Source organism: Legionella worsleiensis, assembly GCF_001467535.1.
GTDB lineage: Bacteria > Pseudomonadota > Gammaproteobacteria > Legionellales > Legionellaceae > Legionella > Legionella worsleiensis.
The window spans coordinates 57,672-114,414 of record NZ_LNZC01000005.1 but is presented as its reverse complement, the minus strand read 5'-3'; the positions used below and the strand labels follow the sequence as shown (position 1 = coordinate 114,414).

Genomic DNA, 56,743 nt, shown 5'->3' with positions numbered 1-56,743 from the left:
TTTGGTATGTCTGGAGATGCTTATCACATCACCGCTCCTGACGAAGATGCTGACGGTGCTGCTCGAGCTATGGAAGCAGCAATACATGATGCAGGTATAAATCCTCAACAAGTGGATTATATCAACGCCCACGGCACCTCAACTTATCTTAACGATATGAACGAGACCAAAGCCATTAAACGAATTTTTCAGCAACATGCTTATGATCTTGCTGTTAGCTCAACCAAATCAATGACCGGACATTTGTTAGGGGCTGCGGGATCAGTCGAAGCAATTATCAGTATTTTAGCAATAAAAGATCAAATTGCTCCTCCAACTATAAATCTGGATAATCCTGATGAGGGTTGTGATTTGAATTATGTTCCGCACACGCCACAAAAAAGAACCATAAATTATGCTTTGAGTAACTCCCTTGGTTTCGGTGGCACAAATGGCAGTTTGCTGTTTAAGCGAATCTAAATGAACTCCGCAAGGCATAAAAAACTGGCACTTTATATTTTTGCTCTGTTTTTTATGTCTTTTTTATATTTCGTCTGGTATGTCTATCAATTAGCGTTTACTCCCCTTGCAGTTGAAAGTACTTCAAACCAAATAATCACTATTGAACGATCAGCATCTGCGTACCAGGTAGTGAATCTGTTAAAAGAAAAAAAACTTATCCATTCGACTCGATTTTTGTTATTGATCATTCGTTACAAAGGTCTTTCACATCAGATTAAAGCAGGAGTTTATCTCCTCAAACCAGGTGAGACCGTTATTGAGTTACTCCAGAGAATAGTAGCTGGGGATGTAATCAAACAAAAGTTTACAATTATTGAGGGAACGACTCAAAACAAAGTAGCTCAAGATTTAATGAAAGCACCGTATTTGCATTATCATCCTGAAGATTGGCTTGGCATTCAGGGAAATTATCCTAATTCTGAGGGATTGTTGCTTGCTGACACCTATCAATATCAGGGAGGAAGCAGCAGTAAAGAACTTTTGGAACACGCACACGGTAATTTGCTTTCATACCTGAATGATGCCTGGTCGCATAGGGCTTCTGATTTGCCGTATCGTAATGCTTATGAGTTATTGATTGCGGCATCGATAATTGAAAAAGAATCGGCTCTGCCGCAGGAACGAAAATTAATTTCAGGCGTCATTGTAAATCGATTAAAAAAATCTATGCCTTTACAAATGGATCCCACAGTTGTTTATGCTCTTGGAGCAGATTATAAGGGTAAATTATCGCATAACGATCTGTACGTTAAATCACCCTATAATTCATACATTAATAAAGGGTTACCTCCCACGCCTATTGCAATGGTTGGTAAAGAATCTATTGATGCAGCAGCGCATCCTCAGCCTTCTCAATATCTTTATTTCGTTGCGCGAGGAGATGGTTCTCATCAGTTTTCAGAAACCTATGAACAACAACGAAAAGCGATTAATCAATATCAACGTAAGGACAATTAATGACATTGTTCCATGGAAAATTAATAGTAATAGAAGGGCTTGAGGGAGCAGGTAAATCTACTGCTGTGGGCACTGTCATTAATGAATTAACGCAGCGAGGCATCTCTACTGTAACGACTCGTGAACCGGGAGGAACGGATATTGGCGAGATTTTAAGATCAGTAATCAAAAATCCTCAATACAGTGATGTCCTCGATGACAAATCGGAATTGCTTTTGCTTTATGCGGCACGAATCCAATTAATCGAGCAAGTGATCAAACCTGCTTTAAAAAAAGGGATATGGGTTATAGCAGACAGATTTGAATTATCTACACTGGCTTATCAGGGTGGGGGTAGGGGATTGGATTTAGAAATGATAAAAAGATTATCCGCTTTCTGTCTTGATGGTTTTAAACCTGATCTTACTTTATATTTAGATATTGCTCCTGAAACAGGGATGCAAAGAGTAAGACAACGTGGGGCATATGACAGAATTGAACAGCAATCCCTGGATTTTTTTCATCGTGTCCATCAAACCTATATCAATCATATTCAGCAAAATCCAGATATTGTAACTGTTGATGCAAGCCAGCCTTTGCATACAGTACAATGTGCAATTAAAGATTCAATTATTCAATTTATAGAGCGTTAAGATGAATCATTGTGAACAATGGCAAAAAATTCAAGCTGCTTTCGCTCAGCAGCGTATGCCTCAGTCTTTGCTTTTGGTAGGTCCTCTACATTGTGGTCTTGAATCATTTGTTAAACAAATAATGAGTTTAGTGCTTTGCCAGTCAGAGCATAATAAGCCGTGTTTGAGTTGCAGTAACTGCCAGATGGTAGCTCGAATGGAACATCCTGATGTTGAATGGATAAAGCCTGAAAAAAATGGTGGGGCAATAAAAATTGATCAAATCAGAGAGTTACATCGTTCGGCTTATTTAACTCCCCAACGTGCCGATTATCGATTAATTGTCATTGAGTCAGCAGACAGAATGAATACCGCTTCGGCAAATGCTTTGTTGAAAATTCTGGAAGAACCAGCGCAACACGTTGTATTTATCCTTATGGCAGAACAATTAAGTACAATCTTGCCAACCGTATTAAGCCGTTGTCAGATTCTTACTTTTTCAGGAATAGATGATTCTGACTCAACTAATTTATTATCTCTTGGAACATATTATGCGCCGGATTCAGACCGAGCTGTTGTTTTTAGGGATGCCGATGTTATTTTAGATGGACTTATTGCCCTGCTTGAACGAAAGCAGCATCCTTGTTCTCTTGCATCTGCGTGGACTCATTATGAATTAGGTAGTTTTTTATGGTTTTTGTATTTGGTTTATTCTCAAATACAAATAATGCACATAAAAAAACACAGCATTTCTGAACCTGCATCGCAGCAACTTAATCGATTAGTACCATTAGTTTCTCCTTTGTTATTATTCAGACAAATTGACAAAATTAATACGCTCTTGAAAAAAATAAGCCATAATATGAATGTGAATCAAACATTAGCTTTAGAAGATTTGTTGTTTTCACTTGGTGCTGACGATTTAACATCTTAAGTATTCAATAGGAAAAAATTATGGCAGACAAAATTCAATTGATAAACTGTTCCTTTTCCAGCGAAGCCTCTTTGTATTTGGCTTATATGCCTTTTGTGAAAGGAGGGGGCCTTTTCATCAGAACAAATCATATCTATCCTCTTGGTGAGTTGGTGCAATTGTCAGTAAAGCTGATTAATGAGCCAGATGCCTATTTGGTTAATGCTAAAGTGGTATGGATTACTCCCAAGGGCGCTCAGGGAAATAAGCCCTCTGGAATAGGAGTGCAATTTCAAGGTGAAAACAGTAGGTATTTATGTAACAAAATAGAAACCTATTTAGCCGGTATGTTAAAATCAACCCAGATGACTGATACCATCTGATTCGTTTAATTGTAAGGATTTATATGCTCGTTGATTCACATTGTCATTTGAATTTTATTGATTTAACCGATTTTAACCATGATTTGTCTCAAGTGATTCAGTGTGCCCAGGAACAAGGTGTGAATCATTTTTTAACTGTATGCGTTGAATTAAGTGACTATCCCCAATTAGAAGCTATTGCATCAGCATATCCTAATATTAATATTTCTGTGGGTGTTCATCCAAACAGCGAAATGACAACACCAGTGACTGCTTCCTTACTTTGCGATATGGCGGCTAACCCTGCGTGTATTGCGATTGGCGAGACGGGTCTTGATTATTATCGAACGCTTACCGATGAAGCACGAGAAATGCAAAGACAGCGTTTTCGAGAACACATAAAAGCGGCATTAATTACGGCAAAACCCTTAATTATTCATACTCGCCAAGCAGCAGAAGATACTCTTGCTTTAATGGAAGAAGAAAAGGCTAATGAAATAGGTGGGGTGATGCATTGTTTTGCAGAGGATATTGATATTGCCAAAAGAGCTATAGATCTTAATTTTTATATTTCTTTTTCCGGTATCGTCACGTTTAAAAATGCGACAGCACTTCAAGAAGTCGCAAAACAAATTCCTCTGGATAGAATTTTAATTGAAACGGATTCACCTTATTTGGCTCCAGTTCCTTTCAGAGGAAAACAAAATCATCCTGCACTGGTAAAATATGTAGCAGAGACTTTAGCAAATCTGAGAGGAACTGACTTTGAAACCATAGCCAGAAGTACCTCGGAAAATTTTTACAGATGTTTTAAAATCCCTGGCATTTGAGTTTCAGGCATTTTTGAATACAAATCAAACAGGTTGAGTGTGTAAAATTTTTCTCTTTACTACTCAGTTTCTTTAGTTTTGTCATTGCTGCGTCAGGTGGGGATCTATGTTTAATTTGACTTTTTCCATCGTCACTATAGTTTCTCGCCTTTGCGGGAATGACAAAATTAATGAAACCGAACAATACAGAGAATTTTTTAAAAAGCTGCCTTTTCACTGGTTTGCAACATGCTCAAAAAGAAACAAATAATTCCCATAGTCATCATACTCATAGGCAAAATGTAGTAATTGGTCGTTAACAAGCTGCCTATAATTCCTGCAATTAAAGCAGAGAGGCTCATACGTACAGCATTGATCACTGCCGTTGCCGATGCTGCATTTTCATAAAAATCTCCAAGAGCAAGAGATAGAGCTGGTGGGTTAACAATGGTTACCCCCATTGTGCTTAACAATAAGGGAATAAGGCAAGTTAGGCTAAGTCCAAAGTACAAGTAGAGAATAAGGGACGTGCATGTTCCCATGACAATCAAAATACTCCCAAAACACATATTCCATCTTAATGAAAAAACATCTCGCAATCGAATGCCTATGAAATTACCCAAGATCATTGAAAATCCATTAAACGCAAAAATACATGCAAAGGTAATTGGTGAGTAATGCAGTTGGTCAATAATCAGATAGGTTATGTTGATTATTATGATCATAATATTAGTAAATGAAGCTGTAAAAATAGTCATTCCCAACCACATTGATCTATTTTTTAGAATCAGGACATACTGTTGCAGTGATTTAATGAAAGAAAATGAGGTTTTATCCTTCTTCCATGCGGGTGACTCTTTTAAAAAAGGTTTGGCGAGAACAAGAAGAACAAATCCAACCAGTGTCATACATACAAAGCTTGATTTCCATCCTGAATTCATGAATACCAACGAGCCTATTAATGGCGCAATAATCGGTGAGATGGAAACAATCATTGCAATGTGAGAAATAACATTAGCTCGTTCTACGGTATTTTCGTAATCCCTGGTTGAGGATATAGCTATCACTCCAGAACAACAAATAAAAAAACTTTGTAACGCTCTTCCTATGATAAGCATGTAGATAGAGGTTGATTGAATGCAAATAATAGTTGCCAGTAAAAAAAATAACATACTTAGAACTATGGATTTCAGTCTGCCAAAATGATCGATTATAGGCCCCCAGAAAAGCTGAGCAATCCCGTTAACAAAAAGATAAACACTAAGTGTTAATTGCCCCAATTCGTGAGTGGTTCGAAAATAGTGAATAATAGTCGGTAAAGCAGGTTGATATAAATCAAAGGTAATCAAAGAAAAACCTGATAAACAGGCGGTGTAAATAAAAGGTGTTCTGGAGAGGGGCATTTCGTTCCTTAATATAAAGTAGTCATTTTTTACCTCTGCTGCCGACTAACCAATTTATTTTATGATAACTTTGTCAGACATCTGCGTATTTAGTACTATATACCAACTGGCTTAATATTTTGAGTGTTTCATGAGTTTATATATAGGATTAATGTCAGGTACCAGTATGGATGGTATAGATGCTGCTTTGGTAGACTTGCCTTCTAATAGGCTGGAATTTGGCATCACCCAACAATACAGTGACGAATTGAAGAGACAATTGGATGATGTGGTGAGTGGCAATTTATTAAGTCTTGCTGCACTATGTCAACTGAACACGTTAATAGGTAGAGAATTTGCTTTTGCCGTAAATAAACTCCTTCATGAAACGAAGATCTCGCCCAAGGTAATCAAGGCTATAGGAAGTCATGGGCAAACGGTGTGTCACGACAGTACCAGCGCTATTCCTTATACCTTGCAGTTGGGTTGTGGACATACCATTTCGTCACTCACAGGAATCACCGTAGTTGCTGATTTTCGTACTCGAGACATGGTGAATGGCGGCCAGGGCGCTCCTTTTGCTCCACTGTATCATCACGAATTATTTGCCAGTGTTGATTCCCAAACGAGCCTTGTTAATATTGGCGGTATTTCCAATGTGACGTTCATTCATCCGAACCAACCTACTCGTGGTTGGGATATCGGTCCAGGAAATTGTCTGATGGATGCATGGATCATGCGTCATCTTCATAAACCTTATGATGCGGAGGGCTCATGGTCTCAGAAAGGCAAGGTAATTGAGCCTTTATTATCACAATTACTCAATGATTCTTTTTTTTCTTTACCCTCACCTAAAAGTATTGGTAAGGAATATTTTTCTTTATCGTGGTTAGACAAATACCTTGATGACGATTATAAGCCTGTTGATATTCAGGCTACTTTATTGGCTTTAACAGCGAGAGCAATTGCCAATACTATCCGTTGTCATGAAGAAACAAAACAGGTTTATCTTTGTGGCGGAGGTGCTCACAATACGCATTTGCTGCAAACCTTAGCGGATTTATTACCTCATGTCAGGGTATCCAGTATTGCAGATGCGGGTTATAGTCCTGATTATCTGGAGGCTATGATGTTTGCCTGGCTCGCTGCTAAAACCCTGGATAAAATTCCCGTAAATTTAACTTCAATAACTGGTGCAAAAAAACTTGCACTATTAGGCGCAATATATCCTATACTAAATTCATATTGACAAACCAAATCGCCTTGCGTTTAAATGGGCAATTCCAATCAGAGTGAATTTAAATTGAACGCACATTGCACTGTAAGAACTAAAAATGAAGTAGGTGAAAGTCTGGCTACAGCGTATTGTATTTTTTTTCTCGCAGCCTCTTTTTATTTATATGAATTTATTCTTCAGGTTGCACCCAGTGTCATGGCCGAATCCATGATGAAAACCTTCGGTGTTTCAGGACAGGGGTTTGGCGTCATTTCTGCATTTTACTTTTATGCTTACGCACCATCTCAATTACCTGCTGGAGTATTATACGACCGATATGGCCCCAGAAAACTGATGACTTTTGCCATAATTTTATGTGCTGTCGGTTCTGCTTTTTTTGCATCAACGGATAGTGTATTTACTGCATGCATAGGTCGATTTTTAATTGGTGTTGGTTCTGCATTTTCCTTCATAGGCGTATTGGTGCTTATTTCACGTTGGTTTCCTCCTTACTATTTCGCCATACTTGCTGGGATTGCTCAATTGATGAGTTCAGTAGGTGCGATATTTGGAGAAATGCCGCTTGCTTCCTTAATTGCCGTTGTGGGATGGCGTAACGCAAGTTTTATATTATCGATCGTTGGTTTTGTGTTGGCTGGTTTTTTTTGGGCGTTTATTCGTGATTATCCTCATCAGCAAAATCAACCCATACCTCAACACTATCTCAAGGATGAGTGGAAACGGCTAGTTGCTGTCTGTAGACATGCACATACCTGGATTACTGGCGGATATGCCTTTGCTATCTGGACCCCGATCGCTGTTTTTGCAGCGCTTTGGGGTGTGCCCTATTTACAAGAAAAATATCAGGTTTCTGTTGTGGCCGCATCGGGTTTATGCAGTATGATCTGGATTGGTATAGGAGTAGGGAGTCCCTTGCTTGGCTGGTTTAGCGATAGAATTGAAAGCAGGCGTATTGCTTTGATTATAAGTGCAATTTTAGGTCTGATTGCTACTTTATTACTGCTGTATTATCCCCAATTGCCTTACAGTTGGTCTTATGCCGTTTTATTTGTTTTGGGATTGGGCGCAGGTGGGCAAACGGTAAGCTTTGCCGTAGTTAAAGAGAATAATCCACCAGAATTAGTTGGGACTGCCTCAGGATTTAATAATTTGTCTGTTTTGATTGGTGGCGCTATATTTCAACCATTGGTTGGTTATATTCTCCAACAAACAGATTCATGGAGATTAGTAAATGGTGTGCATGTTTATGAGATCGCAAGCTATCAAACTGCCTTGTTAGTCATGCCTCTGTGCTTTATGGCTAGTCTACTCATCGCTTTATTTTTAATAAAAGAAACGCATCCTGCTCACAAAGTAATTAAGAGACAATGATTTAATCTTCTTATTTCACAAGTCGCTTGAGGTTGGGAGTAGTCTGATAAATTATTACTCCCTAAATTAGCATCAGCCATTAAACTATCTGTAAACCAGAATAGTCTCCGAGATTGAGCTCCATACTAGCTTCCGAACTGTTATTTTTGCTGATATCAGTTTGTTCTATGATGAGTTGATTGGCGTCTTTTTTCGTACCGAAGAGGGTATGAATATTGCCCAGAAATGACTGCTCCAATCCTGTATTATTTTTTACTGACGAAGTGGATTCAACACTGGAAAGGTTATCCCAAATTTTGGACAGCGATAGACTTAGCGAAACAACTCCAGAAACCATTAGGATTAGAGCGGAGGTAAGACTAAAGGTCATGAGCGGAAAGACAAAAGCAAGTAATGACACACCAGCAACTACTGGTATTAAGAATGCAACAGCATAACAGACTTTAAGTATGTTCTTTTTGATAATGTCTAAACTCCAATGTTCCGATTTGGTGTTAATTTTTTGGAGCGCTTGATCCAAAGACAGGGTATTTGTGCTCAATTGCAAGAGTAGTGTATGCAGCTCACTGTACTGCTTTATTACTTCCTCTTGTGTAATAATGCCTTTATTGTAAAAGCGATCGTGATAGAACTCTCTGATTATTTGCAGTTCATTCAGAACGTTTTTGAAAATCTGTTGCTGCTCCTGTGATAAGGAACAATTCAATTTTAATTCAGATGGTGTATTACATGATAATAGATGTTGAAAATCTGCAAATTGTTTGTCAACGGCTTTAAACTTATTAGCTAATGTCATCATACATCCTTTTAGATAATTCAATAAAGGTATTTTATCTTACATGAATTTTGAGTTCTGTACATGAAAGAAAAGGTCATTATATACATCTTCTCTTAACCAGGCGGTTTGCTAAGACTTGGTTATTCTTTGTATTTAAGAATCCATAGGCTTGTTTGACATTTCATTTTTTTTCATAAATGTTAATGCAATAAGCAGTAAAAATAACAAGCCAATCCCATTACAGTAAAGACCAAAGTGCAGATTATTGTGGGTGCGATAAAACGCACTACCTAACTCAATACCAAGTGCCGCAATCACCATGACGTTTATGCTGATTATGGCCGAAGCGGTTCCCTTGCTAACCGAGGTAGTAAACAGACAAAACCGGTTTAAAGGCGCATTGATGACGCTAAGGGAAAAGAAATAAATCAGAATACCAGGAATTAAGTAGATGTAATGATTACCATAAAAATAGGGTAATAATGTTATTAACATCATACCTGCACTCATGATAATACAGCCTAGATAGATGATGGTCTTTATGTTCAATCTGTAAGTTAAGCGATGGAGAAACCAGTTTCCTAAAATGGTTGCTCCAAATATTGGTAATTGCCATAAACCGTATTGGATGACCGATAGTTGTGCTTCCTTGATCATAATAATAGGCGCAAGGGCAATCCAGGTAACAAAAGGTATACCAATGACTGCAGTTGCCAAAGCGCTGGTACAAAATTGCAAATTTGTTAAGAGATCTTTGTAGTTATTAAATACAGCACGTGCTGTTAATGTTGCTCTGGGGAGATGAGAGCCATCTTTACGAGTCTGGCCTATCGGCTCAGGCATATATCGCCATAATCCCCAAAGTACCAGAATAGCGCACAATGCTATCATCACGAATATAACACGCCAGGAGGTGTAGTGAATTACTATAGCGCCTAATATTGGTCCACATAAAGGTGCTAAAACTGTGGCATTTGCCATGATTGCAATAATGCGCACGGCGTCCATTTCTTCAAACATTTCCTGAATGGTCGCATAGCCTATAACGCCTATAAAACACAATCCCATACCTTGAAAAAATCGAGCTATAAGGAACTGATTCATAGAAGAGGAGCAGGCAATCCACAGGGTGAAAATAAAGAATAAACTCGCTCCCAGTAACATCATGGGTCTTCTTCCATACGCATCAGAGATGGGGCCAAGTACTAGCTGCAAGCTTGCTCCACCAAGAACATAGACTGTTAACGAAGTGGCAACCATGGACTCAGGTGCATTAAACAGTCTGACCACAAGAATCATGCCTGGCATTATCATGTCGTTAGCCAGATAAGTTAAAAACTCATATGAGACTAAAAAAAAGGCAAATATTAAAGCGTGTCTGCGTGTGATATTGATAAGTGGTTCAGACATTAGGGTTGCCTTAATTTTAAAAGTAATAAATAGTATATCTGCTCTGTGAAGCAGAAAAAGAAGCCATCTTTTTTAAAAATTATGTCATCTGCTGTAGAAATTCGTTTAAATGTGGTTTATCAGATTCTGTACGCAAATAAGTTTTTAAGTGCTCTATAGACTGACTGTATTCATCGACGGTGATGTTGCCACGAATAAGCTCAAAACGTAGATACACACAATAAGTATTGAGTACATCGGTCTCACAATAATCTCTTATTTCTTTAATTTGACCAGCAGCAAACTGTTCCCAGACTTTAGAGCCACTCATTCCCATTTTACCAGGAAAGCCAAGCAGGGTAGAAATATCATCCAGTGGGGCAAATGCTTTATTCTGATAACCTGCGATAACATCCATCAAATCGATATGACGATAATGAAATCTGCTCAGGTAGTTGTTCCATTTAAATGACTGTTGATGTTCGCCAGTTTCCCAGTAGGTGGGTGCGCTTATACCATGTAAAAGAGCGCGATAGTGGAGAACAGGTAAGTCAAATCCGCTACCATTCCAACTGACCAGGGTTGGGATGTGTTTGTCGATACCAGCAAAAAAACGGGTAATTAACTCTTTTTCATCCGAGTAAATATCCCCAAGAGACCACACTTTAAGTTGTGAACCATGACTTAAAACCAGAGATATAGCACATATTTTCTGTAGATAGTGCGGTAGAAAATCAGTTCCAGTTTTTGCTCTGCGCAAAGCATACATGGCTTGTGAAATTTCAAGATCATTTAGACCTTCCAGATCATAGAGCTTGCGTCCTGCGTCTATATCGGGGATGGTTTCAATGTCAAATACGAGTACGCTCATGGTTTTGTTATGCAGATTCTTTTATTTATCAATTGTAGCATGATGTTTTGCGTGTTGTCATACCAGATGTCAGTCAATAATATGATTTTGGAGGCTACAAAGTCTTAAATTCTCAATCACATGGATTGTGGTAATTAAATTTGCTACTATAAATTTTATTTCTATGGGTTAAAAATACCTGGTTTTTTAACGGATTAATGTTATGAATTTAAAATCAGTTAGTCTTTTAGCAACGGTATTGCTCCTGGTCTCTTGTGTTAGTCATCCACCGCCCAGAGATGTCAATAATATATGTACCGTTTTTAAACAGTATCCAAAATGGTATTCTGATGCAAAAGACGTAGAAAAACGCTGGAAAGTTCCTGTTCCTGTTCAAATGGCAATTATTCATCAGGAGTCCAAATTTGATGCAAGTGCCAGGCCGCCAAGGACCAAGTTATTTTCAATAATTCCTTGGAAAAGGCCATCCAGCGCTTATGGTTATGCTCAAGCCTTGAAATCGACCTGGAAAGAATACAAACAAAGTAATGGCTGGTTTTGGTCATCTCGTGATGATTTTGCCGATGGCGTGGATTTTATTGGCTGGTATGCGAATCAAGCTGCAAAGCGGGCGGGAATACCCCGTTCAGATGCTTACTCTCTGTATTTGGCTTATCATGAAGGAGTGGGCGGCTATCAAAGAAAATCGTACTTGCAAAAACCATGGCTTATTTCAGTGGCGCACAAGGTTAAAGCAAAATCACAAACTTATGCAGCACAACTTAAATCATGCCCTGATATCAGCTCCTCTCATTCTTGGCTTTGATGGAGTAGTCTTTAAAAAAATATACTAAAAATTTTTTAAAGTTTTGTTGGATTGGTATTATACTACTGTTTTGATTTTTTAATTTAGATCACTTATTAAGGAGTTTTTGATGCGATTAATGCTTTTAGGTGGCCCGGGGGCTGGAAAAGGAACCCAGGCATCGCGTTTAATTGAACGCTATAAAATTCCACAGATATCAACAGGCGATATGTTACGTGCGGCTATCGCCCAGCGTACTCCATTGGGGTTAAGTGCACAAAAAATTATGGAAGCGGGTGGATTGGTTTCTGATGATATTATAATTGGTCTTGTTGAGGAACGTTTAAAAAATCCTGATTGCGCTAATGGTTTTTTGTTTGACGGTTTTCCAAGAACCTTGGTACAGGCAGACGCTTTAAAAAAAGCCGGAATTTTTTTGGATCATGTGATTGAAATTGCTGTGGATGACGAAGAGATCATCAAGCGGATTAGCGGACGTCGTATTCACCAACAATCTGGCCGCGTCTATCACATTATTAATCACCCCCCTAAAAAATCAGGAATTGATGATCTGACTGGCGAGCCACTGATACAACGTGATGACGATAAGGAAGATACAGTTCGTAAACGTTTGGAAGTTTATCATTCGCAAACAGCCCCATTGATTAGTTATTACAAAAACTGGGCCAATGAAGGTACTAATAAAGCCCCCCGGTTTCATACGGTAGAAGGAATTGGAACTGTTGATCAAATATTTGATCAAATTGTTACCTTGCTTGAAGTTAAGGACTAGACATGCCAACCATTAATTTAACCAGTGGTGAGTTTGAATCGTTAATCAATGATAACGAGGTAGTTTTTATTGATTTTTGGGCAGGCTGGTGTGCTCCTTGTAAGCAATTTTCAATGGTTTATGAAAAAGTAGCAGATCAATTTCCCGGGATTGTGTTTGCCAAGGTTAATATCGAGGAACAACAGGATTTGGCTGACTTTTTTGAAATACGTTCCATTCCTTATCTTATGGTATTTAAGCAAAGTATTGTTATTTTTTCGGATGCGGGCAGTATGCCTGAATCAACATTGAAGGAATTGGCTCAGCAAGCTTTGGATGCTGATGTTACTGAAATAAGGTCTCAACTTGATGAAGAGTAGCCCTAAGATTCGTGATGTATTTTTTTAATTCCTCTTTACTTGCGGCGTCCATAGACAAATCAAGTTTGGTTCGCCGCATTAAAATGTCATCAACGCTTTTAGCCCATTCTTCCTGCAACAGATAGTTCACTTCAACTTGGTAAAGACTGCTCCCAAATCTTTTACCCATGGATTCAATATCAGTACATTGGGCAAGGAATAGCTCCGTCTGCGTTCCATAGGTATAGAGATAACGATTTAATAATTCAGAATTTAACCAATGATATTTCTTTTGAGCATAAATAACGTAGTGCTCAAAATTCATAGTTCCCAATGTTGCTCCAGGAAGAGGAGTTGTTTGGGTATGTGATTGGGGCAAATTGGGGAAAATGGAGGATAACTGATTAACCACATCCTCTGCCAATTGTCTGTAAGTTGTAATTTTTCCCCCAAGAATAGTTATAATGGGCGCAGGATCCGTACTTAATTCATAACTGTAATCACGGCTTAATGCTTTAACCTCTTTACCTTCATTTGCAATAAGTGGTCTGATTCCACTCCAGGTATAAAGAATATCTTCTTTTTGAATTTTAATTTTAAAATAAGAGTTTACCAGTGTAGTTAAGTAGGTGATTTCTTCATCACTGATTGTTACCTCGTCAAGAGAACCGGTGAATTCAACATCAGTTGTACCTATCATAGAAAATCCATGAAACGGTATTACAAACACGATGCGATTATCTTCATGTTGTAATAAATAAGCATGCTTGCCCTCATAAATTTGAGGTAAGACAATATGACTTCCTTTAACAAGAGTTATATTATATTTCTCTGGGGTCTGCATTAGTTTGGCTACGGATTGCACCCAGGGGCCAGCTGCATTGATAATAGTCCTCGCACGGATTTTATACATTTCACCAATCTCTGGTTTTACAGTAAGGTGCCAGAGCTTGTTGATTACTTCAGCATGAATTACTTTGGAGCGTGGACGAATACTTGCCCCATTAGTTTTTGCCTGAAGTGCATTAACAATAGTTAATCGAGCGTCATCTGTAGACGCATCATAAAATAAAAAACCTTGATTTATCGTTTCCTTTAATGGGTTAAAGTAATTGTTATCATTTGTTCTGTGCAGTGTTTTGCTTTTAGGTAATTTGTTTTTTCGGCTTAGATGATCGTAAAAAAAGAGTCCTAGTTTCAGTAACCAGACAGGACGCATATGTTTTTGGTAGGGCAAAATAAAAGACTGCGAATGCACAATATGAGGCGCCATATTCAATAAAGTCTGACGCTCATTCAATGCTTTTTTTACCATTCCAAATTCGTAATATTCCAAATAACGCAAACCTCCATGGATTAATTTGGTGCTGCTTGACGAGGTTTTAGAGGCCAAGTCATCTTGTTCGAAGAGCACTACGGAAAGACCTCTAAGCGCTGCATCTGCAGCACAGCCACAACCGTTGATACCTCCTCCAATAATTGCAACATCAAAAACCTGTTCCATGTTTTTGTCTCCGCATGAAGAATACATTCACTATTAATAATAATGCATCTCCTTCAGAAAAGATATTTTAAAGTCAGCAACTTTTCTTGGTTCAAATGCAAAAAAATCCAACTCTTGACTTGTTTTAACCGAAGTTAAAGATAAGATTCATGAACAAATAATTTCCGTTATAAGCCGACCTTTTGGGTCTTTTTATGTACTGATTTAAACATCCAAGCTCAAGAGTGGTTTTATCACTAGTTTGATAGCCTATCCCTATAAAGGCTCGATTCTGATCAAAACCTATATTATTTTGTAAGTTATACCGATTGAGATGAAAAAAAAATTCATTTGAGCCAATCAGAGTTAATTGTTCATGTTCGGGTAAGGCGTAGGATATTCTAAATAATTGCCTGTAACGCCAGGCTGTATGCAGAGTTTCCTGGATGAAGCGCTCTTCCAGTCGTGAACGAAGTGTTGTTGTAAACGCATTAAATTTTTTGTTCCATAAAATCTGTTGCCAAATTCTATTTTCGTCTATGGGTTTGATAGTAAATGGTTGAGAGGTTCTAATCCATGCATAACCCAACCATAAACTGGTTGATGGAATTATTTGATATCCTATTCCTGGTCTTAATATGAGTTGTGACAATCTTGATGCGTAATCGCCAAATCGCCCCTGATATTCAAAAGAGTATTTTAGCTTTGGATTAACCTGGGTGATGGAACCCAGGGCTGTACTGTTAGTCCAAATCTGGAAGTCATTATTTTTTGCAACGCAAAACGAAGAAATAAACGCCAGTAGGACGCTTGTGATGAATGGGACAATGCGATTCGTTCTACTGTCATCAAAATCAAATATCATCTGCTTTATAATTCCTTTAATCGGGTGAGTTTTATCCTAATAAAGTGGATTAATTGGAATGTCCGAGTGCATGGACTGTTCTGTTTCATCATCATTATCCTCGTATATAGCAGAGCTTGAGGCTGCAGCTGATACGCCAGGTTGTTGGTAGAATAACGTATTTCTCTCTAATATGCGCTCTTTAAGTTCATCTGTTTTTTGTTTTTGGGGTATCACATGCAGGGCAATATTGTCCAATGATATGGACAGTTTATGGCGTGCATCAACTATACCAGCATGCGCTTGGTTCATTGCTTCGAGTTGATCTCTCAAAAGAATCAGTTCCTGATTCAGTTCGTCAATAGTTGCTTGTAATTGATGGAGTTGTTCTTCTAGTGCTTTACGCTCACTGCGACAGTGTGGTTCATCATGAATTTTGGTGGTTAATTGATTTTTTTGTTGCTCCATATGAGTGACTTGTATTATCAGTTCTCTCAACGGTTCAACCGTTTGTTTTTTACTTGCGGTTTTCAGATCTATTAATCTGTTCATGATAACATGCCGTGTTTCAATTATATGTGTGAGCTTATCTGCGTGGCGAATTGAAAAATGGTGTGCCGTCAGACTACTGCTGAGGTAATATTCCAATATTGGTACTAATTTACCCATAGTAAACTCAGTTAACTTCATCAGATCATCCGTAATGAATAATTCTAATTCTGTAGTAAAATGTGGAGCTAAAATGATGGCCAGGTTTCTTGCGGTCATTAAGTTGGATTCTTTATAAAGAGCCGCAATGTGCATTAAATAGCAGTAATGATAAAGAATCTCTCCAATACGTTGATATTCCAGTGATTTGGATAACAAGAGGGAGCTGATAAAGTTATCTAACAGGCTGGCTCCGGTTGTGATCTCATCTAAAGACAGATCTTCTGTTTGCAACAAGGAGTTGAGTCCTATTTTTAAAGGTCGCAACACATCATCAGATGATAAGAGAAAAATAGCGTCTTTGAGCACCAGATTTAGTGAACTTAACACATTGTGTAGCTGATAATGGTTTATTTGTTCGTCAGAGTAAACATAGTGTTTTAGAATGAGCCAATTAAAATTGCTGTTTATCAAATTTTTTAGTACTTCCTCGGCAGCGGGTCTTGAGCCGGCAATTCGAAAAACTCCTTTATGATCTAATAATTCTGGGGATTGTTGGATGAGCATAGAGACGCAACGAAATGTGTTGACGATTTCATGGGTCGTGTATTTTGATTTTCCAGCCATGGACAATTCTCCCTGTTAAAATTATAAAATACATGGAATAGACGTAAATTAGTAGCAAAGGCGCAGTTAAGCGGGGCTACCCAGCACCAGTGTTCAATTCGCAGACTTCATGCCTTGAGGCATAGTGGTTAATTAATAGCTTCATGATTTTTTCGGGATAATCGTCTAATCACTAAACCTGAGGTATAAAGAACAATTCCAGTCAATATCAAGCTGAGTGTTCGGTAGATATTTGGTGTTGAAGCAGCGTCGTAAAGAAGTGCTTTACCGGCTGCAAAGGAAAGGATAATTAAAGCGGATTTAGCCATAATGAGGTCTTTTTTTATGGAGGAATATGAAAGAACTATCAGTGCGTAAATAAGCCAACAGCTTGAAATTGCAAGAGTGCCATAGGGATAAGTTATTTGATACAGACCCATGATGCACAGCAAATGTGCTGCTGCCAATATAGAGTAAATGTAATTTTTATTTTTATTGAGTGTTTTATTATGTTTGATGATGACAAACCAAAGGCTTAAAAAAGACGCCCATGCAACCGCTGCCCAGGATAAACTAAACTGCATGGCCAAATGGCTAAGCATATTCAGGTACTCAATGCCTAAAATTGATGAAAATGCAATTATAGGTATAATTTTAATGGTGTTCATAGCGTTTAAAAATAGTGTGTTATGAAGAAGTGAGCAGCTCATAAGGATAATAACAAACAGCCAGGGTTTAAGGTCAGCGGGTAAAAGTTCAAGATAAATGGAGTGAAAGAAAACCAGTGTTGCAAAAGTGAGAACAAGGCCGCTACTGGATATCACTTTATCTGGAGAGCCTTTTCTTGCCGAAAGATTCAAGCCGACTAGAAAAGCTGCGGCTGCAATTGAAACCAAGGAGGCAATAGCCGGATTAATTCTACTGAGGTAGTAGTATTCCATTGCATAAAATATTAACAGAACCGGAAACAAACTCCAGGACTCTTTTACTGTCAGTGCATTATGGTTGAGCCGGGTATAAAAATAGGTGGCTATAGAAAAAATAAGAAAGTTAAGTGCGAGAGCTCCCGCAATGATGGCGTTCAGATGCAGATTCAACCCTATGAATGCAGTGATGGACATGGCCAAATAGGATGAGATTACAGTAAGCGTTCGTGATTGCACCCATATAGACAAGGTAGCAAAAGTCAAAGAGCAAATCATGAAGTAATATAATGAAAAAAATGTGTTTGCATCAATGTGGGTCACAAATGGGGCGCTGTAGGCTCCAATAGCTGCGATAACTGCATAAATATCATGCTTGAACTGAATATAAAACCATAGAGAAATAGCGGTAATGATACAGGTTAAAGCAATAACTGTTTGAAAGGATATCAGAAAATAAAATTCAAATGCAGCGAAGCAGGTTAAGTACAAAATGGTAGAGCCAGCAGCCGGCAAAAAGCTGGCATACAAACGGTCAGTGTTAGAAATTAAAATTCCGGCAGCAAAAAGAGCCAAACCGAGTAAGGATGCAAGCCCTAATTGTTTTTCGTGAGTAAGCCAACCGGAATCTATAGATAATTTAAAAATGAATCCAGCCGCAAGAATAAAACAAACAGATGAGACTACTCCAAGCAAGTTACCTGACATTGGATTTTCTGTCTCTTCAGTTTTTTGCTTTCTGGTCTTTTCGCCAGATGCGTGCGTAATTTTTAATTTGCTTTCAAGTAGTGCTATCCTCGATTGCAGTTCGGCGAATTTTGTTTCCAGTGACGTTGATTGCATGAATTTGTTCTATTGTTCTGTTTTAATAATTAATGTTAGAACATTATTTAGTTTTATTGAACTGTATTATGCAATTGTTTGTCACTTCTCAAGTTTTCAGCACGTGGGCGATTCAAGGGTAAGTTCTTCATTGCACCCTTCGAATCGAACTGTTGCAAAGGGTTCTTTGAGCAAACTTACAGCAATCAGATAACGATTATTGCCTAAATCGGAGTAATCAATTAATTCACCAATTTCCGCCTCTTCATGAGAACGAAACAGTTTTTGACCCGAATAGGGAGTCTTGGACGTATGAACAATGAACAGTTTTAATTCATGTTTTATGGTTGCTCTGTACTGAGTTCTTGCGATGATTTCCTGTCCTTTATAACATCCTTTGGTAAAGCTTATGCAGGATGTTTCATGCAAACCCAGTCTATGCGGTAAGAACAAACCTCTGGATTCAGGGTAAATATTAATCTGTTTTTGCAGGAGTCTTAAGGTATGCCAGGACAAGGAGCCTGCATATTGATTTCGTTCCTGGAATAATTCAATTAATTTACTTGCCTCGTCCTTGTTGATGATGAAAATATAAAAACCATGCCCCAAGTGATAATAGCAACAGTTACGATCTACTGATAAAGCATGTATAGCGGAAGGAAAAAACGTGCTTTGGGGTAGAATATCTTCGGCATTTTGTAAGTAAAATCCCAAAATCGTGAAATCAGAGCACTCTTTCAATGTCACTTTAGACAATTGCGCTGTTTTATTGAGCGAATTAATCGTCGCTTCAATCATATCCTGAGGTAGAATCAGTTTGATTCCCTGCCAATTGATTACATCCAGTAAAGACAGAATACGACCTTTTAAATTGCATTGCGCTCCCTGTATCATCTGTATGTCTGATATCGCAGACAGATCACAGGTTAGTTGACCTTGAAGAAAATCAACGCTCTTGTCGCCTTCGACCTTGATTACGCCGAGATAGGATAAATCAAAAATATAATTTTTGTGTGGTGCAATAGATAACTCAATATCAGGAGCTTTTGTTGTCAATGCTCTGCTGTTAATGGAATGGTTCTGGAATATACTCATAGTCATTTCTGGGTTTCCGTTTATTATTTGGGTAGTGTATCATCAGCACAAGTGATTTTTGAGTTCTTTTGAACATTAAATGTGGTCTTATTGATGATTCAAAAATGTATAACCAATTAACCCAATACTAATTTTGAGATGATTTATGCTTGATGCACGTGAAAAAGCAAGACTTACCTGGCACTGCCGAAGAGGAATGCTCGAGTTGGATCTTATTTTACAGCGATTTTTAGACAGTGGTCTGGATCAATTGAACGAAAGTGAACTAAAGTCCTTTGATCTGTTGTTGAGCTGCACTGATCCTGAATTGTTTTCGTGGTTAATGGGGCATTCAAAACCACAAAGTACCGAGCTGAATGAAATTGTTACTATTATCAGAAATAACACTTAACCCTAGAAAATCCAGGGTTTATTTTCGGGTGATAGTTGTTGTGTATTTGTTTACCGTGGCTCTGATTGCCTGTTCTTCTGTGTTCAATGCGGTTAAGATGGTTTTGATTGCCCTAGTTACGGTATTTACTTGGCCTGAATTGATAAATCAAAATCCCTGCTACTTTATTAGTGAAATGGCATACCGTAATAAAAAATGGCAATTAACGTGTAACAATGGAACAGTGCAGGAATGGGAGCAGTTGACCATCCTCTTTAGCAATCCTGTTTTTCAGTTGATTCGTATGACCATTAACAACCAGACAAAATTAATTACTCTGTTCAACGATCAGATAACAGAAGATCAATTGCGTCAACTTCATCTCCTGTCCGCATAACCCGCTGTGCAAGGCCTAACCCAGGCTTTAACTATTTTGTAATGACAAATCGCTACATATCCGAAATATTTGGTTTATAATTGTACATAAAGGTCTTTTTTTGTTCTTATATGGGTGGTTTCTGGGGACCTGATGTAACCAGTAATGGATTAACGAGGTTGTTATGAATAGCGAGCAAACAGACAGTGATGAGTATTGGGTTGAACTGGCTAAAAAAGGCAGTGATGATGCGTTTAATAAACTCATAGGGAGATATGATCAAAAAATTCAGCAAATAATTAATTTTTATATTAACGATCATGCATTTGCTAAAGATCTGGCTCAGGAAGTATTTATCAAAGTGCACCGTAATTTACATTTATTCAAAGCGAAAAGTAAGTTTTCAACCTGGCTTTATAAAGTGACGCAGAATACAATTAAAAATTATTATCGTTCAAATACCTTACGTTTGGATTCAGAAGCTCATTATCTGGATGAGCAAGAAACTTCGTCTAATGATTCGCCCGAACATCAACTCATTGATTTAGAACTAACAACTCAGATTGAGTCTGCTATTTCACTCTTGTCCAAAGAATTACGTCAATGTTATGGCATGCACGTCTTTGAAGGCTGTACCTATGAACACATTGCTGAACAACTGAGCTGTCCTATTGGAACGGTTCGATCACGAATTCATAGAGCGAGAAAATTAGTGACTGATTTTGTCGATAAGCGAAATCAGGGCGTTTAGGATTAGTGCACATGGTCATGAATGAACAGGGCCAAACAGCTGGAAAACTGCTCCTTAATTGCCCTTTGGTACAGGTGAATATTCTATTTTGATCTGGCGATCACTTTATGCATTCTCATCCAGGTCATTGTGTTTGTGCTATGAGCTAGCTCGTGCAATTTATGGGATAGTTCGCTAATCTCTTGTCTCGATGCGATACCCAAGGATAGAAGTTGAGGTGTTAAGTCATCCAAGCCCATAGCATAAATCATTTTTTCCTCGGTGCTGCGCAGTATTGGTTGAAACAATGAATGCTCAGTAACGGCGAGACCGCAGGAGCTGAATTCCTGTTCCAGTCGGTAAGCAATTTCAAGATCACGTTTGTTGGTTAAAAAACAACCCCTTACCCATTGAGTATACTGGTTGTAGGCGCTGGAAGCCGGATAGCAAAAAGTTGAGTCAAAAAGAGAGGGCTCTTCACAAATGATCATACCGCCAGGTTTCAGACAACGGCTCATCTGCACTATAACCGAATGTGCATCGGCGACATGATGAAGCACCATCCTGCAGTAGATAAAATCATACTGTTCACCAAGGTCTGAAAGATGATTTACATCCCATAATTTGAATCGTATTCTGTTGTCTTGATTGGTAATACTCTGAACATGGTCAAGTTGTTCTTGACTTAAATCGATGGCAAGGAGGAACCCGTTAAGGCCAATACGTCTGGCCAGTTCAAGGGTCATTACCCCGGAACCGCACCCGATTTCAAGTCCACTCATCCCGGGTTTAATCCCTGCTTCTTCAATAAGGGTTTTACTGCTTTGAGCATAAAGACCATGCTGAAGAGAGAGACGATCCCTTGCTTTGTCGTTAGTATTGAGTATGTAAGGTGTTGTCATTATAGTCCTTTATTAGTCCATAGTTTATTTAGTCTAAGCAGAGCTTGTTATCTGATCGGAGGCAAGAAAAACAGTATTTTTGAAACGATTTAACTGGTCTGCTTGTATTTGAAACATGTTGTCTAAGTTCTCGTATGTGGAACTTCCCATATGTGGTGATAAGACCACGTTGGATAATCCCCTTAGTTTTAACGGCACCTCGGGTTCATTAGTAAACACATCAAGACCAGCCCCAGCTATTGTTTGATGATCCAATGCTTCTATAAGTGCTTTTTCATCGACAATGCTTCCTCTGGCCACGTTAATCAGGTATCCCTTGGAACCTAAACACTCAAGTACTGCTTTATTGACCAGATGATGTGATTGTTCATTAGCCGAGCAGCAGATGATAAGAAAGTCACTCTTGCTTGCTAAAGTTCGTATGTCTGATTCAAATTGATAGGAACATTCTTTTTTACTGCGCGCAGTATAAGAAATAGTCATGTTAAGCGCTTCAGCAAATCGGGCAATAGTTAATCCAATTTGTCCCAATCCAACAAGCCCTAATTGTTTCCCGGACAAATGGTTGCCAATATATTTTGGTTTATTATTTATCCAATCGTTGTTTCGGGTGTATTGATCGTTTGTCAAAATTTTTCGTGAAAGAGTTAGCATTAGAGCCAGTGCCAGTTCTGCAGTATCATGAACTCCAGAGTGAGGTTGTGATAAAAGAGTAATTTGGTGTTTTTTTAAATAGTTTTTGTCAATATTATCAGTACCAATACCCAAATGACTGATGAATTTTAAATTAGGAAATTGCAACAAAAAAACGTCATCAATAACATCCCATACCGTTGTTGCCAACGCTGAAACTTTTGTTAGGTCACGAGAGCAATTTTTTTCCCATGCACACAATACGTGCCATTCAGGATCTAACAGGCTTATAATCGGTTTGATAAACTGGTTGGTTAAAAAAACAGTAGAGCGCATCACATATCCTGTTACTATGAATTGAATTACTTGAATTAATATGAACTAAAAAAACAGAACAGGCAATTTAAAATAGAGGTTTATTGTCTATAAAACCCATCACTCAAAAACATGAAAATCGCTACAGCGTGTCGTGATGATCATGATTTTTCAGAATCTGTGTTAACTAATTCCCTAATACATCACAGATTTTTTCCGTACATAGAGAAATAATTCATAAAGTAAGCTGATATTAAAAAAACATATGTTAAAATGTTTTTCAATTCAGGTGAATCTTAATAGGCGCTTATGCTGGAAAGTGATCGCTTAATCAGTACCCAAAGTATTGCTTCTGAAGAGGCAATAGACAGGGCAATTCGTCCGCTGAGTCTCAAAGAGTATATTGGGCAGGAAGCGGTTAGCTCTCAAATGCAGATATTCATAGACGCAGCAAGAAAAAGAAAAGATGCGCTGGATCATGTGCTTATTTTTGGCCCTCCTGGTTTGGGTAAAACGACCTTGGCCAATATTATTGCCCATGAAATGGGTGTGAATATCCGTCAGACGTCTGGGCCAGTTATTGAGCGTGCGGGAGATATAGCCGCTATTCTCACTAATCTTCAACAGAATGATGTTCTTTTTATAGATGAAATTCATAGATTGAGTCCTGTGATTGAAGAAATTCTTTACCCGGCTATGGAAGATTATAAGTTGGACATTATGATAGGGGAGGGACCTGCGGCTCGTTCCATCAAACTGGAGTTGCCGCCTTTTACGTTAATTGGTGCAACAACCAGAGCAGGTTTACTCACTTCGCCATTAAGGGATAGATTTGGTATTGTTCAACGACTGGAGTATTATTCCATAGATTCGCTGACCCAGATTGTTACCCGCTCCGCTCAATTACTTAATGTAGCGACTGAGCCAGAAGGCGCCAGAGAAATTGCCATGCGTTCCAGAGGTACTCCACGAATAGCCAACAGATTACTCAGGCGGGTTCGTGATTATGCCGAAGTTAAAGGACGTGGCATAATCAGTATTGATATTGCGCAAAAAGCATTGGCGATGTTGGAAGTTGATCAACACGGCTTTGACTTAATGGATAGAAAACTGTTACTTGCTGTTATTGAGCGATTTAATGGCGGGCCAGTCGGCGTTGATAGTATTGCTGCTGCAATAGGAGAAGAAAAAGGAACAATAGAAGACGTTTTAGAGCCTTTTTTAATCCAACAAGGATTCCTTATGCGTACTCCACGAGGTAGAATGGCAACACCCAGAGCGTATCAGCATTTTGGTTTGGAAGTGATGAATCAGGGGTTATGAATGAGCAGTATATCAGATCATCAATCCAGCTTTAGAGTCTATGCTGAAGACGTTGATTATATGGGCATCGTTTATCACGCAAATTATCTGTGTTATTTTGAACGAGCCAGAACAGAAATGTTGCGTTACAACGGGTTGCTTTTAAGTGAGCTGATGAATGAGAAGATCCTTTTCGCCATTAGCGAGTTGACTGTAAACTATCGTTTTCCGGCAAGGCTTGATAATTTATTAACTGTTACAACACGAATAAGTGAACGTAATAAGTGCAGTTTTATGTTTATGCAAACGATGCTTAATGAAGAGAACACGTTAATTTGCGAAGCAAATATAAAAGTCGTCTGTGTTGATGATTTATTAAAACCAAGGCGACTCCCAAAAAGTATTTACGACACCAGATAAACAACAAAAAACCTCGATACTGGAGATATAAAAGTGGGTAATCAGGCAAATGTATTGATGTATTTTATGCAAGCGGGTTTAGTTGTTAAATCAGTTATGCTCATCTTGCTAACCGGATCAATAGTTTCATGGACTTTAATTTTTCAAAGAGCGTGGTTTTTTAAGCGCAAAAAACAATTGACTGATTCATTCAGCAGAAGATTTTGGGACAGTAGTGATTTGAGCAAACTGTACGCCGATGTAGACAGCCGTGCTGAGGAAAATCAGGGTATGGCAGCTATATTTCATGCAGGATTCAAAGAGTTTGTCCGAGCCAGAAAGCAAGGAACTGTTTGTATTGAACCCATACAAAGGGTAATGCAAATCAGTCATGCCAAGGAAGCAGCCAAACTGGAGCAGCATTTACCTTTTTTTGCCTCTGTTGGATCCATATCTCCTTATATAGGACTGTTTGGAACCGTATGGGGAATAATGACATCGTTTCAGGCTTTGGGGCACGCACAGCAGGCAACAATTGCCATGGTAGCGCCCGGTATTTCTGAAGCACTGGTTGCAACTGCACTTGGATTGTTTACCGCTATTCCTGCAGTAATTGCTTACAACCGCTATACGACTCATGCCAATACGCTGCTCAATAGATTTGATTTATTTCAGGAAGAGTTGATTTCTCTAATTGAGCAACAAACATCGGGTACCTCAAGAGGATAATACTCAAATGATTAAAGCAAAAACCAAACGTGACCGTCCCATTTCAGAAATCAATGTTGTGCCTTACATTGACGTTATGTTGGTTTTACTCGTTATTTTTATGATCACCGCACCCATGTTAACTCAAGGGGTGACTGTTGATTTACCCAAGGCAGCCAGTCAAAATCTGCAACCAACGGATAGAGAGCCCATTATTGTATCGGTAAATCAACAAGGTACCTATTTTCTCAACATCAGCAGTACACCTGCCGATCCCATTGAAGCTCAAGCTTTAGTGGTTCGAGTTGCCGCAGAATTAGAGCTTGCAAAACAGTCAGGGCAAAAACTTAACGTATTGGTAAAGGGAGATCAAGGCGTTGTTTACGGTAAAGTGGTTCAGGCCATGGCATTGTTAAAGCAAGCGGGTGCGGAACAAGTAGGTTTGTTGACTGATTCTTCAGATGAATCTTCAGAGGGTCACGCATGATCAATACCGATACTTATCGCAAAGCCTTTACTTGGGCTATTGCATTGCATCTTTGTCTGGTTATTTTGTTGTTAACCGATACATCATCCGATAGGCCAGTAATCACCGCAGAAAAGAAAACAACTCCCGGCATGCAGTTGCCTGTTGCTAATGTTGCCCAACAGGAGCCGGTTAAGGCGGTTAGTGTAGACAATAAGGAAATAATGGAAGCGGTTAATCGTTTAAAACAGGAACGTGAACAAAAGCAAAGAGCCGAAATACAACATCAAAACGAACTTAGGCGTCAGGCTGAAGCTGCAAAACAGCAACGCATCAAAGAACAACAACAGCTTGCCAAGCTTAGAGAAGAGGCTAACAAGATTGCCATAGAACGTAAAAAGCAAGCAGAAGAAGAGAAAAAACGACTCAAAGAACTTGCCGAGCAAAAAGCACTTGAAGCCAAGCGCATAGAGGAGCTAAAAAAACAAAAAGAAGCCCTAGTGAAACAACAGGCTTTAGAAGCTAAAAAACTCGCTGAATTAAATAAGAAAAAATTAGAAGAAAAAACCAAAGCAGAGCAGTTAAAATCAGAACAGGCTAAAGCTGAGAAACTTCGTGCGGATCAGGTGCGTGCGGCTCAGGCAAAAGCAGATCTGGAACGAAAAAAACAAGCTGAGGCAGCTGCTGCGCAGCAAGCTGCACAAAATGCGGAAAATCAAGCGAGAATTGCTGGTGAGGTTGATAAATATAAGGCGCTTATTGTGAATGCCATAGGACGAAACTGGATTTTACCTGAGCATGCAGACAGTCGCCTCTCAAGTCAATTTAAAATTCGTCTTGCACCTGATGGTACCGTATTAGATGTTACTTTAACACGTGGTAGTGGGGATCCGCTGCTTGACAGGTCAGCACAAACAGCGATCCGTAAAGCATCGCCACTACCTGTACCAACAGATCCTGAAACATTTAGTATGTTTCGTGAAATCAGTTTAACCGTTCGACCTGAACAAGTTAGGGGGTAATGCTCGTGATTAATCGTTTGATTACACTTTTTTTGATGTTATGTACCAGTCAGATTTTTGCACTGGATTTAGAACTTACCCAAGGCATTAATTCCGCCTTGCCCATTGCAATTAATTCTTTTGGATCAGATGAGGCAGCTGCAGAAATTTCCCATGTGATTGAAAACGATTTGAATCTTTCAGGACAATTTAAAATTGTTTCAGGACCTCAGGGCGCCAATTCGCAATCTTCTGTTGGGGTATTGCGTCAGTTGGGTGCTGACAGTGTTGTAACTGGCCGGGTCAGTAAAGTAGGGAATCGTTATGAAGTGAGCTTTACTCTTGCTGATGCTGTAGCTAATGGGGCGGTCTTACTTACCAAATCCTATAAAATAGGTGCGAACGAAATAAGACCCTTGGCGCATCATATCAGCGACGAAGTGTATCAGAAACTCACTGGTGAAAGAGGAATCTTTTCTACTCGCATTGCTTATATTTCTGTTCAAAGAGGCGGACAAAGAAACCGTTATTCACTTGAAGTTGCTGATGCAGATGGACATAATCCACAAAGTCTTCTGGTCTCGTCAGAGCCTATCATGTCGCCCTCGTGGTCTCCTGATGGCCGATCCATTTCTTATGTTTCATTTGAAAAGAAACGTGCGCAAATTTACACGGTTTCTGTTGAATCCGGCCAGCGTCGCCTGATTACCAGTTTTCCCGGAATTAATGGGGCACCTGCCTGGTCTCCGGATGGGCGTCAGCTCGCTGTTGTATTGTCAAAATCTGGAACACCTAAAATTTATAATATCGATTTAAGTTCTGGAACCATGAAGCAACTGACCTTTGGTGATTCCATTGATACGGAACCCCGATTTTCTCCAGATGGACGCAGTTTGTTGTTTACTTCTGGCAGGGGCGGCTCTCCGCAGGTTTATCGTTTGTCTTTAGCTGATGGACAAGTGGGGCGGGTAACCTTTGAAGGAAACTATAATGCACGAGCGTCCTATACACCTGATATGAAAAATATAGTGATGTTACATCGTGAAGATCGTAACTTTAATATTGGTTTGCAGAGCGCCTCTGGCGGTCCTATTGCCAGCTTGACCTTTTCTGGTCTGGATGAGTCTCCCTCAGTGTCTCCAAACAGTCGCCTGGTTCTGTATGCTACTCGAATTCAGGATAAAGGTGTTTTGGGTATTGTTTCTATAGACGGTAGAATCCGGATGAAACTTCCTGCTCGTGAAGGGGATGTGCAAGAACCGGCATGGTCTCCATATTTAAGTTAATGATGAAACGATTTGTTACTGCATTTCTTTTTACCTTTTGTTGTGTTCCAGGTTTTTCGTGGAACGCAACAGGGCATCAGTTAGTCGCACAAGTTGCTTATGATCATTTAACTCCCGAAGCAAAAAAAATGTGTGCTTTGTATAATAAAGCGTACAATCAGATTTCATCAACCGCTAATTTTATCCAGGCGGCATCCTGGTTAGATACGATTAGAACAAAAGACATACATTGGTTTGATTCCCTGCATTACAAGGATATTCCTTTTTCTCCGGATGGGACTATGCTCCCACCTAAACAAGAAATTAATGCTTTATGGGGAATCAAACAAGCCATCACCGTCTTGTCTTCAGAAAAGTCGAGTTTGGTTGATAAAGGTTTGAGCTTACGTATTCTTACTCATTTGGTTGGTGATGTGCATCAGCCTTTGCATACCATCACCCGAGTTACCAAAAAACAACCAAAAGGCGATCTGGGCGGTAACTTGTTTCTATTAGCACACAATCCAATAGGCGATAATTTACACAAGTATTGGGATAATGGTGCAGGGATTCTTATTGGAAAAAATACTCCAGCCAAATTAAGAAATAAAGCAAGGCAATTAGAAAAAAGATGGTCCTGCTCGGAGGCAGATAAAGTGATTAAACCTCAAGAGTGGATCAAATCATCACATCAGCTGGCATTAACCCGAGTTTACACCTTAAAACAATACCAAGTTCCTGATAAGCGTTATCAGATGGAAGCACAAACTATCACGCAAAAACAATTATTTTTTGCAGGATGTCGTTTGGCTAATGTACTCAATAATATTGCAACTCTAAATCCTGTTTACCCCGTGGGTATAGATCAGATTCAGAGCAAGGGTTGATTTTGTTATCGTTCGCTAATACATCTATCCCGACTTTTCCTGATATAAGGACAGCTTCATGAAAAATATAAATATTTCAATTTGTATTGCATCGGCTATTTTTGCAAATACAGCTCTTTCACAATCTTTAGCAGTGTCTAACGCTACATTTATTGAATGGGCTCTTACATATCAGGATAATTGGATAGATTTTCAAAACAAATTTCCTCATACAGCACATTTTGTAATTAGTGTTAAAGATGAATTTATATTCAATAATAAACGCTTACATTCTGATCGCATCACAATGATCTGTGATAATCACTATTCCACTATTGCTCCAGGAGAATCAGGAAGCTGTGATTTGGATATGCAAAAACAACTCCGCCTCATGATTGCTGCAAACGATTACCAAAATGGTGCACAGGGAACTGTTATAGTTGATTAATTACAAATCTCCATGCTAGGGATTTTCGATGTGAGCTTTAGGTTAAACTTATTCTCTCATCGTTCGCTTAAATGTTAATTGACTTTCTGAACATCATTTTGAGAAAAAAAATTTACAGTGCTCTATTTATTTCAAGCAGAATTGGGTTATGTCATGCGTTGCAAGAAACTCACTTTATGTATTTTCGTCTTACTGATTAAAAATATTAAATAATTTGCCCTGCCCCGCCATCAGTCGTATAATAAATGACCAGAAATTTCCGGAACCAAATCATGGCTGCAACAGAAACGACTGTAAAAAGTTTAATTGATGTTAGCAAGACACTTCAAGAGAAGGTATTTAGCGTACTTTTAAAGAACAAGGGTTTTTTTAACAAGCATGATGTAGCCACATTACGCCCATTAAAGAAATTTTTAACCAATACCCTGATTGAGTATGTGGCACATGGTCGTCAGGATGAAGCAAAAGCCATTTTGGATCAGTTTCCTGAACTACTTTTGGAAAGGGGAAGCGCTAATGATATTGCCGGTAATCTTTGGGAGGGCACCGCTTTTCAATATGCCGTATGGGCAATGGATACACACATGTACACCATGATGTTGGATTGTCTTCCTCAAAACGAACAAGGGGTAGAGATTAGGAAGGGTTTGTTAGAGCAAGCCAAAGCGCAAAAAGAGCACTTTAATTTTCAGCCACTCATTACTGCGCTTCAAACCTATGTTAATAATTTTAATGTCTGGGATGAGTCGCAGAGGGAAGAGCACTTGTGTAAAGTCGTGGGCATGGCGCAGCGGGATTTGCCGGCGCACGTTCGGCACGAATATTGTAATCCTAACCGCTCATTTAAACCTGTGCCAAGTTTTAACGAGCAGGTCTTCTTACGTTCTTTAGGGCTTTATAATTGGCCCTCATCTACTTCGGTGAATTGGGACGGTGGCTTACTTGGTTTAGGTTCTTATTTTGCGAGAATGGCGCCCGTGATGGATGGGGTTTGCTTGACGGTATGCGCAGAGGATGCGATATCGTTGGACGGGCCTCCTCAACAAGACGATTTGGCGTCGATAACCGCCTTATGTGAAGTGAGAACAAAAGACTTGATTGCGCTTATGCAGCGACTTCAGAGCCCGATTCAAAAACCTGAAGATGTTTCACAAGCTCCGACCAGCATGATTTCTTAGCCCAAAAGAGCAATCCCACGGCATAAGTTGCTTCGGGATTTGGCTCTCAATAAGCCGTTAAAAACCACTATAGTAGCTCCTGATATCCCTAAAGTTCTGACGTTCTCACCCACCACGAGTAATCGGCAAAAGTAATTGGTCTTCGCCTGATAATGACCTCCCACTCGTGGATGACGTTCTGGTTTATTAATAATCTGTGTTAATATGAGCGCAGATTCTTCTAACATCGGTTCAAGGATTGAGTTTTATTATCGTTTTGCTGATTAAAGCGGTCATGGTGACTGGTGAAGGACTGAAGAGGATTTTTAAAACAACAATGGAGGTTATCAATGAAAAAATTGCTTTTATCAAGTCTTTTTGCTTTTTTTAGCACGGCACAGGCAGAACAACTCAAAAATTACGATTCTATTGTGGCTGCCGTCCATAATGGCTTGGGTATACGTTATGTAGTTGATTGGGATCTTTGTAAAACTTCTGTACCCGAAATTCCTGCTGAGTTCTCTTCAAGCTACACTCCAGATAACGTAATCATAAGCAAAAAAGGAGTACTGGCGTCACGAGGAATGGCTTATACTCATGAAATTCATCAAATGCCAGGCTTGGGGCCGGTGAACCAGGCTTATGTTTATATGTTGCACAGCAATGATGTGCTAAAGGTTATTAATCGCTTCCTCGATCCGGTTACCAACACTGAAAAAATGAAAGCCGTTGAAGCGACTTGTATTTTAGGTGAAGGAGCAAAGGTATTTACCGTAGGTTAAGGTAGGAAATTTCGGGTCAATTTAGGGTCTGTTGACATATATGGACCCTGCCGGGTCTTGCAATGGATAGAACCATTATTTTTAGTAACGCCAACGTGCCGTGGCTTGTCCACGGCATCCAGTAGATGGTCAAATTAAAATATGAACTTTCTAAAAGATTGATTAAGAGGAGCAAACTCATAATATAACGGTTCTGACTAACAGCACTCTTTATGTAGGAGTTACGACAGACCTTAATAAGCGTACTTGTGAGCACAAAAATTAATTCATACCCGGCTTCATAGCCCAATATAACCTACACATGCTGGTTTATTATGAAATGAATGAGTTGTATATTGAAACAGCTCGCCGTGAAAGCGTTTCAAAAATTGGCCAAGACAGTGGAAATTAAATCTCATTGAAAAACTTAATTCCGAATGGTGTGATCTATATGAAGAAATTTGCCTATGATTGAGAGCTACTGGATGCCGTGGATAAGCCACGACACTAAGGTAGCGGTGAATTGTCAACAGACCCTGGTTGATTTTTAAAATGAAGCCCCATTTTATAAAAGGGCATTTAGCGAAAAACCGGGCGTCAAGAGAACGTCTTTAGGAACTGGTTTATGCCTGCGTGCGCAGGCATAAGCGATTTGTCTTAATAGCCAGGACAGTCCGATTAGGCTTCTTGCAATGATTCTATAACCGCTCCCAGGAATCGAGTTGCCTCGCCTCCAGTTACTGCTCTGTGATCAAAGCTTAATGAGAGTGGTAACATCCTATGTGCTGCGATTGTACCATCCTGTGTGACAACGGCGGACTGATAAAGTCGTCCAACAGCGAGAATGGATACCATAGGCGGAACTATAATAGGGCTGGCAAAACGACCGGCAAATTTACCAAAATTAGACAACGTAATGGTTGCTCCTTTTAGCTTGTCTGAACTTACCGCTCGTTTTTGAACAGATTCTTTTAGCTCATTGATAATCTTTCTTAATTCAGTATCCGAATGTTTTGCTGCATTATGAATAACAGGGACAAATAAACCTTCGTCATTGTCCATAGCCAGTCCAAGATGAACTTCTTCAAAGCATTGACGTGCACCGTGTCGGGTGTCAAACCAGGCATTTAATGCGGGTTCTTTTTGAGATGCGTGGATGATTGCTTTAATCAGGCGAACGGTAATATCAGTTCCTGTAACCCAGTTGTTTATATCCGCCTCATCAAAAATACTAACCGGGACTACTTCGGCGTGCGATTGAACCATACTGTTGAGCATCGCTCTTCTCACGCCTCTTAGGGGTTCAAATCCAACAGGGGGCTGGGAATTTTTATCAGCCTGATTCTGAACGTCGAGTCGAGTAATGAATCCGTGCTCTCCAGTTCCTTTCAAAGTACTTAGATCAACACCCAGTTTTTTAGCTAACATGCGAACGGCTGGAGTTGTCTTTACTCGGGAACGATCGGTGTTTTGGCTGCCAATAACAAAGTTATCTTCACTGATCTCTGTGCTTTCTTCAAGATTTCCAACGACTGTTCCCTTATCTGCCGATTTGGCTGTTGCAGAAACGAAGGAAACCAGCGGCTCACCCGTTTTAATCACATCTCCTGGTTTGCCAAACAACTTGGCAATAGTTCCGCTTTGTGGGCAGGGAACATCAACAACAGCTTTGGCTGTTTCCATAGAAACCAGAGGTTGATCTGCCTGAACTGTATCCCCCTCTTTAACAAACCATTCATGAATTTCAGCATCAGGTAATCCTTCACCCAAATCAGGTAGATTAAATATATTCATTATCACTCCATTATGCTCATAACACTGTTTTTTATGCGTGTAACACTGGGTATGTATTGTTTTTCCAGCTGGAAGTAGGGCATTACCGTATCATATCCGGTAACTCGCTGCACTGGGGCCAGGAGATCGGCCATGCAATGCTCCATAATTTGAGCGGATATTTCAGCTCCAACGCCACATGTTTTAGCGCCTTCATGGACAATAACACAACGCCCTGTTTTCTCAACTGAAGAAATGATGGTTTCAATATCAAGAGGCTTGATTGTCGCTACATCAATGACATCGCAGGAAATTCCTTCTTCACCGAGTTGTTTGGCTGCTTGTAGTGTTTCATGCATGCTGGCTCCCCAACTTATCAGAGTAAGATCATCGCCTTGCTGAAGAGTAAAGCACTTACCAATAGGTAATGCCTGTCCATCGTCTTCAACGGGTTGTTTCACCAAACGATAAATACGCTTTGGCTCCAGAAAAATAACCGGATCAGGATTACGCATTGCAGCTAATAATAAACCATAAGCTCGCTTGGGAGATGAGGGAATAACGACTTGTAAGCCAGGAATGTGAGCAAACAAAGCTTCAGTACTTTCAGAGTGGTGCTCTGGTGCTCTGATGCCTCCGCCAAAGGGTGCTCGGTATACCAGAGGACAATGCAAACGTCCGCGGGTTCTATTGCGCATACGGGCTGCGTGAGAAATAATCTGATTCATCGCTGGATAAATAAATCCCATAAATTGAAATTCTGCGACTGGTTTTAATCCCTGCAGTGACATTCCTATGGCCAAACCGGCTATCATGGATTCTGCCAGGGGAGTATCAAAAACTCTTTTTTCTCCAAAACGCTCCTGTAATCCAACTGTTGCACGAAACACACCACCATTTTTGCCTACGTCTTCACCGAAGACTACAACATCTTCATCATGCGCTAACTCATAAGCTAAAGCCTGAGTTACTGCTTCAATTAAGGTAATATCAGGCATGACCCGCTTCCTCCATAGCTATTGCACGTTGTTCCACGAGATACTCAGGTAATTGTTCGTAATGATAATCAAAAATACTGCTAATCGGTTGAGGCGTGGTATTAAGATATTCATCAACTGCCTGTTCTACTTTTTCTGAGCACTCCATAACTAATTGTTCTTCTTCAGCAGAAGACCACAGTTTTTGTTCCAGAAGAAACTGTTTGAATCGAGCTATAGGTTCTTTGGGTTTTGCAAGATCTACTTCTGCAGAGGGTTGATAGCGAGTTGCATCATCGGCAGTTGTGTGATCACATAAACGGTACGTTATCGCTTCTATTAAGGTCGGCCCTTCGCCTCGACGTGCTTTTTCTATCGCTTCTCCAATCATTTGGCGGGTTGCAAGCACGTCATTGCCATCGATTTGTATTCCCTGGAATCCTGCAGCTATTGCCTTTTGTGCAATGGTTTGGGTACCTGTTTGTTTATCGCGAGGGACAGATATAGCCCATTGATTATTGTTGACCACAAAAACGATAGGCAACTTCCAGGTGCCAGCAACATTAATCGCTTCATAAAAGTCACCCTCCGATGTTCCTCCCTCACCAATACAGACAACGGCAACACGATTTTGCCCTCTGTATTGGAACGCAAATGCAATTCCTGCCGCATGCAGACACTGCGAAGCAATAGGTACACAAATGGGAAGATCTTCGGCATTCCCTGAAAAATGGCTTCCTCGCTCATCACCACCCCAGAAGGCCAGGATTTCAGACATTTTTACACCACGTTGAATTTGGGCGGCATAATCTCGGTAATAAGGAACGAACACATCATCGGGTTTCATGGCATGTCCTATTGCCGTGGAGATGGCTTCCTGTCCGTTTATGGGCGCATATGTACCCATTTTCCCTGTTCTTTGCAACGCAATTGCTTTTTTATCAAAAGTACGAGCAAGAACCATAGTTCGGTAGAGTTCTTTTAAAGCAGATTTGTCCTGTGCAAAGGAGGGTAGTTTATCTACTAACTCGCCTTGCTCGTTTAAAAACTGTGTAAATGTAATATCAAATTGAGCAACTGTTGTCATTACTTGGCTCCTTGTCAACAACGCGTTGCAATAGAATACTCACAAATTGACTTGAAAACCAGTGAATTAGAGTGAAATTCTTAGTGCATGAATAAAAACATCAATGACATAACAGCGGTCTGATTAATATGGCGAATACACCAATTTTACCTCTGGCTAAGGACATTCCTTGTCAGCAGATCAGGACGCATTGATAGTTTTAATTACACCGAAGAGGATGAGGAGCATGAAGCCTGACTTTGGATGTCATGTTCCGCTGTCAGCAGTAATTTTAATTGTTCGTTCAATACATCCTGAGTTATTTTAAACAGTAAATGCTGGAGTTTTTCTGGTTTCACTTTTTCTTTTACTTTTTGATTCAGGTGGGGTGTTTCACGCAAAAAACATTCATTTAATGCTTCTTTCCAAATACGAGTAACGTATACGTCAGTATCACTAGTATGGATGGTGTGCGATATAAACCGTGCTTCAACACAACGAGAGTCTCCTTTTGTTGCCGAAGAGAACAAGGGTATCACCACATTAAGTATTTTTTTAACCAGGTTAATCAGGCCTTGTTCTTTAAGTTTGTCTTTTGTTGTTTGGGACAGTATAGTTTGGAACCAGGTTTTGATAATGCAGGATAGAGACGTCAGCGGTTCAGGGATGGATATTCCGATTCTTTCAGGGATCTGGTAAGACTCCTTATCCAGGCGTTCAAGTGCGTATCTAAGCGTAGTTTCCCCTTCGTGCATGGCCCCAATTGCAGCAACCAATAGTGCAAAGTCCAATTGACCGTTTTCAATCAGATCATCCGTTTTGATTAGTCTGTAATCATGATCGATTAAACCCGAGCAGACAATTGATTGCTCAAGCGAGGAAATGGTTTTCCTGATAAACGCTAAATCTTTAGTGCGTAGTGAATATTTTCTTATTGATTCGTCATTCAGATGCAAATGCCGTTTAAAATTTATCAGCCATCGGCGCAATTCCAAATCCTGGGTGTCGGGTTCAATTCGTTCGTTAACCAGGTAAGATAAAGAGGATATCATTTTTTTTGCATAAACTGCGCGAATTTCATAATTGAACTCAACAGGAATGGGTTCATTATTCTCTTTAAAATTTAGTTCAAAGAGGGTATCTTTATTGTTTAGTTTGCTGTTAACCATAATGTCACGTACCGCCAGAGCAAAATACTCCAAAACATCGCCTGGAATTTTTCCATCTTTTTGAAATTCGTTAATTGCTGGGATAAGCTCCTGGTCGAAAAGGCATTTGAGCGCATTAATCTGTTGCTGACGAATGATGTAAAGATTAATGTTATTAATTACTTGCAGGGTCAGATTAATCGATGCCAGAGAATGAACTTTGAGCCTCAAAAGTTTTTCGAGATTATTTTCATTATTAGCAATAATATTAGGGTCTGCGGCGGGATCGTAAATTAAGGTCTCGCCTTGGTAGGGTTCCATAAGTGACATGAATGTCAGGGCAAATCGAACTCTTGGTGAACGTGCTCGAGGCGATGAGGGTATATTTGATCTGGTTGATGAGGGTATTGGGATAGGGTGCTCTGACCTCGGTGCAAAAAAAGTAGAGCTTCTGATGGAACTGGGGCTTGCTGGAGTTGCCCTATGAATATCAAGGGGTAAAACAAAGTTAAAGGGATATTTCGTTTTGAAGTTATCAAAATCAGGAATTGTTGCTATCCCGTTTCTAATTTCTATGCCAGGGATTCCAGTCAGACAATTGTTGATAAGTTGGTGCTCGACAAGATCTTTTTCTCCGGCTAATTTGTAGCAGCATTGAGCCGTTGCTGAACCCTCAGAGTAGGACCATAAGATAGGTTTGTTTTCATAAGTAATTGAATAAAAAAAAATGTACATAGGTCTTTTATAATAAGGGTTGTACGAGGTGACACAGTACAATTTATTTATTTTTATGTAAACATATATTCGAATATAACCGTATTATTAGGAGTTATTTTGATTAAATCTGTATCAATGGAGCTAAATTACTCCCTTTTTTTGCAAGAATCGTATCAAAAGTTTTGTGATTTACCTGGTTTTGTCTTGCTTGAAAGTACCGACAAGGTGAGGGGACGCTATGATATTTTAAGTGCTTACCCATACGACAGAATTGTAATCAAATCAAATTTAACGTCTGAAGAGGGAGCTTTAGCCAAACTACGAGAACTATGCTCCAAGCCTTTTGAGGGCAATGATCTTCCTTTTCAGGGCGGTGCCATGGGGTATGTATCTTATGACTTTGGTGCTCATCTTCACCATATTCAGCCAAAACCGCAACACTCTCTTTCTGATGTGCCTTTATTGGATATGGGGCTTTATGATTGGGCGATTATTACAGATCATCATTTAAAAAAAGTTACTTTATTTGCGGCTAATCGGCATACGTCAACCAAAGAAATTTGCAAAAAAATAATCCAATTATGGAATGAACCTGCGTCTGAGGCCTCCTCGTATACTGTCGCAAATGATTTTGTGCCCCTCATGACGCAACAACAGTACCAAAATGCTTTTTGGGCAATTCATCATGATTTAAGTATTGGCAGGGCTTATCAAGTTAATTTAACTCAACCTTTTCATGCAGGATATACGGGGAATTCCTGGGAAATATACAGAAGAATAACCGACAAAAATCCAGTTCCTTTCTCCGCATTTATCAGAAATAAGAATCATGACGTTTTGAGTTTTTCACCAGAGCGATTTTTGTATTATGAAAAGAGAGGTGTCCTTACTTCTCCAATAAAAGGTACTTCCAGGCGATCAGCAGATCCCGCTGCTGATGAACAGTTAAAAAATAAATTAATGGCTTGTGAAAAAAATCGTGCTGAAAACGTCATGATAGTCGATTTAATGCGTAATGACTTAGGAAAAATAGCGAAACCAGGTACGGTTGAGGTCAGCGCCCTTTGCGAGGTACAAAGTTTTAATTCAGTACATCATCTGGTGAGTGATATTAAAGCGCTCTGCCGTGAGGAGATAAACCCTTTTGATGTGTTTCTTTCCTGTTTTCCTGGTGGTTCAATCACGGGTGCACCTAAATTGGAGGCGATGAATATTATCAATGAGCAAGAGCCCTATGCGCGAGGGATATATTGCGGCAGCATAGGCTATTTCTCAAACCACGGCCGATTTGATACTAATATTGCGATTCGTACTATTACTGCTAAAGATAATATTTTGCATTTAGCAGCAGGTGGTGGCATTCTTATTGACTCTGATTGCGAAGATGAATATCGTGAATGTTATACCAAAATTGCTGCGATAATTCATGGACTTAAATAATTTTTTAACCAAAGAGGGTGTTCATTCAGCGGTACTTGTTTTGTACGAGAGTTCTACCGATTCCTTGCTTCTGACAAAACGCAGTGAGGGATTAAAAAATCATCCTGGCGAAATCAGTTTTCCTGGTGGATTATGCGATGAAGAAGATCAATCCTACGCCGATACCGCATTAAGAGAGCTTGAAGAAGAGTTGGGAATATCCCGAGAAAGAGTGCAGTTAATCCGGGCGCTAAACGAAGAGCGAACTTTATCCGGTATTGTCATTCATCCTTGGTTGGGGCAAATAGAATCGAGAGAACCATTCAACATTAATACCGCTGAAGTTGCAGAACTTATCGCTGTTCCAATGCCCTTAGTACGCTCCGTTCACAATTATCGTAACATTATTGTGTACCGATATGGAATAAAATTTACCACTTGTGAATTTATTGCGCAAGATCAATTTATTTGGGGGGCAACAGCACGGATTATGAAACAGTTGGCGGTGGATTCCTTAAATTGTACAAATCCATAAAAATAGACCATGCTTATGCTGTTAATAATACAGAATATCAAAGGTAACCCTTATGAAAACATGCGTATTATTTTTACTCTGTATCTTTTCAACATACGGTCACACCCAAACTTTGACCATAGGCTCTTCAAAATTTAATCCACCATTCGAGACTTGGGCGAGTCATGACGCTTCATATTTTGGTTACGATATTGATTTGATGACGATTATATGCAAACGACTCAAAGCTACTTGTAAATTTAAAGCCTATACCTTTAATGAGTTGTTTGGCGCAATTGACCGGAATGAGGTTGACCTAATTATTGCTTCTATGATTATAACTAAACCACGACAAGAACAGTACTTGTTCAGTCTTCCTTATTTGGAAAGCTATTCGCAATACATAACGTCCAGCAAGAATGCCAGCATTAACAACCCGGATGATCTCTACGGAAAAAAAATTGGCGTAAGAAAAGGCACACCATATGGCAGTCAAGTTCTTGCTGAATCCAGAAATAATACTATCGTATATTATCCGCTCATCGTTGATATTTTTGTTGGCCTGCAGAATAAAGAAATCGACGCCTTTGTTTTAGATTATGAAGCAGCGAAATATTGGATTGCAACTAATCCAGGTATTTATAAATTAATTGGCAACAAAATTCCCGTAGGCGAGGGGTATGCTGTTATGACCCAGTATAAAAATGCCGGGTTAGTTAAACGGATAAACGACATTATTTTACAAATGGGAGAAGACGGTACTTTTATTGGTCTTTATTCCAAGTATTTTGGCTGGAATAATGCAAATTAGAGGATGTTGACTTAGCTTTTTTTACTTGGGTACCTGCTGGATGCCTCACAAGGGGCTATTCACGTAGACGAGAGAGGCACATCTTGGATTAATCGGGACTTATCTAATCCCGATTAATCAACAATAGCCAATACAACTGGCGTTTATGTGGTTTCTGCATGCTCCTCATTTTGCGCCAAATCATTATGAGTTGCCGAATTTTTTAATGCTCTTCGTAATATTTTCCCTACGTTTGTTTTAGGCAATTCATCATAAAATTCGACTATCTTGGGAACTTTATAAGCGGTTAAATGCTCTCTGCAATGGGCGATGATTTGTTCTGCTGTCACTTTAGGATCTCGTTTCACAATGCACGCCTTTACTCGTTCCCCTGACTCTTCGTCAATAACACCTACAACTCCAACTTCCAATACACCTGGGTGCATTCCTATGACTTGCTCAATTTCATTTGGATAAACATTAAAACCAGAGACGATGATCATGTCTTTCTTGCGATCCACGAGATAGACGTAGCCTTCTTCATCCATCCTGGCAATATCCCCGGTTTTTAAAAATCCATCTTTGGTAAACACCAGAGCAGTTTCATCGGGTCGTTTCCAATATCCCGCCATAACTTGTGGACCCTTGATGCACAATTCACCGCTTTGACCAATGGGAACTTCTTTTTCATTATCGTCACGGATGGATACATCCGTTGAGGGCAAAGGCAAACCGATACTGCCGTTATAACCTTCAAGATACATAGGGTTCATTGTTGCAGCGGGGCTTGTTTCTGTTAGGCCGTAGGCCTCTAAAACACGGGATTTAGTCATCTCTGCCCAACGCATCGAAACGCTTTTTTGGAGCGCCATGCCACCGGATAATCCCAGTTTGAGCTTACTAAAATCAATTTCATTAAACCTGGGATGATTGAGAATAGCGTTATATAAGGTGTTGACACCGGTAAATGCAGTAAACCCTGAGTTTTTAATTTCATTAATAAAATGGTTTAAATCCCTGGGATTGGTAATCAGTATGTTTTTAGCTCCGAACATCATGAAGGTCAAACAGTTCGCAGTAAGTGAAAAAATATGATAAAGAGGAAGGGCTGTAACGATGATATCCTCGTTTGATATACCCAGGGGAGCTATCCAGGAATGAGCTTGCATGACGTTAGCTATCATATTTCCATGAGTGAGTATTGCCCCTTTGGATACTCCTGTTGTTCCGCCTGTATATTGTAAAAATGCAATATCATCATGAGTTAAATCAACATGATGCAGGGTGGCTTGTTTCCCTTCAAGCAATGTATAGTTAAATGCAACTGCATGGGGTATTGAATAAGTTGGAACCAGTTTTTTAATGTGTTTTACTACAAAATTTACAATGAACCGTTTCACTGGTGGAAAGAGGTCGCCTATCTGGGTAACAATCACATGTTTGATTGACTTGATTGATGGCAAGGCTTTTTCCACGGTGCTGGCAAAATTTGCAAGCACAATTATAGCCTCGGTTCCTGAATCATTCATTTGTTGAGTTACTTCATCCGTTGTGTAAAGCGGATTGGTATTGACCACGACAAATCCTGCCCGCAGTATCCCGAACAATGCTACGGGATATTGAAGCACGTTAGGCATCATGATGGCTACACGTGATCCCTTGGGCATGCCCAATTGTTGCAGATATGCCGCAAAATCACGAGTCAACTTGTCCAGTTGCGCATAGGTAATCTCGCTGCCCATATTAGTGTATGCTATTTTATTGGCATTATGGCTACATGATTCCTTGAATAAAGATATTAGGGATAAATATTGACTGGGGTCGATTTCATGTGGCACGCCATTTTGATATTGTTCAAACCATCGTTTATCCACTTTGATATCCTTCTGTTATTGGTTCCCACATGTTAGTATAAACAAAAATATCAGTTATGGATATCTTGGACATGAGTGAAAATATAACTAAAACTCAAGGATTTAAACTAAAAGGAAGACTTTATACCCTAACCGTCTTGCAAGTAACGAATACCAACAGTGAGATTTTTTCTCATCAATTTGCAGAAACCGTGGTTAAAGCACCAAAATTATTTGAAAAAACGCCAGTTGTTTTTGACCTATCTTTGGTCAATCAGTTGGAATTTGATCTAAATGTTTTGCTGCAAATTGCTCGAGACTATGGCATGATTCCTGTAGCAATTCAGGGCGGCAATCCTTTGCAGGATACCCTGGCGCAGTGTAATGGTTTGGCCGTTTTAAATGCCTCAGCCACCCAGGATAAATCACTAAAGGAACAATCTGCCGAACCCCTTTCTGCTGGAATGACTAAAAGTAAATTATTAACCACTCCTGTTCGCTCCGGACAACAAGTTGTAGCCAAAGGCGCTGATCTGATCATTGCCTCCTCAGTCAGTCATGGAGCTGAGTTGTTATCCGATGGAAATATCCACGTTTACGGAGCATTGCGAGGGCGAGCATTGGCAGGTTTATCTGGTGATGTTGAGGCACGGATCTTTTGTCAATCACTAGAGGCCGAGCTTGTATCTATTGCCGGGTTTTATCGCCTGAGTGATGCCATAGAGCCGGTTAATGGGCCTTGTCAGATATACTTATCCAACCAACACATTGTGATAGAGCCCCTATGATTGATGCTGTATTTATCTCTGATCTGCATTTACATCCTGAAAATTCGTCCATTCACCAGCGCTTTTCTCAATTTCTTGAGTGGGCGCAGGTTTCAGTAAAGAAAATATACATTCTTGGCGATTTTTTTCATGCGTGGGCTGGAGATGATTCCATTGACGATTGGAGCAGAGGGATAGCCAGTCAATTGTTTGAACTGACTCAAAAGGGTATTGCACTGTATTTTATGTGCGGAAATCGAGATTTTCTGTTGGGAAAACAATTTGCCAAATTAGCCGGATGGACTGTTATTCGGGAGCCTACCGTAATCGAATTGGGCAATGAGAGGGTATTACTTGTTCATGGCGATGGGTACTGCACCAGGGATAGGGGGCATCAAAGGTTGCGGTTATTTACCCGTAATCGCCTTTTTGTCTGGCTTTTTTTGAGTCTTTCCCTTGCTTTCAGAAAGCGCATTGTAAATAAAGTCCGCTCTATAAGCTCCAGTAAAAACACTCAATTTCTGGATAAGATGGATGTCGTTGGTGAGTCGGTTATCAAGGATATGACGCATCATCAGGTACGTCAGTTGATTCATGGGCATACTCATAAGCCAGGACTCACTCAATATTTCCATGAACACCAGTGTTTGCAGCGTTATGTTTTGAGCGATTGGGATGACAGTCCTGAAGTATTGTGTTATGATAGAACAAAAGGCATCTATTTTATTCATCCCTTATTGCAAGAGGAGAACCGTAATGTCAACAGAAGATAAAAATAAGCTTGATAAACAAATAGTCGAAAAAATGCGCGAAGAACTTGTCAAAATTCGTCAAGAAGAAGTAAAAAATCAAGAACTCATGGAGCGCCACAGAACCAGAGCTGATGTGCGTGCTCAAGAAATGGATCTCCTCGCTAAAGAATCCAAAGTGATAGACCCGCATACCGGTAGAGAGTCAACTCTCATGGATATAGTAATAAACGAAGCTGAAAGAGCGCTTAATGCTGATGTTAACGCCTATAACGACTGGCGATCAGCCATGATGAAATTGTGGAATATTTATGGTCACTTGGCAAAAGCCATTGATCAATCCATCCATGAAACGATTGCAGCCCCAGCCTTATACAAGTTATCCGATGCGTTAGCACAGGGTTCAGAAGTACTGAATAATATATTCCGTTCCGATCCTGAGGCTGATTTGCCTGCACTGGAACATTTAGTGAGTGTAAACGAGCAAGGACAATTAGCCATCGAGCCTCTAACTCGTTCAGATAACGGCACTAAGACCAGTCAACTACTTGATAATTTATTCAAACATGGTGTGGTCGCTTGGTTAGATAACTGTGGTTATAAGCCAACTGATGAGACTAATTCCCAATTTAAAAAGGGAGACCAAATTCTTGATAAGGCAGGGTTTAAAGCCCTGAACAATAATCCTGAAACCTCGTTAAAAAATTATCTTTCAGATGCACCTGAATTGGAATTCAGACCTCGAGGACCCTAAGTTCGGCGAGTCTGTTTCATAACCTTAGGCAGTTTTTTATCGTGCAATTCGACTGATGATTGTTAAGGCACAGGGAAATATCGTCAATTTAAGTTGCAATTATGTTAACTTTTGGCTATTCCCTTGCTGCTGTTTCGAATTTAATGTATCAATTTTTAAAAGCTTTAAAGACATGGATTAAACTTGGAAAATCTCTCGGATCACATTTCCCAGCTACAGTTCGAAACATCGTCTCTTGAAATTTCTGGAGAGGAATTTTATGAGTATTGCCAGGAGGCGTTAAATTATCTTGTGCCTTTCATCAATCAAGTCGGAAACGCTCCTGCGATGCCAGAGCTTTCTGCAAATTCCATCTTAAGTGAGTTAAAAACCACTTTTCATGAGCCCTTAACCCCATTACAACGTCTAATTGCTACCCAGCTTGATAGGGGTATAGAAACGGCAAGCGGTAACTTTATGGGCTATGTACCGGGAGGAGGCGTACTAACCAGTGCACTGGCTGATTTTGTTATTAGTGTGACCAATCGTTATACAGGGTTACATTTCGGAGCACCAGGAAATACAGAGAGTGAAAACAAGGTTATTAAGTGGTTTTGTGATTTGTTCGAGATGGGTGGTGATGCATGGGGTTGCTTAACAAGCGGAGGAACTCATGCAACCTTGACTTGTCTTTTGGCTGCTCGAGAATCTGTAGAACAAATAGACATAAATAATCTTGTTATCTACATGACAAATCAAGCTCATTTTGCGATTCGTCGCTCACTTAAAGTTATGGGGTTGCATCACGCTCACATTCATTTTGTTCGTACGTGTAATGATTTATCAATGGACTCAGAAGATCTTGATGCCTCCATTCAAACTCATTTAGACCAAGGTCTTCATCCTTTTCTTATAATTACCTCTGCTGGAACTACGAATACGGGTTCTGTAGATCCTCTTGAGTCTATTTCTGAGATTGCTGATAAACATAAAGTCTGGATGCATGTAGATGCAGCTTATGGAGGAATGTTTGTACTAACCGAAGTGGGCAAAAAAACACTTAAAGGAATTGAAAACGCTGACTCTATTGTTGTTGATCCTCACAAAGGCATGTTCCTGGCATACGGTGTTGGTGTGGCCTTAGTAAAAAAGCAACGTTTTCTAAAAAGTGCCTTTCATGAAGATGCTGAATATCTTTCAAGGCCTGATACAAAAGAAGCAATTGAAACTCGCTCTCCAGTTGATTATTCACTTGAAATGACTCGCCATAATCGTGCGCCCCGTATAAGTTTGAGTTTAGATCTGCTGGGAATTGAGTGTTTTAAAAGTGCATTGCTAGAAAAGCACTTGCTGGCGTGCTGGTTGCATCAGCAATTAGAATTACTGGATGGTGTAATTATATTTGCAAAACCTCGGTTATCTGTAGTCGCTTTTCGTCTTGCTTATAATCTGGAAACTGAAAAATTACTTGCATCTATTACAGAAGATGGCCTTATTAATGTCAGTTCAACACGACTCGGGGAAACTATTTGGATACGTGCCTGTATTTTAAATTTTCGGACTCATATGGTGCATGTGGAACATTTGCTTGAAAAAATATCCAGATTTATAAGTTGTTGCTAAATCAGGTTTAAATACTTTAAAAATAAATCAATACCACAAGATTTTTATTGGTCAGACTTTAATTTTATTAATCATATTGCTATATCTCTTAATTTCGTTATCCTTGCATTTTTTCACTAGAAAATTTAAGGATATCACTTGATGAAAAAGTCCGAGCAAGTTGCTTACTGGGTTAAGACAGCAACTCAGTTTCCAGTTGGTTTTGCACAGGTAAGAGAAGATCCCTTATTAGATGTTCAGGTGATTGATCATATGAACAGACCACAAACGAAAGTGCTTATGATCGCCTCAGGCGGTTGCACAGCGGCTCTTTTGGCAACGCATCCTTTAATAAGTGAACTTACTGTGGTTGATCCTAATTTATCTCAGCTTGCTTTAGCACAACTTAAATTGCATTTGTTGGAACATTGCTCGATTGAGGAGAGGCTCTCTATTCTTGGTCACCAAAAGATGTCTGTGCAAGACCGCCGTGCCTGGATTGCTCTTCGTTTGCATCTATTGGGTTACCCTGAAGATACTCTAGGCGATTTGGATAAGGTTGCTGAATCTGGCTTGGATTATTGTGGTCGTTACGAATATTTATTTAGGCAGTTACAGCTTGAAATTCGCCATTTTGAACCTGAAATCAGAGCTATTCTTTCTAATTCTGGAAATACCATATCAGAACATCTAAAAGAAGTATTGAGGGAGTCGTTCAAAAAAGTAATGACTCTTGATAACCTTGTCGCTTTATATGGGAAGGACGCTACACAAAATCCAGCAATGCAATTTTGGGAGCATTTTTTCTGCCAAACCATCAGCGCATTAAATTGTCCGAGTGCAAAAAATAATCCTTTTTTAAGTCAATTACTATTAGGTCAATTTATTCACAGACCCTATGAATGGCTAACAAAACCGAAACAAAGTATTTTTAAGAAGGTAAAATTTCTAAATCATACGCTCTCTGAAACATTAAATACGATGAATGACTCTTATGACTTTATTCATTTATCGAATGCTCTTGACTGGTTAAATCCTCATGAAGCAAAAGAAATGTTGTGCGCAGTTGTAGATAAATTAAATTCTGGAGGAATGTTGATCCTCCGTCAATTAAATTCCACATTAGATATTCCTTCTTTAGGTGGTAATCAACTTGAGTGGCAAGTTAAGGATGGGGTGGATTGTCTTCATCAGGATCGTAGTTTTTTTTATAAAAGGTTATTAGTTGGTAAAAAATTATAACAATTTACGAAATGCTGGTTTTAAATACAGCTATTATTCAGACGTCCCGCAAACGATTTAAATCAGATAATGGAGATTATATAGATGAACAGTCAAAAAAAACTTGCAGAATTAATTGATATTATTCTGACAGATTCCAATTTTCGTGATAATCCTTTTTTTTTAGCTTTAAATGATGGCTCATTTTCCAAAGAGGATTTTATTGAAACCCAAATTCAATTTTTTTCGCTGTAACTTTTTTTAACCAACCCATGAGTGCTCTGGCAGCAAAAATCCCAACGGCGGAACTAAGGATAGAAGTATTACGTAATGTATGGGAAGAGCATGGTGAAGGTAACCTTGAAAAGGTTCATGGAACAACATTTATGGAGCTATTAAACCGATTAGGTAATATATCACCTGAAGATGTTGACAGTCGTGCCTTGTGGCCAGAGGTACGAACTTTTAATACCTTTTTGGCTGGCGCATGTGTATTGGATGAATATCTTACAGGAGTTGGTATCATGGGGATGATTGAACGCATGTTTGCTGAGATTTCTTCCTGGATAGGGACTGGAATTGTGGAACGTGAATGGCTGAGTCAGGATCGCTTAATCCATTACACGCTCCATTCTGAACTTGATATTAAACACTCGCAGGATTTTTTCGATATTCTCGAGCATTCTTGGGATAAATCCGAAGAAGACAAGTATGCAATTGAGCAGGGTTTGCGACTTGGGGCTTATGTTTTCAATCGCCTATATGAGGATCTTTATAGAGCCAGATCCCGCAGAATGTTTCGTGAAATCAGGGGCAATCATTCGCGTGCGGAGGGTTGACGTATTGTTTTTATTGATGCCGCACAAGAATATTTATCATAAATATAATGAAGTTGCTTCGCAACACTATTTAATCCTCCTCTCCCTTGATCCCTCTCCCCCACGCTATGCGCAGTGGAGAGGGAAAATTCGATAAGTTCAATTCAGTACTTGGTAAGTTACGATTATTTTTTGTAAGCAGTAGGCAATTAGGGTATTTAACGTCAGGAAATCTATCAAGCATCATGTTTTTATACATTATAATTTGCCCCTCAAATCTTTATATGCCATTATATAAATAGATTTTTTCTTTACACAGTACTGTTTTATATGATCGAGATAACTGATTATGAATTGACCCATGAGTTTTTTAGCGCACTGGTTACAGAAGACAAGTGCCCAAGTTTAGTGAAACATTTGGAAATAAAACCGGAACTCCTTGATTTACAAGATGAAAATGGAAGAACCCTTTTTCATCATGCAGTTAATGATTATCGTTTTGCGGCTATTATTTTAAAACCGTTCATGAATCTGGAGCGGTTATCTGTCAGGGATAATAAGGGACAAACTCCGGTTCATGTGGCAGCTGTTTCCAATGATTCTGTCCGAGATCCCATTCTTTCACTCTATCTGAATTCAGCCCGGAATAATGGTTACGATTTTTCCTTGATGGATAATAAGTACGATACGCCACTGTCCCTGTTGATAGTCAATCCTCGGCGTAACCCTATGACTCGGGAGTTGATTAATCAGATTCCCTGGTACCTGAGTATTGCGGGTGATGTGAATATAAACCAGATTAATGTAATTACCGGGATGACGCCCCTGGCTTTAGCACTTGCATTGGATCACCTGGAAGAAGCGAATACATTGCTAGATCATGGCGCAGATCCGTTACTGTATGCAGAGCCACAAGATGAAGTGTTAAAGTCTCTCGATATTATTGTGATACCAGCCACGTTGGTTGCCAGGAAAATTCAGGCAGCAAGGCAAGAGCTTGCAGATCTTTGTGCGAATTTTGATAACGCTGGTATACAGCAATCACTTCATCCCATGCATCCCTCCACTTTTTTCAGAGTGTTGTCATCAGGTTTTGGCGAGGTGGAAGAAGCACAATTACGAATCAAATACCTTAAGACAGATTATATCCCCCTTTTGGAAAATATCTCTACAAAAATAGAATCAATCGTTAAAGAACCGGTCAGTTCTGGCACAGAGTTTTCCTCCGGTCCCTGTTAGGCCGTTTATCCAGGTTTGAATGGGAAAGCAGTATTCAATATCACGAGTTGTCAACAGAACAGAGCCATTTTTTCCAGGATCTTGTCGGAATTGGTGATCCACTTGCATCGGAAGCCGAAAATAGCCGATTAAAGAAGATGTATGCGGAAGAGCGTCTTATTATTCGAATTCTCATGTTTAAACCTAAAGCCATAAACAGGGAGGATTTTAACTTGTTAATAGAGCTTGCCATGCGGGAAGAAGGCTATTCTCACATAAAATTATATATACTAAATATGACCAAATGATACAATATAAGAACATTAGCGGTGAGTGTCATGATTCTTAGCTATGCATGACAAAAAATCCACTGCGGGTTGATTGGGGTATCGGATTATTTTGATTGATGGTTGTCCTCCTATGCGGGCATGACGATTTTTTATCCTTTACAGAGCAATCTGAATTACACTAACAAAATTTAAGTTAAGATTTTTATGATTCTGGTTAATTGTCCAAAACAGTCGGATGTTCCAATAATCAACTCAAATTCGTCTTGTATACTCACTTTATCATTTATTTTTTTTTCTAAATTAATTTCATTTTTTTGATTTATGTATGCGTAATTAAATAATGTTAAATGTGGATCATAATCGTCAGTTCTCAAAGGATTAACAAGTTTAGAGATGTAATTAAATACTTCATGTAGTTTTAACGTATTTTCTGGTAGTAATGATACCCAGTAGACTGGTTTTTTAAAACTTGTATGACTTATTTCTCTAAACGATAAGTGCAAATTAAAATCTGATGACTCGAAACAAATTTTTTTAGAGAGATCGCCCAGCTTATGCTCTTCAGAATAAAATTGGCAAATAGTTACATGGGGGATGGATTTATTTCCCAGAATATAGCTGAAAGGTTTATCTATGATTTCAGTAGCTAACGCAATAAATTCATTAGATTTGAATTTAGGAACAAAAGCAATATTATACCTTTCCATTAAATGACTACCTGTTATTTACCTCAGACCCTAGTGACTTAAGAGTATTTAAAATTTTTAATTATTGAAGCAACAACTACAATTCGACATCTTAAAAATTTGCATATTACATTTTAATGTTTAATAACATTGGGATGGCTTGGCATTTTATTACTTTAAATGCTAACACATTAAACTCCAACCAGATCTCGAATACTATCTGTTTCGAATGCAATTCTGCTGAACATGTATTCGATTAAAATTTATTTTAAGACATTTGGGGTATCAATGAAATCCGTGATGGCTTCTGTTTAAAATTAACAAAATATGAATATAGACTGTTGCATACTCCTTGGGGTGCTTGGAGTGTGAAGGCAACTCGGCAATTGTAACTTACCACGTACTGGATTGAACTTATCGAGTTTTTCCCTCTCCACTGCGCATAGCGTGGGGGAGAGGGATCAAGGGTGAGGGGGATTAAATGGTGTTGCGAAGCGACTTTATTTAAGTAAATCTTACTCATGCTATGGCACAATTGTGCAGCATTATGGTGCTCATAGCCCGTTGATTAATTCATAGAAGGTATGCCGCTATGAAAACGAAATACTCTATCTTGTCCCAAAATAAACTCATTCTCAACACTCAAGAATCGCTCCAGGCGGGTTTCTATTGCACCACCGTATAGCCTGGCTAAATACAGGTAATCTTGAAAATGTCGGGCTTCAGATTTGATAAGGGTCTTATAAAAGCGGCCGAGTTCTGGATCATTTAAACAAGGAATGATGGCATTGAATCGTTCACAGGAGCGGGCTTCGATTATGGCACCAACAATAAGTTGATCGCACAAGCGTTCATTACCGTCACGTTGAGTGATTAGTTTGTGTAATTTAGCGGCATATTCTGAAGGTTGCAGGGCGGTATAGGAAATTCCTTTTTGGCGCATGATGTCGAGTACTTTTTCGAAATGAAGCAGTTCTTCTCTGGCGAGAGGGGACATTTTGGCGACTAATTCGGTTTTTTCAGGATATTTACTCATAAATGTAATGGCGGTAGCTGCTGCTTTTCGTTCACAATGGGCGTGATCAATCAGTAACAATGGAATGTTATCCGCAGCGTGAGCAAGCCAGGCATCTGGTGTAGAAACACGAAGAAATTCATTTAAAGTTTGTAAATCAGTCTCTAATCGTTTTAACATCATGGGTATGCACTATAATTTCAATAAATCAGCCCTTATATCACAGACGCTGGACAATTTAAATTGGATGGATTATGGACGAGTTAATACAAGACGAACAATTAAGCAAATGGTTTTCAACCTATGGCGTAATCACCGCTCAGCGTTTATTAGGCACTTATCAAATTACTTTGCCGCAAAATGAACTCATCAGTGCCATTAAAAGTCCCTACAGTTTTTATCATCAGTTATTGCAAATTCCCCTAAAAAACGTATTAAACGGAATCGTGCTTCAACAAGCGGGAGATTACCACGTATATGCTCAAAAATTATTTATCGATTATCTGTTATCAGGTGAAAGCGGTAAAGACGAAACCTCACCTGGCGCATTTACTCGGGAATCCTTGGAAGATGAGCGCCAAAGATTAGTTACTCTCGGTGAGGATTATCATCGTTTGCAATTAGAGCAAAATAAACTAATTGCTAATGCGCAGGCAAGGCTTATTCAAATTGCAGAACAGTGGCGAACGAAATTTGAAGTTACTCTAACGCAGATTAATAACTCCTTGAAAGACAACGGATTGACGGTCAACAAAAGCACCCTACGCAGCGCATTGCATTATGCACTCATTCATTGTGATTACATTCAAGCCGCATCGCTTGGCAACCCTTCTTTAATCGTGGAGTGTTTTAATACTATTACTAAAATATCCTTAAATGATGTGTTGAAAAGTAAAATTTTAGCCGATATGGCTGATTTACTCGACGTAGTAGTTCATTTCGATGAGCAAACCCGTGAATTTGTTCAAGAAAACAAAGTATTAGGTGAGCAGGCTAAATCGTACAGAACCCAATTTTACGAAACCATTATCCGTGTCACCGAGCTTATTAACTTACTGCCTGAATACAGAATTGATCCCGAGCAGGATGCTGTTAATAAAGAATCCCTATATTTCGATAAAACTATAGGTGAAAATTAGGTGAACATGCGTCATTCATTACTGTCATGATGAATTTATATTAGCCAGAACCCCAAGTCTTCGTGTATAATAATGCACTTTAACTAACTTCTTGGAGTGCGACATGGCGACAGAACATACTTTGTCTATTATTAAACCAGATGCAGTAGCAAAATCAGTAATTGGTCAAATATATACTCGTTTTGAGCAGGCGGGATTAAACATCGTTGCTGCTAAAATGATGCATTTGTCTCGTGCTCAAGCTGAAGGCTTTTATGAAGTTCACAAAGACCGTCCTTTCTTTAACGATCTTGTTGAATTTATGATTTCTGGTCCTGTAATGATCCAGGCTCTGAAAGGTGAAAATGCAGTACTAAAAAACCGTGATTTGATGGGTGCAACCAACCCTAAAGAAGCAGCACCAGGTACTATCCGTGCTGATTTTGCAGACAGTATTGATGCAAATGCTGTTCATGGTTCAGACAGTGCTGAAAATGCAGCTCGTGAAATTGCATTTTTCTTTGAACCACACGAAATTTGTGACAGATAAAGTTGTTTGGGAGTCGGTATGACCAGTCAGAAAGTTAATTTATTGGATTATAATTATGCTCAGTTGCGGGAGCTCCTGATTGAATGGGGTGAAAAACCATTTAGAGCTCAGCAATTGATTCAATGGATTCATCAGACCGGTTTGACTGACTTTACCAAAATGACGAATATAGGGAAGGCTTTGACACAAAAGCTTTCCCAGCTGTCTTGCATTAAACTGCCAGAAATCGTTGCTTGTCAGAAATCAAATGACGGTACGCACAAGTGGCTGCTTAAACTTGATTGTGGTAACTGTATTGAAACGGTGTTTATTCCTGAGGCAAACAGAGGAACTCTTTGTGTGTCTTCTCAGGTAGGTTGTGCGCTTAATTGTTCTTTCTGCTCAACCGCTAAACAAGGCTTCAATCGTAATTTAACCACAGCTGAAATTATTGGTCAGGTATGGCTGGCTGTCAGGGAACTTTCTCAGGCAGGTGGTGCTCATGATCAGCGCATTACCAACGTGGTCATGATGGGTATGGGTGAGCCTTTACTTAATTTTGATAATGTCGTATCCGCCATGAGCATTATGATGGATGATTATGCCTATGGATTGTCTAAAAGACGAGTTACGCTGAGTACTTCAGGAGTGTTGCCCGATCTCGAGAGACTAAGGGAAGTTAGTCCTGTTGCATTAGCCGTATCCTTGCATGCACCTAACGATGCTTTAAGAAATGAATTGGTTCCCATTAATAAAAAATATCCTTTGGCACAATTAATGGCATTGTGTAAAAGGTATTTTAAAGATGAGCCAAGACGCAAGGTAACTTTTGAATACGTCATGTTAAAAGGGATCAATGATCAGCCGGAACATGCCAAACAGTTAATAAAACTACTACGTGATGTTCCTGCCAAAGTAAATCTGATTCCGTTTAATCCTTTTCCCATGACTCAATATCAACGTTCTTCCCAAGAGGCTATTGATGCTTTCAGGGATTTACTGATTAAAAATGGTATTAATACAATCACTCGTAAAACACGCGGGGATGATATTGATGCCGCTTGTGGTCAGTTAGCCGGAGAAGTTAAGGACAGAACTAGCCGTTCACAGCGTTGGCAAAAACTTCATTTCATTCCCAAAAGTAAAAAAACTGAAGACATTAATCATTCATCACATTAATTAATATGAAATGAGATGACAAAACATTTTTAATTTCTCAGTAAGTGGTTATAATGCAAAATCATTTCTAATGTTAAGTGGTAGTCGTGCGTATGGTATTACGGTACTTGTTAATCTGTATGTTTCTGTTTCTTCAGGGATGTAACCATACCGATCAACATGCTGAACCAGAACTTAAAAAAACCGATCTGACTAAAGCTGCAAGTTACAACACGCAACTTGGCTTGGGATATTTAAAGCAAGGTGACAGACCACGAGCTAAAAAGAAATTGCTTACTGCCATAAAACAAGAACCCAATTCATCTGAAGTTAATGCAGCGATGGCTTATTATTTCGAACAAACCAATGAACTGGATGAAGCCAGAAAACATTATTTAAAGGCTATATCGTTATCTTCTGGAGGCGGTGCTCAATTAAACAACTATGGGGCATTTTTATGCCGACAAGGCGACTATAAAAAGGCTGAAATTTATTTTTTAAAAGCGGTTAAAGATGTTCATTACATCAATACGGCTGCAGCTTATGAAAATGCGGGTCTTTGTGCATTAGCAATTCCTGACAAAAAAAAGGCAAAAGAGTACTTTATAAATGCGCTTGATCAAGACCCCTCCAGAAAGCAATCGCTTTTTGAACTTGTCAAGCTGGAAAATAATACTGGACATTTAGACGAGGCTTATACGCTCTTACAAAATCACCCCGATTTGGTTTTAAACGATAAGTATTTTTTAACTTTAGCAAAAGACATTGCAGTTAAAACGGGACATTTTGCTGTAGCAGCAGCTTATGAGCGTAATTTAAGAACAATGGAACCAACTACTGATAATAGTGGAGCAAATGATGAATATAACAGCCACAGTGGATGATACGAATCATATCGAGATTGATAATCCAGGAAAACAACTTGCGAGTTTACGTCAACAAAAAGGTTATACTATCGATTATGTTGCCAGTAAACTGCATTTAAGAGTAAGAATTATCGAATTAATTGAAGCAGGTGATTTCCAATTACTGCCTCAACCGGTATTTATCAAAGGTTATTTACGTGCATACTCCAAGTTATTGGGTGTAGCACCAGAGCCTTTCTTGGCTTTATTCAATGAACAGTATTCTTACGAAAAAAAGCCAGAGCGGGCACTGTGGCAAAGTAAAAGAGAAACACACAAAGCTGAAAACATAATCAGACTAGTGACCATTTTGTTTGCGGTAGGTGTCTTGGTGGCGGTAGGTGTGTGGTGGCAAAAAAACCGTGATGCGCAGCCTTCTTATTCTGCGAAGCAAAGTCCTGCCAATTTGTCCTTGAATGATAGTTCAGCAGAATTGCGACTTACAGACTTGTCTAAAATGCAGTCATTACTCACTCCAGGTGCGCAAATGACGCCTTTGGAGAAAGAAGGTGGCTGATAAAATTCAAGCAATACGTGGTATGAATGATGTGTTACCTGAAAGAACACCTATATGGCGTCACATTGAACAGATTTTTGTAACATGTCTTTCTCGTTACGGTTATCAGGAAATTCGTTTTCCTCTTATTGAGAATACGCAATTGTTCAAAAGGACAATTGGCGAAATAACTGACATCGTTGAAAAGGAAATGTATACCTTCAACGATTTAAACGGTGATAGCCTGACTTTAAGACCTGAGGGTACAGCAGGGTGCGTTCGTGCCTGTCTTGAGAATGGGTTATTGCATAACCAACAGCAGAGACTTTGGTACATGGGTCCAATGTTTCGTCATGAACGCCCGCAAAAAGGCCGTTACAGGCAGTTCACTCAATTTGGTGTAGAAGCTTTCGGAATGTCAGGATCTACTATTGAGGTTGAGCTCATCTCTTTGTCCTATCGTATCTGGAAAGCACTTGGATTTGAACAACAGCTTACGTTGCAAGTGAATACTCTGGGTGAATTGACTGAGCGTCAAATTTACCGAACCCTCCTGATTAATTATTTTCGTGATCATTTTAATCAGCTTGATGATGACAGCAAAAAACGGCTTGAACGAAACCCGTTGCGGATTCTGGACAGTAAAAATCCTGAATTACAAAAGGTTATAGCAAATGCACCAAAACTGATAGATTCCCTGGGTGACCAGAGTAAGGAACACTTCAATCTATTTTGCCAGGGCTTGAATGAATTAAACATTCCTTTTACGGTTAATCCTTTCCTTGTTAGAGGCCTTGATTATTACGGACATACCGTATTTGAATGGGTAACGGACAAATTAGGCAGTCAGGCTACTGTTTGTGCTGGTGGTCGCTATGACATATTGGTTGAGCAACTGGGTGGCTCCCCAACTCCTGCAGCAGGATTTGCCTTGGGTATAGAGCGGATTGTTTTATTGATGGAAACTCTGGCTCTTTTAGAGCAAAAAAAGACAACGCCTTTGGTATATATCATTACTACCAGTCATACAGCATCGGTTAAGGGTCTTGCTATCGCTGAACGGATCAGAGATTTTTATACGAATGTTGATGTCGTTACTAATACAACTAATGCTTCCTTTAAAAGCCAGTTTAAAAAAGCGGATAAGAGTGGGGCTCGTCTGGCATTAATTTTAGGTGATGACGAAATAGCAAACGAACGCATTGGAATAAAAGATCTGCGCTTCGAATCAGAACAGGTAACTGTAAACCAAAATGCTATTATCGAATTCTTGAATAACTATCTGGGTTGATTGCAGGAGAACAAAATGTCAGTGTATATGACTGAAGAGGAACAATTAGAAGTTATTAAAAAATGGTGGAAACGATACGGTAACCTGGTTTCTGTCTTTTTGTCGGTTATTTTGCTTTGTGTTGCAGGATACAGGTACATGCATTGGCATCAGGATAAGCTAAAACAGCAGGCCTCAACTACATACGAAAATATGATGCTTGCTTATTCAAATCAAAATATAAAATCTGTACGCTCATTCGCCAATCAGTTAATAAAAGACTATGATCATACCGTGTATGCCGATGTTGCTCATATGACGCTCGCTAAAATTTATGTAAGCAAGAACAAACTCGACAAAGCTCAAAGTGAATTACGGTTTGTTGCCGACCACAGCAACATGACTGCATTGAAACAGATCGCTAAAATCAGAATAGCGAGGTTAATGGCAGCAGAAAAAGCGTACACTAATGCTTTAAAAGAGCTGACATCTGTAGTTGATAATACGTATTTACCGGTTATTAACGAATTGAAAGGTGATATTTACGGCGCTACTGGCCAATATCAGGAAGCAATTAACGCCTACCGTTTGGCAATAGATGAAGTAAAAACCAATGGGATGGGTAATTTATTCCTTGAAATGAAGTCTAACGAGCTGGCATTGAAAAATCAAACAGTGCACAGCAATGAAAAAAA

At 39.4% G+C, this 56,743-nt stretch carries 62 protein-coding genes and 1 pseudogene (2 of these 63 only partly in view); 44 read left to right on the top strand and 19 right to left on the bottom strand.

What is annotated here, in order from left to right; all coding sequences use genetic code 11:
* The 6 genes in view from fabF to Lwor_RS03695 are tightly spaced (at most 23 nt apart) and all read left to right on the top strand, a layout consistent with a single transcriptional unit that may run on beyond the window.
* A protein-coding gene (gene fabF, locus Lwor_RS03720; protein WP_058492561.1) for a beta-ketoacyl-ACP synthase II crosses the window boundary here: on the top strand, window positions 1-459 show its end. 780 nt of this gene lie to the left of the window's left edge; 459 of the gene's 1,239 nt are visible here — the last part of the coding sequence; its start codon lies off the left edge, out of view; the stop codon is at window positions 457-459.
* Window positions 460-1,458 (top strand): endolytic transglycosylase MltG, encoded by a 999-nt coding sequence (gene mltG, locus Lwor_RS03715; protein WP_058492560.1) that lies wholly within the window; start codon window positions 460-462, stop codon window positions 1,456-1,458.
* Window positions 1,458-2,090 (top strand): dTMP kinase, encoded by a 633-nt coding sequence (gene tmk, locus Lwor_RS03710; protein ID WP_058492559.1) that lies wholly within the window; start codon window positions 1,458-1,460, stop codon window positions 2,088-2,090. The genes mltG and tmk overlap by 1 nt, the downstream gene beginning before the upstream one ends.
* A gap of 1 nt (window position 2,091) precedes the next feature.
* Complete coding sequence (locus tag Lwor_RS03705) at window positions 2,092-3,003, top strand: DNA polymerase III subunit delta' C-terminal domain-containing protein (RefSeq protein ID WP_058492558.1); 912 nt, start codon at window positions 2,092-2,094, stop codon at window positions 3,001-3,003.
* Between the two features lie 20 nt (window positions 3,004-3,023).
* The gene (locus tag Lwor_RS03700) at window positions 3,024-3,365 is read left to right on the top strand and encodes a PilZ domain-containing protein (RefSeq protein ID WP_058492557.1); all 342 of its coding nucleotides are present in this window, start codon (window positions 3,024-3,026) and stop codon (window positions 3,363-3,365) included.
* 23 nt (window positions 3,366-3,388) lie between these two features.
* On the top strand, window positions 3,389-4,174 hold the full coding sequence (locus tag Lwor_RS03695; RefSeq protein ID WP_058492556.1) for a TatD family hydrolase: 786 nt from the start codon (window positions 3,389-3,391) through the stop codon (window positions 4,172-4,174).
* A 197-nt stretch (window positions 4,175-4,371) separates the two neighbouring features.
* On the opposite strand, the gene Lwor_RS03690 is transcribed toward Lwor_RS03695, so the two are convergent.
* Window positions 4,372-5,556 carry an MFS transporter gene (locus Lwor_RS03690; protein ID WP_058492555.1) on the bottom strand — a complete coding sequence of 395 codons (1,185 nt, stop codon included), beginning with the start codon at window positions 5,554-5,556 and terminating at the stop codon, window positions 4,372-4,374.
* A gap of 130 nt (window positions 5,557-5,686) precedes the next feature.
* Here Lwor_RS03690 and Lwor_RS03685 point away from each other — a divergent pair, with 130 nt between their 5' ends.
* Window positions 5,687-6,784 carry an anhydro-N-acetylmuramic acid kinase gene (locus Lwor_RS03685; protein ID WP_058492554.1) on the top strand — a complete coding sequence of 366 codons (1,098 nt, stop codon included), beginning with the start codon at window positions 5,687-5,689 and terminating at the stop codon, window positions 6,782-6,784.
* Window positions 6,785-6,838: 54 nt separating this feature from the next.
* Window positions 6,839-8,143, top strand: coding sequence for an MFS transporter (locus tag Lwor_RS03680; RefSeq protein WP_058492579.1), 1,305 nt, complete (start codon window positions 6,839-6,841; stop codon window positions 8,141-8,143).
* Between the two features lie 79 nt (window positions 8,144-8,222).
* On the opposite strand, the gene Lwor_RS03675 is transcribed toward Lwor_RS03680, so the two are convergent.
* The 3 genes from Lwor_RS03675 to Lwor_RS03665 form a co-directional block, all read right to left on the bottom strand.
* Complete coding sequence (locus Lwor_RS03675; RefSeq protein ID WP_147279841.1) at window positions 8,223-8,942, bottom strand: DUF5638 domain-containing protein; 720 nt, start codon at window positions 8,940-8,942, stop codon at window positions 8,223-8,225.
* 132 nt (window positions 8,943-9,074) lie between these two features.
* Window positions 9,075-10,331 carry an MFS transporter gene (locus Lwor_RS03670; RefSeq protein ID WP_058492552.1) on the bottom strand — a complete coding sequence of 419 codons (1,257 nt, stop codon included), beginning with the start codon at window positions 10,329-10,331 and terminating at the stop codon, window positions 9,075-9,077.
* Window positions 10,332-10,410: 79 nt separating this feature from the next.
* Window positions 10,411-11,181, bottom strand: a complete 771-nt coding sequence (locus Lwor_RS03665) for a 3'-5' exonuclease (protein ID WP_058492551.1) — start codon at window positions 11,179-11,181, stop codon at window positions 10,411-10,413.
* A gap of 202 nt (window positions 11,182-11,383) precedes the next feature.
* Here Lwor_RS03665 and Lwor_RS03660 point away from each other — a divergent pair, with 202 nt between their 5' ends.
* From Lwor_RS03660 to Lwor_RS03650, 3 genes are all read left to right on the top strand, one after another.
* Window positions 11,384-11,986, top strand: a complete 603-nt coding sequence (locus Lwor_RS03660; protein ID WP_058492550.1) for a transglycosylase SLT domain-containing protein — start codon at window positions 11,384-11,386, stop codon at window positions 11,984-11,986.
* A gap of 109 nt (window positions 11,987-12,095) precedes the next feature.
* Window positions 12,096-12,758 carry an adenylate kinase gene (gene adk / locus Lwor_RS03655; RefSeq protein WP_058492549.1) on the top strand — a complete coding sequence of 221 codons (663 nt, stop codon included), beginning with the start codon at window positions 12,096-12,098 and terminating at the stop codon, window positions 12,756-12,758.
* A gap of 2 nt (window positions 12,759-12,760) precedes the next feature.
* The gene (locus tag Lwor_RS03650; RefSeq protein WP_058492548.1) at window positions 12,761-13,117 is read left to right on the top strand and encodes a thioredoxin family protein; all 357 of its coding nucleotides are present in this window, start codon (window positions 12,761-12,763) and stop codon (window positions 13,115-13,117) included.
* Here the strand turns inward: Lwor_RS03650 and glpD are convergent.
* From glpD to ygfZ, 5 genes are all read right to left on the bottom strand, one after another.
* Window positions 13,083-14,600, bottom strand: coding sequence for a glycerol-3-phosphate dehydrogenase (gene glpD / locus Lwor_RS03645; protein WP_058492578.1), 1,518 nt, complete (start codon window positions 14,598-14,600; stop codon window positions 13,083-13,085). The genes Lwor_RS03650 and glpD overlap by 35 nt on opposite strands.
* 124 nt (window positions 14,601-14,724) lie before the next feature.
* Window positions 14,725-15,444, bottom strand: a complete 720-nt coding sequence (locus Lwor_RS03640; RefSeq protein WP_065235835.1) for a DUF2490 domain-containing protein — start codon at window positions 15,442-15,444, stop codon at window positions 14,725-14,727.
* Window positions 15,445-15,480: 36 nt separating this feature from the next.
* A complete protein-coding gene (locus Lwor_RS03635) occupies window positions 15,481-16,698 on the bottom strand; it encodes a RhoGAP domain-containing protein (RefSeq protein WP_058492547.1) in 1,218 nt (405 codons plus the stop codon).
* 128 nt (window positions 16,699-16,826) lie between these two features.
* A complete protein-coding gene (locus Lwor_RS03630) occupies window positions 16,827-18,443 on the bottom strand; it encodes a DUF2339 domain-containing protein (protein ID WP_058492546.1) in 1,617 nt (538 codons plus the stop codon).
* Window positions 18,444-18,539: 96 nt separating this feature from the next.
* Window positions 18,540-19,517: a CAF17-like 4Fe-4S cluster assembly/insertion protein YgfZ gene (gene ygfZ / locus Lwor_RS03625; protein WP_058492576.1), complete on the bottom strand. Its 978-nt coding sequence runs from the start codon at window positions 19,515-19,517 to the stop codon at window positions 18,540-18,542.
* Between the two features lie 145 nt (window positions 19,518-19,662).
* Here ygfZ and Lwor_RS03620 point away from each other — a divergent pair, with 145 nt between their 5' ends.
* The 3 genes from Lwor_RS03620 (at window position 19,663) to Lwor_RS03610 (ending at window position 21,014) form a co-directional block, all read left to right on the top strand.
* On the top strand, window positions 19,663-19,908 hold the full coding sequence (locus Lwor_RS03620) for an FAD assembly factor SdhE (protein WP_058492545.1): 246 nt from the start codon (window positions 19,663-19,665) through the stop codon (window positions 19,906-19,908).
* The gene (locus tag Lwor_RS03615; protein ID WP_058492544.1) at window positions 19,874-20,284 is read left to right on the top strand and encodes a hypothetical protein; all 411 of its coding nucleotides are present in this window, start codon (window positions 19,874-19,876) and stop codon (window positions 20,282-20,284) included. The genes Lwor_RS03620 and Lwor_RS03615 overlap by 35 nt, the downstream gene beginning before the upstream one ends.
* A 163-nt stretch (window positions 20,285-20,447) precedes the next feature.
* Window positions 20,448-21,014, top strand: a complete 567-nt coding sequence (locus Lwor_RS03610; RefSeq protein WP_058492543.1) for an RNA polymerase sigma factor — start codon at window positions 20,448-20,450, stop codon at window positions 21,012-21,014.
* 83 nt (window positions 21,015-21,097) lie between these two features.
* On the opposite strand, the gene Lwor_RS03605 is transcribed toward Lwor_RS03610, so the two are convergent.
* Window positions 21,098-21,895: a class I SAM-dependent methyltransferase gene (locus tag Lwor_RS03605; RefSeq protein ID WP_058492542.1), complete on the bottom strand. Its 798-nt coding sequence runs from the start codon at window positions 21,893-21,895 to the stop codon at window positions 21,098-21,100.
* 33 nt (window positions 21,896-21,928) lie between these two features.
* Window positions 21,929-22,864: an NAD(P)-dependent oxidoreductase gene (locus tag Lwor_RS03600; protein ID WP_058492541.1), complete on the bottom strand. Its 936-nt coding sequence runs from the start codon at window positions 22,862-22,864 to the stop codon at window positions 21,929-21,931.
* A 288-nt stretch (window positions 22,865-23,152) separates the two neighbouring features.
* On the opposite strand from Lwor_RS03600, the gene ruvB reads away from it, so the two are divergent.
* The 9 genes from ruvB (at window position 23,153) to Lwor_RS03555 (ending at window position 30,476) form a co-directional block, all read left to right on the top strand.
* Entirely contained in the window at window positions 23,153-24,166 is a 1,014-nt protein-coding gene (gene ruvB / locus Lwor_RS03595) for a Holliday junction branch migration DNA helicase RuvB (RefSeq protein WP_058492540.1), read from the top strand.
* The gene (locus Lwor_RS03590; RefSeq protein ID WP_058492539.1) at window positions 24,167-24,565 is read left to right on the top strand and encodes a YbgC/FadM family acyl-CoA thioesterase; all 399 of its coding nucleotides are present in this window, start codon (window positions 24,167-24,169) and stop codon (window positions 24,563-24,565) included.
* 33 nt (window positions 24,566-24,598) lie between these two features.
* Complete coding sequence (tolQ, locus tag Lwor_RS03585; RefSeq protein WP_058492538.1) at window positions 24,599-25,273, top strand: protein TolQ; 675 nt, start codon at window positions 24,599-24,601, stop codon at window positions 25,271-25,273.
* A gap of 7 nt (window positions 25,274-25,280) precedes the next feature.
* Window positions 25,281-25,739 carry a protein TolR gene (tolR, locus tag Lwor_RS03580; protein WP_058492537.1) on the top strand — a complete coding sequence of 153 codons (459 nt, stop codon included), beginning with the start codon at window positions 25,281-25,283 and terminating at the stop codon, window positions 25,737-25,739.
* Complete coding sequence (gene tolA, locus Lwor_RS03575) at window positions 25,736-26,740, top strand: cell envelope integrity protein TolA (RefSeq protein ID WP_058492536.1); 1,005 nt, start codon at window positions 25,736-25,738, stop codon at window positions 26,738-26,740. The genes tolR and tolA overlap by 4 nt, the downstream gene beginning before the upstream one ends.
* Before the next feature lie 5 nt (window positions 26,741-26,745).
* On the top strand, window positions 26,746-28,005 hold the full coding sequence (gene tolB / locus Lwor_RS03570) for a Tol-Pal system beta propeller repeat protein TolB (RefSeq protein ID WP_058492575.1): 1,260 nt from the start codon (window positions 26,746-26,748) through the stop codon (window positions 28,003-28,005).
* Window positions 27,984-28,871, top strand: a complete 888-nt coding sequence (locus Lwor_RS03565; protein WP_115090879.1) for a S1/P1 nuclease — start codon at window positions 27,984-27,986, stop codon at window positions 28,869-28,871. The genes tolB and Lwor_RS03565 overlap by 22 nt, the downstream gene beginning before the upstream one ends.
* A 58-nt stretch (window positions 28,872-28,929) precedes the next feature.
* Window positions 28,930-29,298, top strand: coding sequence for a hypothetical protein (locus Lwor_RS03560; protein ID WP_058492535.1), 369 nt, complete (start codon window positions 28,930-28,932; stop codon window positions 29,296-29,298).
* A 272-nt stretch (window positions 29,299-29,570) separates the two neighbouring features.
* Window positions 29,571-30,476 (top strand): hypothetical protein, encoded by a 906-nt coding sequence (locus tag Lwor_RS03555; protein ID WP_058492534.1) that lies wholly within the window; start codon window positions 29,571-29,573, stop codon window positions 30,474-30,476.
* Here the strand turns inward: Lwor_RS03555 and Lwor_RS03550 are convergent.
* Window positions 30,473-30,703, bottom strand: coding sequence for a hypothetical protein (locus Lwor_RS03550; protein ID WP_058492533.1), 231 nt, complete (start codon window positions 30,701-30,703; stop codon window positions 30,473-30,475). The two genes, Lwor_RS03555 and Lwor_RS03550, sit on opposite strands and share 4 nt — an antisense overlap.
* Before the next feature lie 102 nt (window positions 30,704-30,805).
* Here Lwor_RS03550 and Lwor_RS03545 point away from each other — a divergent pair, with 102 nt between their 5' ends.
* Both Lwor_RS03545 and Lwor_RS14055 read left to right on the top strand, forming a co-directional pair.
* Complete coding sequence (locus Lwor_RS03545) at window positions 30,806-31,237, top strand: hypothetical protein (protein WP_058492532.1); 432 nt, start codon at window positions 30,806-30,808, stop codon at window positions 31,235-31,237.
* Between the two features lie 184 nt (window positions 31,238-31,421).
* Window positions 31,422-31,687: pseudogene (locus tag Lwor_RS14055) on the top strand (GIY-YIG nuclease family protein).
* A 207-nt stretch (window positions 31,688-31,894) separates the two neighbouring features.
* Here the strand turns inward: Lwor_RS14055 and Lwor_RS03540 are convergent.
* The 4 genes from Lwor_RS03540 to Lwor_RS03525 form a co-directional block, all read right to left on the bottom strand.
* Window positions 31,895-33,010: a dihydrolipoamide acetyltransferase family protein gene (locus Lwor_RS03540; RefSeq protein WP_058492531.1), complete on the bottom strand. Its 1,116-nt coding sequence runs from the start codon at window positions 33,008-33,010 to the stop codon at window positions 31,895-31,897.
* Window positions 33,011-33,012: 2 nt separating this feature from the next.
* On the bottom strand, window positions 33,013-33,987 hold the full coding sequence (locus tag Lwor_RS03535; RefSeq protein ID WP_058492530.1) for an alpha-ketoacid dehydrogenase subunit beta: 975 nt from the start codon (window positions 33,985-33,987) through the stop codon (window positions 33,013-33,015).
* Window positions 33,980-35,053: a pyruvate dehydrogenase (acetyl-transferring) E1 component subunit alpha gene (gene pdhA / locus Lwor_RS03530; RefSeq protein ID WP_058492529.1), complete on the bottom strand. Its 1,074-nt coding sequence runs from the start codon at window positions 35,051-35,053 to the stop codon at window positions 33,980-33,982. Before pdhA ends, Lwor_RS03535 begins: the two co-directional genes overlap by 8 nt.
* A 203-nt stretch (window positions 35,054-35,256) precedes the next feature.
* On the bottom strand, window positions 35,257-36,501 hold the full coding sequence (locus Lwor_RS03525) for a hypothetical protein (RefSeq protein ID WP_147279839.1): 1,245 nt from the start codon (window positions 36,499-36,501) through the stop codon (window positions 35,257-35,259).
* Window positions 36,502-36,508: 7 nt separating this feature from the next.
* Between Lwor_RS03525 and Lwor_RS13695 the strand changes: the two genes are divergently transcribed.
* The 4 genes from Lwor_RS13695 (at window position 36,509) to Lwor_RS03510 (ending at window position 39,641) form a co-directional block, all read left to right on the top strand.
* Window positions 36,509-36,667, top strand: coding sequence for a hypothetical protein (locus Lwor_RS13695; protein ID WP_157063123.1), 159 nt, complete (start codon window positions 36,509-36,511; stop codon window positions 36,665-36,667).
* A gap of 347 nt (window positions 36,668-37,014) precedes the next feature.
* Window positions 37,015-38,337, top strand: coding sequence for an aminodeoxychorismate synthase component I (gene pabB / locus Lwor_RS03520; protein ID WP_172458819.1), 1,323 nt, complete (start codon window positions 37,015-37,017; stop codon window positions 38,335-38,337).
* Window positions 38,324-38,851, top strand: a complete 528-nt coding sequence (locus tag Lwor_RS03515; RefSeq protein ID WP_058492526.1) for an NUDIX hydrolase — start codon at window positions 38,324-38,326, stop codon at window positions 38,849-38,851. The genes pabB and Lwor_RS03515 overlap by 14 nt, the downstream gene beginning before the upstream one ends.
* Before the next feature lie 52 nt (window positions 38,852-38,903).
* Window positions 38,904-39,641, top strand: a complete 738-nt coding sequence (locus Lwor_RS03510; RefSeq protein ID WP_058492525.1) for a transporter substrate-binding domain-containing protein — start codon at window positions 38,904-38,906, stop codon at window positions 39,639-39,641.
* 143 nt (window positions 39,642-39,784) lie between these two features.
* On the opposite strand, the gene Lwor_RS03505 is transcribed toward Lwor_RS03510, so the two are convergent.
* Window positions 39,785-41,494: an AMP-binding protein gene (locus Lwor_RS03505; RefSeq protein ID WP_058492524.1), complete on the bottom strand. Its 1,710-nt coding sequence runs from the start codon at window positions 41,492-41,494 to the stop codon at window positions 39,785-39,787.
* 71 nt (window positions 41,495-41,565) lie between these two features.
* On the opposite strand from Lwor_RS03505, the gene minC reads away from it, so the two are divergent.
* The 8 genes from minC to Lwor_RS03470 all read left to right on the top strand — a co-directional run bounded on the left by minC (window position 41,566) and on the right by Lwor_RS03470 (window position 48,602).
* Window positions 41,566-42,261 (top strand): septum site-determining protein MinC, encoded by a 696-nt coding sequence (minC, locus tag Lwor_RS03500; protein ID WP_058492523.1) that lies wholly within the window; start codon window positions 41,566-41,568, stop codon window positions 42,259-42,261.
* Window positions 42,258-43,013: a UDP-2,3-diacylglucosamine diphosphatase gene (locus Lwor_RS03495; protein ID WP_058492522.1), complete on the top strand. Its 756-nt coding sequence runs from the start codon at window positions 42,258-42,260 to the stop codon at window positions 43,011-43,013. The genes minC and Lwor_RS03495 overlap by 4 nt, the downstream gene beginning before the upstream one ends.
* On the top strand, window positions 42,997-43,743 hold the full coding sequence (locus Lwor_RS03490; protein ID WP_058492521.1) for a hypothetical protein: 747 nt from the start codon (window positions 42,997-42,999) through the stop codon (window positions 43,741-43,743). The genes Lwor_RS03495 and Lwor_RS03490 overlap by 17 nt, the downstream gene beginning before the upstream one ends.
* A gap of 183 nt (window positions 43,744-43,926) precedes the next feature.
* Window positions 43,927-45,345, top strand: coding sequence for a pyridoxal phosphate-dependent decarboxylase family protein (locus Lwor_RS03485; RefSeq protein WP_058492520.1), 1,419 nt, complete (start codon window positions 43,927-43,929; stop codon window positions 45,343-45,345).
* Window positions 45,346-45,486: 141 nt separating this feature from the next.
* Complete coding sequence (locus Lwor_RS03480; RefSeq protein ID WP_058492519.1) at window positions 45,487-46,566, top strand: DUF3419 family protein; 1,080 nt, start codon at window positions 45,487-45,489, stop codon at window positions 46,564-46,566.
* Window positions 46,567-46,650: 84 nt separating this feature from the next.
* Window positions 46,651-46,800 carry a hypothetical protein gene (locus Lwor_RS13690; RefSeq protein ID WP_157063122.1) on the top strand — a complete coding sequence of 50 codons (150 nt, stop codon included), beginning with the start codon at window positions 46,651-46,653 and terminating at the stop codon, window positions 46,798-46,800.
* 17 nt (window positions 46,801-46,817) lie between these two features.
* Window positions 46,818-47,384 carry an iron-containing redox enzyme family protein gene (locus Lwor_RS13305; RefSeq protein WP_083501570.1) on the top strand — a complete coding sequence of 189 codons (567 nt, stop codon included), beginning with the start codon at window positions 46,818-46,820 and terminating at the stop codon, window positions 47,382-47,384.
* Between the two features lie 309 nt (window positions 47,385-47,693).
* Window positions 47,694-48,602: an ankyrin repeat domain-containing protein gene (locus tag Lwor_RS03470; protein ID WP_058492517.1), complete on the top strand. Its 909-nt coding sequence runs from the start codon at window positions 47,694-47,696 to the stop codon at window positions 48,600-48,602.
* Window positions 48,603-49,059: 457 nt separating this feature from the next.
* Here Lwor_RS03470 and Lwor_RS03460 read toward each other — a convergent pair whose 3' ends face one another.
* Window positions 49,060-49,578: a hypothetical protein gene (locus Lwor_RS03460; protein ID WP_058492515.1), complete on the bottom strand. Its 519-nt coding sequence runs from the start codon at window positions 49,576-49,578 to the stop codon at window positions 49,060-49,062.
* Window positions 49,579-50,125: 547 nt separating this feature from the next.
* The gene (locus Lwor_RS03455; protein ID WP_058492573.1) at window positions 50,126-50,752 is read right to left on the bottom strand and encodes a MiaE family protein; all 627 of its coding nucleotides are present in this window, start codon (window positions 50,750-50,752) and stop codon (window positions 50,126-50,128) included.
* A 74-nt stretch (window positions 50,753-50,826) separates the two neighbouring features.
* Here Lwor_RS03455 and Lwor_RS03450 point away from each other — a divergent pair, with 74 nt between their 5' ends.
* The 7 genes from Lwor_RS03450 to Lwor_RS03420 all read left to right on the top strand — a co-directional run.
* Window positions 50,827-51,711: a hypothetical protein gene (locus Lwor_RS03450; RefSeq protein WP_058492514.1), complete on the top strand. Its 885-nt coding sequence runs from the start codon at window positions 50,827-50,829 to the stop codon at window positions 51,709-51,711.
* Between the two features lie 103 nt (window positions 51,712-51,814).
* Window positions 51,815-52,240: a nucleoside-diphosphate kinase gene (ndk, locus tag Lwor_RS03445; protein ID WP_058492513.1), complete on the top strand. Its 426-nt coding sequence runs from the start codon at window positions 51,815-51,817 to the stop codon at window positions 52,238-52,240.
* Between the two features lie 18 nt (window positions 52,241-52,258).
* Window positions 52,259-53,398 (top strand): dual-specificity RNA methyltransferase RlmN, encoded by a 1,140-nt coding sequence (gene rlmN / locus Lwor_RS03440; protein ID WP_058492512.1) that lies wholly within the window; start codon window positions 52,259-52,261, stop codon window positions 53,396-53,398.
* 92 nt (window positions 53,399-53,490) lie between these two features.
* On the top strand, window positions 53,491-54,261 hold the full coding sequence (gene pilW, locus Lwor_RS03435; RefSeq protein ID WP_058492572.1) for a type IV pilus biogenesis/stability protein PilW: 771 nt from the start codon (window positions 53,491-53,493) through the stop codon (window positions 54,259-54,261).
* The gene (locus Lwor_RS03430; RefSeq protein ID WP_058492511.1) at window positions 54,236-54,799 is read left to right on the top strand and encodes a helix-turn-helix domain-containing protein; all 564 of its coding nucleotides are present in this window, start codon (window positions 54,236-54,238) and stop codon (window positions 54,797-54,799) included. Before pilW ends, Lwor_RS03430 begins: the two co-directional genes overlap by 26 nt.
* Entirely contained in the window at window positions 54,792-56,069 is a 1,278-nt protein-coding gene (hisS, locus tag Lwor_RS03425) for a histidine--tRNA ligase (protein WP_058492510.1), read from the top strand. Before Lwor_RS03430 ends, hisS begins: the two co-directional genes overlap by 8 nt.
* Window positions 56,070-56,084: 15 nt before the next feature.
* Window positions 56,085-56,743, top strand: the 5' portion of a protein-coding gene (locus Lwor_RS03420) for a YfgM family protein (protein WP_058492509.1). It continues 16 nt past the right edge of the window; only the first 659 of its 675 coding nucleotides appear in the window; its start codon is at window positions 56,085-56,087; the stop codon falls past the right edge of the window.

What these genes read in the sequence shown, in the direction of transcription:
- Lwor_RS03525 (WP_147279839.1), bottom strand. Translation starts at nt 36,501, where the DNA reads ATGGAACCCTACCAAGGCGAGACCTTAATTTACGATCCCGCCGCAGAC.
- Lwor_RS03510 (WP_058492525.1), top strand. Translation starts at nt 38,904, where the DNA reads ATGAAAACATGCGTATTATTTTTACTCTGTATCTTTTCAACATACGGT.
- Lwor_RS03620 (WP_058492545.1), top strand. Translation starts at nt 19,663, where the DNA reads ATGCTTGATGCACGTGAAAAAGCAAGACTTACCTGGCACTGCCGAAGA.
- Lwor_RS03600 (WP_058492541.1), bottom strand. Translation starts at nt 22,864, where the DNA reads ATGCGCTCTACTGTTTTTTTAACCAACCAGTTTATCAAACCGATTATA.
- Lwor_RS03545 (WP_058492532.1), top strand. Translation starts at nt 30,806, where the DNA reads ATGAAAAAATTGCTTTTATCAAGTCTTTTTGCTTTTTTTAGCACGGCA.
- tolA (WP_058492536.1), top strand. Translation starts at nt 25,736, where the DNA reads ATGATCAATACCGATACTTATCGCAAAGCCTTTACTTGGGCTATTGCA.
- ruvB (WP_058492540.1), top strand. Translation starts at nt 23,153, where the DNA reads ATGCTGGAAAGTGATCGCTTAATCAGTACCCAAAGTATTGCTTCTGAA.
- Lwor_RS03690 (WP_058492555.1), bottom strand. Translation starts at nt 5,556, where the DNA reads ATGCCCCTCTCCAGAACACCTTTTATTTACACCGCCTGTTTATCAGGT.
- Lwor_RS03605 (WP_058492542.1), bottom strand. Translation starts at nt 21,895, where the DNA reads ATGACAACACCTTACATACTCAATACTAACGACAAAGCAAGGGATCGT.
- Lwor_RS03640 (WP_065235835.1), bottom strand. Translation starts at nt 15,444, where the DNA reads ATGATATTTGATTTTGATGACAGTAGAACGAATCGCATTGTCCCATTC.
- Lwor_RS03460 (WP_058492515.1), bottom strand. Translation starts at nt 49,578, where the DNA reads ATGGAAAGGTATAATATTGCTTTTGTTCCTAAATTCAAATCTAATGAA.
- Lwor_RS03610 (WP_058492543.1), top strand. Translation starts at nt 20,448, where the DNA reads ATGAATAGCGAGCAAACAGACAGTGATGAGTATTGGGTTGAACTGGCT.
- tolR (WP_058492537.1), top strand. Translation starts at nt 25,281, where the DNA reads ATGATTAAAGCAAAAACCAAACGTGACCGTCCCATTTCAGAAATCAAT.
- Lwor_RS03630 (WP_058492546.1), bottom strand. Translation starts at nt 18,443, where the DNA reads ATGCAATCAACGTCACTGGAAACAAAATTCGCCGAACTGCAATCGAGG.
- pdhA (WP_058492529.1), bottom strand. Translation starts at nt 35,053, where the DNA reads ATGACAACAGTTGCTCAATTTGATATTACATTTACACAGTTTTTAAAC.
- Lwor_RS03705 (WP_058492558.1), top strand. Translation starts at nt 2,092, where the DNA reads ATGAATCATTGTGAACAATGGCAAAAAATTCAAGCTGCTTTCGCTCAG.
- rlmN (WP_058492512.1), top strand. Translation starts at nt 52,259, where the DNA reads ATGACCAGTCAGAAAGTTAATTTATTGGATTATAATTATGCTCAGTTG.
- Lwor_RS03430 (WP_058492511.1), top strand. Translation starts at nt 54,236, where the DNA reads ATGAATATAACAGCCACAGTGGATGATACGAATCATATCGAGATTGAT.
- Lwor_RS03450 (WP_058492514.1), top strand. Translation starts at nt 50,827, where the DNA reads ATGGACGAGTTAATACAAGACGAACAATTAAGCAAATGGTTTTCAACC.
- Lwor_RS03665 (WP_058492551.1), bottom strand. Translation starts at nt 11,181, where the DNA reads ATGAGCGTACTCGTATTTGACATTGAAACCATCCCCGATATAGACGCA.
- glpD (WP_058492578.1), bottom strand. Translation starts at nt 14,600, where the DNA reads ATGGAACAGGTTTTTGATGTTGCAATTATTGGAGGAGGTATCAACGGT.
- Lwor_RS03470 (WP_058492517.1), top strand. Translation starts at nt 47,694, where the DNA reads ATGATCGAGATAACTGATTATGAATTGACCCATGAGTTTTTTAGCGCA.
- Lwor_RS03675 (WP_147279841.1), bottom strand. Translation starts at nt 8,942, where the DNA reads ATGATGACATTAGCTAATAAGTTTAAAGCCGTTGACAAACAATTTGCA.
- Lwor_RS03670 (WP_058492552.1), bottom strand. Translation starts at nt 10,331, where the DNA reads ATGTCTGAACCACTTATCAATATCACACGCAGACACGCTTTAATATTT.
- Lwor_RS03550 (WP_058492533.1), bottom strand. Translation starts at nt 30,703, where the DNA reads ATGTTAGAAGAATCTGCGCTCATATTAACACAGATTATTAATAAACCA.
- ygfZ (WP_058492576.1), bottom strand. Translation starts at nt 19,517, where the DNA reads ATGAGTATATTCCAGAACCATTCCATTAACAGCAGAGCATTGACAACA.
- Lwor_RS03455 (WP_058492573.1), bottom strand. Translation starts at nt 50,752, where the DNA reads ATGTTAAAACGATTAGAGACTGATTTACAAACTTTAAATGAATTTCTT.
- Lwor_RS03495 (WP_058492522.1), top strand. Translation starts at nt 42,258, where the DNA reads ATGATTGATGCTGTATTTATCTCTGATCTGCATTTACATCCTGAAAAT.
- Lwor_RS03635 (WP_058492547.1), bottom strand. Translation starts at nt 16,698, where the DNA reads ATGGCTGGAAAATCAAAATACACGACCCATGAAATCGTCAACACATTT.
- tmk (WP_058492559.1), top strand. Translation starts at nt 1,458, where the DNA reads ATGACATTGTTCCATGGAAAATTAATAGTAATAGAAGGGCTTGAGGGA.
- Lwor_RS03615 (WP_058492544.1), top strand. Translation starts at nt 19,874, where the DNA reads ATGAAATTGTTACTATTATCAGAAATAACACTTAACCCTAGAAAATCC.
- Lwor_RS03555 (WP_058492534.1), top strand. Translation starts at nt 29,571, where the DNA reads ATGGCTGCAACAGAAACGACTGTAAAAAGTTTAATTGATGTTAGCAAG.
- pilW (WP_058492572.1), top strand. Translation starts at nt 53,491, where the DNA reads ATGGTATTACGGTACTTGTTAATCTGTATGTTTCTGTTTCTTCAGGGA.
- Lwor_RS13690 (WP_157063122.1), top strand. Translation starts at nt 46,651, where the DNA reads ATGAACAGTCAAAAAAAACTTGCAGAATTAATTGATATTATTCTGACA.
- Lwor_RS13695 (WP_157063123.1), top strand. Translation starts at nt 36,509, where the DNA reads ATGAATGTCAGGGCAAATCGAACTCTTGGTGAACGTGCTCGAGGCGAT.
- Lwor_RS13305 (WP_083501570.1), top strand. Translation starts at nt 46,818, where the DNA reads ATGAGTGCTCTGGCAGCAAAAATCCCAACGGCGGAACTAAGGATAGAA.
- Lwor_RS03590 (WP_058492539.1), top strand. Translation starts at nt 24,167, where the DNA reads ATGAGCAGTATATCAGATCATCAATCCAGCTTTAGAGTCTATGCTGAA.
- Lwor_RS03480 (WP_058492519.1), top strand. Translation starts at nt 45,487, where the DNA reads ATGAAAAAGTCCGAGCAAGTTGCTTACTGGGTTAAGACAGCAACTCAG.
- Lwor_RS03650 (WP_058492548.1), top strand. Translation starts at nt 12,761, where the DNA reads ATGCCAACCATTAATTTAACCAGTGGTGAGTTTGAATCGTTAATCAAT.
- Lwor_RS03565 (WP_115090879.1), top strand. Translation starts at nt 27,984, where the DNA reads ATGGTCTCCATATTTAAGTTAATGATGAAACGATTTGTTACTGCATTT.
- Lwor_RS03560 (WP_058492535.1), top strand. Translation starts at nt 28,930, where the DNA reads ATGAAAAATATAAATATTTCAATTTGTATTGCATCGGCTATTTTTGCA.
- ndk (WP_058492513.1), top strand. Translation starts at nt 51,815, where the DNA reads ATGGCGACAGAACATACTTTGTCTATTATTAAACCAGATGCAGTAGCA.
- adk (WP_058492549.1), top strand. Translation starts at nt 12,096, where the DNA reads ATGCGATTAATGCTTTTAGGTGGCCCGGGGGCTGGAAAAGGAACCCAG.
- mltG (WP_058492560.1), top strand. Translation starts at nt 460, where the DNA reads ATGAACTCCGCAAGGCATAAAAAACTGGCACTTTATATTTTTGCTCTG.
- Lwor_RS03540 (WP_058492531.1), bottom strand. Translation starts at nt 33,010, where the DNA reads ATGAATATATTTAATCTACCTGATTTGGGTGAAGGATTACCTGATGCT.
- minC (WP_058492523.1), top strand. Translation starts at nt 41,566, where the DNA reads ATGAGTGAAAATATAACTAAAACTCAAGGATTTAAACTAAAAGGAAGA.
- Lwor_RS03535 (WP_058492530.1), bottom strand. Translation starts at nt 33,987, where the DNA reads ATGCCTGATATTACCTTAATTGAAGCAGTAACTCAGGCTTTAGCTTAT.
- Lwor_RS03515 (WP_058492526.1), top strand. Translation starts at nt 38,324, where the DNA reads ATGGACTTAAATAATTTTTTAACCAAAGAGGGTGTTCATTCAGCGGTA.
- Lwor_RS03490 (WP_058492521.1), top strand. Translation starts at nt 42,997, where the DNA reads ATGTCAACAGAAGATAAAAATAAGCTTGATAAACAAATAGTCGAAAAA.
- Lwor_RS03660 (WP_058492550.1), top strand. Translation starts at nt 11,384, where the DNA reads ATGAATTTAAAATCAGTTAGTCTTTTAGCAACGGTATTGCTCCTGGTC.
- Lwor_RS03700 (WP_058492557.1), top strand. Translation starts at nt 3,024, where the DNA reads ATGGCAGACAAAATTCAATTGATAAACTGTTCCTTTTCCAGCGAAGCC.
- Lwor_RS03695 (WP_058492556.1), top strand. Translation starts at nt 3,389, where the DNA reads ATGCTCGTTGATTCACATTGTCATTTGAATTTTATTGATTTAACCGAT.
- Lwor_RS03685 (WP_058492554.1), top strand. Translation starts at nt 5,687, where the DNA reads ATGAGTTTATATATAGGATTAATGTCAGGTACCAGTATGGATGGTATA.